Here is a 43,002-nt window from a genome sequence, read left to right as displayed (position 1 = left end):
GCGGCGGCCGGACCGGCGGGCGCTTCCGATTGCGGCGCCGGTGCGGGTGCCGGCGCCTGGGCCGGTGACTGCGGTGCGGCGGCTGCGCCGTTCGCGGGTGGCGTGCCTGCCTTGCGAACCCCGCCGCGGCCTTCCATGTTGCCGGTCGCATAGACGTCGGCTTCGTTCGGCTTCGAGAAGCTGTCGGTCGGCAGCGCGACGTCCGCGGTCTGCAGCGGCTTCACCAGGTGCGGCGTGATCAGGAAGATCAGCTCGGTGCGATCCTGCTGGAACGACGTGCTGCGGAACAGCGCGCCGAGCACCGGCACTTCGCCGACACCCGGGATCGCCTTCAGCGCACCGGTCGCGTTGTCCTTGATCAGCCCGCCGATCGCGAACGATTCGCCGTCGCTCATCTGCACCGTCGTCGACGCGCGCCGCGTCGTGATCAGCGGCAGGATCGACGTGCCGCCGATGTTGGTCGCGCTCAGCGTGACGCCCGTCTGCGACAGCTCCGACACTTCCGGCGCGACCTTCAGGCTGATCCGGCCGTTCGCGAGCACCGTCGGCGTGAACTTCAGCGCGACGCCGAACTCCTCTTCCTGCAGCGTGATTGACGACGTGCCGTTGCCGCTGCTTTGCGGGATCGGGATGAAGATCTTGCCGCCCGCGAGGAACGTCGCTTCCTGGCCGCTGATCGTCACGAGATTCGGCTCCGCGAGGATCTTGACGAGGTTGTCGGTGTTCTGCGCGTCGGCCGCGATGCTGAACGGCTTGTTGTTCGCCTTGTTGAAGACGGCCCCGCTGGCGACGCCCGCGAGCAGGTTGCTGACCAGCGCGCCGCTCCACGAACCGAACCCGCCCTGGATGTTGAACGCGCTGCCCATCTGGTTGATCAGCGTCTTCGACACCTCGGCTACCTTCACCTCGAGCATCACCTGCTGCGGGGACGTGACGTTCAGCATGTTCAGCACGCCGCCGCCGCCCTTGCCGCCCGCGGCGGGATCGCCGGCGCTGTCGCCGTAGGCGCGGGCAATCTGCACGGCCTGCTGCGCGGCCTGCGAGCTCGACACGGTGCCCGCCAGCACGATCGTGCCGGCCGCGGTCGAGACGTGGATGTCGCGCTCGCCCGGCATCAGTTGCAGCAGCGACGCCTGCAGGCCGCCCGCATCCGCGCCGACCGCGACGTCGATCACGCGGCACGCGCCGCTCTTGCCCTGCACGATCATGTTGGTCGTGCCGACCGCGAGCCCGAGGATGTACAGCGTCTGCGGCGACACCATGGTGGCCTGCGCAACGGCCGGATTGCCGATCGTCCGATTGCGGACCGGCTCCGGCATCGGCACCAGCAGCGACTTGCCGAGCGGCACGCTGACGCTGGTCGACTCGCGCACGGCGCCGACGCAGTTCGGCCCGCGCAGCGGCCCCGCCGACGCGGCGGGCGCGGCGGCCGGCACCGGCCCCATGCTGATCGTCATCTGCATCGGCCCCTTGCCGACCGCGGCCGGCGCGCTGGCGCCGCCCTTCGTCAGCGCGGCCGACTCGACGCCTTCCTGCGCGAGTGCGCCATAAACGGTCAGCCATCCCGAACAGAGGATCGCGGCCATCATCGTGCCCCGTGCGACGCGCGTCCGCAGTGGGCCGGTACCTGTGCATTGCGGTTTGATCTTCATTTCGTCTGATCCCCCGAGAGGCCGGCGCCGTGCCGGTTATCGACTTCCCAGGCCGCCGCGCATGGCCGGCGGCCAATCTGTTGGTCTGGCTGGTTTGATCTGCTTCAGAAACACTCGACGCTGCCCTTCACGCCCGTCAGCACGCCGACGCAGTCGCGCCGTGCTTCCGGCGCCGCGTGCGATGCGACGTGCACGCGCACCGGCCGCACGTGGGCGGGAGGCGGCGGCGCGTCGGGCACGGGTTCCTTGCCCAGCAGCGTCAGCTTGGTCGCGCCGCCGGTGTTCAGCGTCTTCTGGTCGACCTGGTTGCGCAGCACGAGCGACAGCGTGCCGACGCTGCGCGCGAGGTCGAGCCGTTCGGCCTGGTCGGGCGTGACTTCCAGCGTCACCGCGTTCACGACCTTCGGTGCGGTGTCGTCGCGGCTGACCTGCTGCGCGACGGCCAGCACGAGGATGTGTTCGAGCACGATCTTGGAGATGCTCTGCCCGTCGGTCTTGCCCTGTTGTTCCTGCGTGTTGACGATCACGTCGACGTAGTTGCCCGGCAGCGCGAAGCCCGCGACGCCGACCACGTCGTTCACGCGCACCGTGATCGCGCGGCTGCCGTCGGCGATCACCGCGGACAGGCCGCCCTTGGTGCCGACGGGCGCGAGCTTCGACTCGATCACCGGCTCGCCGCGCGCGAGGCTGGTGCGCACGACGCGCCCTTCGAGCGCCTTCGTGTCGGTGAACGCGCCGGTCGGCACGCTGCCCGCCGGCCAGCTGACCATGTGGATCTGGTTCGGCCCGAGCGGTTCGCCCAGGTTCAGGTCGGTGGTGGCCACCGCGACCGGCGTGACCGAACTCGTGGATGTCTGCACCAGCCAGTGGGACGCGAAGACGACCGCGGCAAGACCCGCGACCATCGCGACGACCAGCATCATGACCGCTCGACTGTTTTTCATGGCAATGCTCCTCGACGAATCGTGAAAGGATCGGCTCAGCCGGTAATGAACGTGCGGCCGCCGCGCTCGATGGGCGGCGGATGGCCGCCGTCACGTTCGGGGGCCGCGCCGAAATAGCTCGCCCAGGCGTCGTACAGCGCGTCGTGCGTCACTTCGGGCGGATCGCCGCGATACCGCGCGCCGGCGGCCACGAGTCGCAGCAGGTCCGCCGGGAAACAGGCGAGAAACGCCTTGCCGGTCGGCAGGTGCAGCCGATGCAGCAGGTAATCGAAGGCATCGCTCGCCGACACCAGCCCGAGCGACGCGCAGGCCGCTTCGTACACGGCACGGTAGTCGTCGATCGACATCGGGCCGACATGCAGCTTCGATCCGAGGCGGCGCAGGAACGCGTCGTCGCAGAACTGTTCCGGCGCCAGGTTGCTCGAGAACACCGGCCACACGTCGAACGGCATCACGAAGCGGTTGCCGGATTCGAGCGTCATGAAATCGACGCCGCGGTCGAGCGGGCGCAGCCAGCGATTGAGCAGGTCGCGCGGCTCGACGCGCTGGCGGCCGAGATCGTCGACAACGTACATGCCCATGTTGGCTTTCATGTGCGGGGGCGCCTGGTAGAAGCCGGCGGCCTCGTCGCGGCGCAGGTCGAGCTCGTCGAGCGTCAGCTCGCCGCCCGACATCACGACCGGCCGCGCGCACAGGCGCCAGCGACGATCGACCGACCGGCTGCCGGGCGACTGCCCCGCCTCGACATGCACGAGCGGGTCGTAGACCTGGATCACTTCGCCGGCCGCGCAGATCGCATGCGGCACCGGCACGCGGCCGTGCATCAGCGAGCCGAGCCGCTCGGCGAGGAAGGTCTTGCCGCTGCCGGCCGGGCCGTAGATCAGCAGCGGACGGCCGGCGTTCAGCGCCGCGGCCGCCGCATCGAGCACCGACGTGTCGATCACGATCCCTTCGAACGCGGCCCACACGTCGCTCTGGCCGATGTGCAGCTTGCGGACCGAATGCGCGCTCACGCATTTGAGATACGCGTCGAGCGTCACCGGCGCGGGGCCGCTGTAGCCGCTGCGTGCCCGTTCCTCGAGCGCGAGCACGCGGCCCGCGTCGGTCAGGCGGAACGTCACGTCGAGATCGGTCGCGCCGCGATGGGTCAGCTCGACGAGATGCTCGCGCACCAGGAACGCGAAGACCTCGTCGAGCACCGCGAGCGGCAGGCAGTGCCGCTCGACCAGGTCGCCGTACGACGGGCGGCCGAGTACCAGCGTCGACTTCAGCACGAGCCCGGCGACGAACGTCATGCTCAGCCCGGTTTCCTCGAGCGTGCGCGGCGCCGCCGGCAACTGCGTGCCCAGTTTCGTATGGGCCTCCCGCGACGGCAACGGATCGGGCAGGTGCGCCACCTGCGCGTCGCGTCTCGGTTCGGTATGGTTCGTGTTCATGATCGCTCCGTCCTCGTTGCCTGTGCGTCGCACTATGCGCACGACGCGAACAACATGCCCAGCGTGCCGGCCGCGATCGCGACGCCATACGGCAGCGTGCCGACCGAGGCGATTTCCGCGGAGCCGCCGGCGGCCTCCGCGTGCGCCCCCTGCGAACGGCGCGCGATCAGCACGCGGACGTTCGCCAACATCTGGCGCATCCGGCCGCGCAACAGCGCGAACGCAACGGCGCCGATCCCGCCGGCCAGGAACGTGGCCAGCACGATGTAGAACGTCATTTCCGCCCCGACCCACGCGCCGATCGCGAGCATCAGCTTCACGTCGCCGGCCGCCATTCCGCGCAACAGGTAGAACGGCAGCAGCAGGCCGAAACCGGTCGCGGCACCGGCGAGCCACGCGAGTGCGCCGGCCGGCAAGCCGTGCAGCATGCACTGCGCAACCAGCGCGCCGACGAGCCCGACCGCGACGAGACGGTTCGGAATGCGGCGAGACGCGATATCCGTGCTGGCCGCCGCCACCGCGAGCAGCGTCACGCACAACGGAATCGGGTAAGGCGGCGCAACAGGTAGCATGGCGAACCTCTCGGGTCGAATTCGTCGAATCAGGAAACCATAACCAGCGCGGTGGTGACCGCGGCCGTCACGGCCGCTGCAATCACCTCGTACGTATCGGCAAGCGAGCCTTTCAGCGTGACGACGCTGCCGAGCACCGCGGTGGCGAACATCGCCGCGAGCAACGCGTATTCGATCGACGTCACGCCCTGCTCGTCGACGATCCAGCGACGAACGGCACGCATCGTGGCTGCCATGATGGTCTCCGGTTCCAGGTTGACTGAATGGCCGGGGACGGCTCGAGCACTGCACCGGCCGAGCCGTCCGCGGCACGGTCCATCAGATACCGGCAACCGCGGAATCCAGGTCGGCCGCGATCGTGCTGAACACGGTCTTCAGGTCCTTCCCGATGGTCGACAGCGCCAGGATGATGCCGACCGCGATCAGTGCGGCGATCAGGCCGTATTCGATGGCGGTCACGCCATCTTCGTCGCGAACGAAACGGCCGGCTTGTTGAATGAACTTGGACATGGTGAATCTCCTTTCGTGGTGACTTTCAAAACCCTCGAGCACCGGCTGGTCGGATGACCGTGCATCGATACGTCGAGGCAGGTTGTTGATGCCGTGTGGTGCCGACGAACGAAGCGGACGAGCCGTTCGCCGTACCGTCCATCAGATGCCCGCTACTATCGAGTCCAGATCCGCCGCGACCGTGCTGAACACCGTCTTCAGATCCGTACCGATCGTCGTCAGCGCGACGACGATGCCGATCGCGATCAGCGCGGCGATCAGGCCGTATTCGATGGCCGTCACGCCTCGCTGATCCTGGATCAACCAAGCGATCTTTTCGATGACTCTTGACATGAGTACTCTCCTTTCGGACTGCTATTGAATTCCCTTCGTCGATCGCGACGTCGGGGACGGGCACCACCGGCACTACAAGAAAATCGAAACGCGACGCTCAGCGGCGGGAACGGGGATGCACACCGTCGTCCGTGCGAACGGGAATCAGTGAAGCGGAGCGCGAGAGAGGCGGATGCGGAGCGACCATCCGGATGAACCGGGCTGGCCGGGCGACCGGAACGGCACGACGGCCATTCGACGCATGGAATCCAGTTGACCGGGAAACGAATGCCCGGCAAATCCGCAATATGTTTTTAACGCGGATTGCGAGCCGCGATGTGCTGTGTTCTTTCATTTTTATTCCCCGTCTGCTGCCATGCCGATGTCTTATTGCCCTGAAGATTCCGGGTCTGATAAGTCGATCGACGATCGTTTGCGCGGTTCGTCGACCTGGCGCTGTGTATTCCCCTGCGCGCTCCGGTCATTTTTTCCGCATGTGGCGCCGAGGCCGGTTCCATGTGTCTGCCTTCAGAACCGCCGGTCGCCACATCGTCGACTGCCGTGCCAACGCTTACGCAAAGAGCAGGCCATGCTCACCGAAATCGAGGCGTGTCAAGGGTTCCAGCGATGTCGGCATTCCCCTGACCCAGGCCCGATGACCGATATGTTTCAAATTTGAACGATCCGGGGACGCCGGTGCGGCTGGTCCGAATGTCGGTCGTCGCGCTGCACAAAGGCCGGAAAAAATTTCGTTGGGACTTTCCCGGACGCGGTAAGCCGGTCGCGTGCCGCGCGTTCGGCGGGCTGCAACGCCGGTAAAAATCGCGGAATGTTTCACGCCGGAAACATGAAACCCGATCGCGTGGATTTCTCATACCTGAAAACGGGGTTTTCAAGCCCGTTATTCGACAGTCCCCATATCGTCTGCCAGTGCGTGGTTTGCATCGCGCGATTTTTTCTTCAACAATGAATTCACCGGACAACGCGGTTTCAACGCGATTCGATCCGCAGGCACGACAACATCAGACGGCCGCGACAGACCACGCAGCCACCACGACATACGGGGCATCATGTACACAGCCAATCGTGAAACGCGCGATCGCGCCGTCCGCTGCGCTCAATGGCTGACGGCGGACCGGATCATTCCGTACAGCTGCATCATGCTGATGCTCTTCGCCGCGCTGCTGGTGGTGTGGGGCGTCGTGACCGACGGCTTCACGTCGAGCGCAATCGCCCGTCCGGGCACCGACTTCTCGGTCTTCTGGACTGCTTCCCATCTCGTGTTGCAAGGCCATGCCGCATCGGCCTACGACCCGTCGTCATTCGTGCAGGCCGAGTTCGCGCACTTCGGTGCGTTTCTTCAACACCGGCCGCTTCCCTGGCTCTATCCGCCGACGATGCTGCTGTTCATCGCGCCGGTTGCCCTCGTGCCTTTCCTGCCCGCTTACTTCCTCTTTTTCGCGGGCAGTCTTTTATGCTATGCGTTCGCCGTCTCGAGGCTGTCGGGATTGCGCGCGCACCTTCCCGTGCCGCGCGCCGCGGCGCTCGTCGTGGTCGCGTACTCGGCCGTGTGCATGTCCGCGCTGTTCGGGCAGAACAGCATCCTGACCGCCGGCCTCGCCGCGCTGGCGCTGCACCTGCTCGGCAAGCGCCCCGTCGTGGCCGGCGTGCTGATCGGCCTGCTCGCGATCAAGCCGCAACTGGCCGTGGTGTTCCCGTTCGTGCTGATCGCGACACGCGCCTGGCGCACGTTCGCGGCGGCGGCGATCAGCGCGGCGCTGTTCGCGGCGGCCGGTGTCGCACTGGCCGGCCCGGCCGCCCTGCACGGGTTGTCGCATGCGATGTCGACGGTACGCGAGCAGCACTTCATGCTCGCGTCGTACTGGCTCGCGTCGCCGACGCCGTTCGCCGCGTTGCGGCTCGCGGGCGCACCGGTGGCCGCCGCGCTCGCGGCACAGGCGGCGGTAGCCTTGCTCGCGATCGCCGCGGCCATCGGCGTGTGGCGCCGTACGCGCGACATGCGCCTGCGCGGCGCGGTGCTGGCGGTCGCCACGCTGCTGACCACGCCGTATCTGTGGAACTACGAACTGACGTGGCTCGGCATCGCGGTCTTCTGCCTGATCGCGCATGGTCTCGACGAGGGCTGGCTGCCGGGCGACCAGGGCATCCTCGTGCTCGCGTGGCTGCTGCCGATCTTCGAGATGCTGAACCGGCTGATGAAGCTGCCGCAGATCGGGCCGATCGTGCTGCTCGCGGTGCTGTTCGTCGTCGTGCGCCGCACGGCGCTCGCATCCGGGAGCGCACGATGAAAACGCCTGCGTTCGCCCGTCACCTGCATGCATCCGTCGACGTGCATCCGGAGCTGCCGATCGCCGGCCCGCGCCGCTACCCGCACTGGCTCAATCGCGACCGCGTGCGCCTCTACGCGGCCGCCGCGCTGCTGACCGAACTGCTGTTCATCGTGATCTACGTGACGCGCGTGCTCCTGTCGCACAACGGCGCGCTGGAACCGCTGTCGCAGGACTTCTCGCCGATCTGGAGCGCCGCGTGGCTCGCCGCGCACGGCCACGGCGCCGACGCGTGGCATTTCCCCGCGCTGTTCGCGGTCCAGAAGCTGGCCGTCCCGACGATGACGCTCGCGGGCGGCGCGCTGCCGTGGCTTTATCCGCCGACGATGCTGCTGCTCGTGCTGCCGCTCGGCTGGCTGCCGTACACGCTTGCGCTCGTGCTGTGGCTCGCCGTCACGTATGCGCTGTTCGCCGCGACGATCCACGCGATCGTCCAGCGCGATGCCGCCTGGCTGTGCGCGCTCGCGTTCCCGGGTGCATTCCTCACCGTGATCGTCGGCCAGACCAGCCTCTTCACCGCGATGCTCGCCGGCGTCGGCCTGCTCGCGCTGAACCGCCGGCCTGCGGTGGCGGGCATCTGCTTCGGCTTGCTGACGATGAAGCCGCAGCTCGCGGTGCTGTTCCCGCTCGCGCTGCTGTGCGCGGGCCAGTGGCGCGCGCTGGCCGCGTGGGCCGCGACGATCGCCGGCAGCGTCGCGCTCGCGACACTCGCGTTCGGCATCGGCCCGTGGATCACGTTCGCGCACGTGATCGGCAACGTCTACGCGGTCGTCGGCACCGGTCACGCGAAGCTCGCGCGCATGCCGTCCGTGTTCGCGCTCGCGACGATGGCCGGCTGGCCCGTGCTCGTCGCGCGCGGCCTGCAACTGCTGTCGGCCGCGGCAGCCGCGATCGCCGTCGTCTACGCATGGCGCGGCGCGTGCTCCTATGCGCTGCGCGCCGCGACGCTCGTATGCGCGTGCCTGCTCGTCAGCCCGTATTTGTACGACTACGACCTGACCTGGTATGGCCTCGTGATCGCGTGGTACGCCCGCTATGCGTGGACCCACGGCTGGCGGCGCTTCGATCGCGAATGGCTGATGCTGCTGTGGCTGATGCCGTTCGCCGGTCTCGCGGTCATGCCGCATCTGCCGTTCCAGTTCATGCCGCTCGTCACGCTGGCGTCGCTCGCGCTGCTCGTCGGCCGGATCGCGCAGGAAAGACACGACGTGCCGTCGATGCCCGACGCGCACGACCACTCGACCGATACCGGATTCACGCATCCGGTCCGGCCGCACCACCGCCCGGCGTACGGAATGCGCCGCACCGGCCGCCCGACCATCGGCGCCGACCGGTGACGCGACATGACAAGGGGAGTCATCATGCGGGAACCACGCTACACACCGCTCGTTTCGCTGGTTGTGCCGTTCTATAACGAAGGCGAGGCCGTCGAGCGCTTCTTCGACGTCGTGATGCCGTTGCTGACGGCCATCGACGCGATCCGCTTCGAGATCGTCTGCGTCAACGACGGCAGCCGCGACGACACGCTCGAGCGCCTGGTCCGGATCGGCACCACCGAGCCGCGCGTGCGCGTGATCGACCTCACCCGCAACTTCGGCAAGGAAGCGGCGTTGACGGCCGGCCTCGACGAAGCCACCGGCGACGCGGTGATTCCGCTCGACGCCGACCTGCAGGATCCGCCGAGCCTGATCCCCGTGATGATCGAGCACTGGCGCGACGGCGCGGAAGTCGTCGCGGCGAAACGCAGCAACCGCGCGTGCGATTCGTTCGCGAAGCGCACCGCCGCCGCGATCTACTACCGTGTGCACAACATGCTGTCGGACGTGAAACTGCCGGAGAACGTCGGCGATTTCCGGCTGATGGATCGCCGGGTCGTGAATGCGCTGCGCAGCCTGCCCGAGCGGCACCGTTTCATGAAGGGGCTGTTCGCGTGGGTCGGCTACAAGACCGTGATCGTCGAGTACCAGCGCGACCCGCGCAGCGCCGGGCACTCGAAGTTCTCCGGCTGGAAGCTGTGGAATTTCGCGCTGGAAGGCATCACCAGCTTCAGCACGGTGCCGCTGCGCAGCTGGACCTACATCGGCGTCGGCATCGCCGCGCTCGCGTTCCTGTACGGCACGTTCATCATCTTCCGCACGCTGCTGTTCGGCAATCCGGTGCTCGGCTACGCGTCGCTGATCTCGGTCACGCTGTTCATTGGCGGCATCGAACTGATCGGGATCGGTGTCGTCGGCGAATACATCGGGCGAATCTACGACGAGTCGAAGCAACGGCCCGTCTACCTGATCCGCCGCCGCTACCAGGTGCACGCCAAGGTGATCGAGCTGCCGGTGGCGCGCGACGCGCGCCGCCAGGCCGCCCGCCGCCGCACGCAGCCGACCCGCGCGCGGATCGGCGCCCGCTGACACATGCGCGCCGCCATGATCGACCTGCTCCACGCCGAACGCACGCGGCTCGTGCGCTTCGGCGTGTCCGGGCTGTGCTCGACCGCGCTCCACACGCTGATCGCCGCGGCGATGTTCGCGCTGTTCGACGCGACGCTGGTGGCCGCGAACGCGGTCGCCTTCCTGTGCGCGACCGCGTTCTCGTATCTCGCGAATACGCTGTGGAGCTTCGCGTCGACGGTGCGCACGCGCAACCTGGTGCGCTTTCTCGCGGTCACGCTGGTCGGCTTCGTCGAGACGATGCTGCTGGCGCGCGGCGCCGAAGCACTCGACCTGTCGCGCGGGATGAGCATCGTCGCGATCGCGCTGCTGATCCCGCCGACGACGTTCGTGCTGCACCGGCTGTGGACCTACCGGTAAACGGCCCGCCGGCGTTTCCTCCTCCCCGCCGATAATCGGTCAAACGATTAACAGATTCAATGTCGCCATATTTATGTGGCGTATCGAATCGATTGATTCCGATTTTAAAATTACTAATCGATTTAATCATAACGACCTGTTTACTTTTACAGCTTCCATAATTAACCGAACGGGATAATCTGCATTCGCCGTCGCTTCAGCACCTGCCGCCTCCGGAGCAAATCCTTGCGGCACAAGGCGATGGCGGCCGCACGAAGCAATTCGCGCAACGATAAGTCCCATTACTTCAAACGGGAGCTTCCATGTCACGCGTTACCGATGTGCTCGTTTCGTTCGATACCGAAACCATTCTCAAAAAATATCCGAATCCCAGCAAAAACCCGGCCGCTCCGACGCTGATCGACTGGCGTTATGTTTATATGGTGACCAACCAGGACAACGTCATCTCCGGGCAGGCAGGCGGCGAGCTCGATCTGAAAGCGCAGGTCGGCGACCTGATCCGCTGGCGTGAAACGAGCCTGTCGCTGGGCTTCGAGAACCAGGTGGTGTTCTACAAGTTCATCGGCAACGTCGGCAACGACCTGATCTCGACGCCGACGCCGCGGGTGGCGGAAGCGTCGATCCCGGTGCCGAACACCAGCAAGCCGGAAGTGCCGACGTGCCAGAAAGTCGCGAACTACTACTGGTCGTCGGAATGCCTGAAGGTCGGCCGCGTGACCTACCACTTCCAGTTCCAGATCATCGATCGCAACTGCCAGAGCCAGGGCTGCTTCTCGTGGGATCCGTTCATCTCGATCCATAACTGATCGCGGCAGGCGGGCGGCCGCGCGACGGCTGCCCGTGCCGCCCCCTTGTTGCGCAGGAGGTGCTCATGTCTGGTCTTCGTTGCGATGTGCTCGCGGTCGTCGACGCCGTCACGCTGCTGTCGGCCCACCCCGATGCGAGCCGGAACGCCGATGCGCCGACCGTGATCGACGGCCGGCACATCTACGTGTTGAGCCCGGGCGACGCCGGGCAGGTCGGCCACAACGACAACCGGCTGTTTGCCGGCCTGTCGCCCGGCGACGAGCTTCATCTGCGCGAAACCGCGCTGGCGCTGCGCGCGGAGCTGAGCGTGCTGTTCGTCCGGTTCGCGTTGAAGGACGCCGGCATCGTCGCGCCGATCGAAGCGGAAGTGCGCGATGCCGCCAAGCCGGTGCCGGACGGCGACGACCTGCTTCATCCGTCGTGCCGGCCGATGAAAGACCACGTGTGGCGCAGCGAGGTGCTGGCGGCCGGCACCACCGCCTGCACGGCCGATTTCGCGGTGCTCGATCGCGACGGCGCGGTGTCCGGTTACTTCCGCTGGGAAACGACGATCGAGATCGCCGGCAGCCGGCCCGACACGAAGCAGCCCGGTTTCCAGCCGTCGTCCGACCGCAACGGCAGCTTCACGCTGCCGCCGAATACCGATTTCAAGGCGACCTTCTACGCGAATGCCGCCGACCGGCAGGACCTGAAGCTGTTCATCGACGACGCACCGGAACCGGCCGCGTCGTTCGCGGGCAACGGCAACGACGGCGTCAGGCAGTTCACGCTGAACTCGCGCGGCGGCAGGATCCGGATCGACGCGTCGGCCAACGGCCGGCCATCCGCGACCGATGCGCGGCTCGCGCCGCTGTCCGCCGGCCATACCGTCTGGCTCGGCTGGCTCGGCGCCGAAGACGGCGCCGACCGCGACTACAACGACGGGATCGTGATCCTGCAGTGGCCGATCGCGTGAGCGGCGCGGCACATCCAGTACACCTGATCGTCGCACTTTCCGCCCGCACGCGCCGCTCTTTCCACTCGAGCTCGGATCACCCGAGCGGAAAATACGTGACGTCGAGGGCGGGCGGCGCAACGGGCGTTTGCGACAGCAACGCATGAACCTGACCGCGATGGTGCGCGTGATGAAGGAAAAGATGAGAAAGGACCAGCCCGAGCGGTTTGCGCTGCGGCGTTCCGTCCATGCTCGTGTAGTTCACGTCGGCGTTCAGGTCGTTGCGCGCGACAGCGCCGACGATGCGCGCGAGCCGCTCGTCCTCGGCTCGCCGTTCGGTCCGCAGGCTGTCGAAATCGTCGCAGACGACAAAGTCCAGGGCCGGGATGGCGTGGCCCTCCCCGGAGAGCCGGCCGAGCCAGATGCGGTCCGTGGCAAGCAGATGATTGAGCGTATGGTGGATCGAGCCGAACGCGCATGCGCGTGGGAGAAAATACTCATCCGATGAAAGGCCGGCGCATGCCTGATACATGCGCTCATTCGCCCAGGCGGTCCAGCGCGCCAGCATCTCGAACTGATTCGTCATCGCCGTTCCCTTGTCTTTTGATTCCGTCCGGGTAATCTATGGGTCCGGATGGTCGCTGTCGATCGCGTTTTTCTTATCAGCTATAAGGTCTGATGATGCCCGTACGCCGTGATCCGCCCCAAACGCACTTGCTTCGGGCCTTCGAGGCGGTCGCCCGGCTGAAGAGCTTCAGGCAGGCGGCTGTCGAAATAGGCGTGTCGCAGAGTGCGATCAGCCAGCGCGTGGCCGCGCTCGAAACGCGCCTCGGGACGTGCCTGATCCATCGAGAGCAGGGCCGCTTCGCACTCACCCGTGATGGCCTGGCCTATCTGGCCACGGCGGAAGGCGTGCTGCGAACGCTCGCGAGAGCCGACAGCCGGCTCGCCGATCGCCGGGAAACGGTTCGCCTGTCCGTCGTTTCGTCGTTCGCGCACTGCTGGCTCGCTCCCCGGCTCGAAGCGCTGTCCCTGTCATTCGAAGACATCAGTCTCGAGGTGCACGTGTCGGACGAGATCGTCGCGATCGACGACGGCGAATTCGATCTCGCGATCCGCCTGCATCCGAAGGCGGGCATGCCGGGAGAACGGATGACGACAGCCGATGACGTGCTCGTACCGGTCCACGCGCCGGGCAGCCGGCCAAGCCCTGCGTGTCGCGCGGAGCCGTTCGCGGGGATGAGGTTGCTCGAGGACGACTGCAGCCGTCTCGGCGGATCGCGCCACCAGTCGTGGGACGCGTGGCATGAACTCAACGGATGCGAGATCCGGCAACCGCGCAGGCGGATCGTGTTCAACGACGCAGGGTTGATGATCGAGGCTGCTCGCCGCGGCGCCGGCGTCGCGCTCGCGCGCCAGTCGCTGGTTGCGGACCATCTGGCTGCCGGCGAGCTGGTGAAATTCGACGCGATGCCGCTCGCATGTCTCGCGCAAACATCGTTGATCCAACGACGCGCGAGCAGCCGCAGCCACGCGAGCCGGCGCGTCGCAAGCTGGCTGCTCGATGCCGTATCCGGCACGATCGCCTAGCATCGCTCGTCGAGGCTCGCGCGAGCGGCGCCCACCGTCGCACCGCGCTTCTCCGCCCGATCCGTCCAGCTCGAGCGGAGTGGCCGGCGCTCACCGCCCGGTCGGGCAATCGCGGCAATACAGCCGGCGCGTGACCGATCGGCGCACTGCCCCCAAAACGGCCTGCGCCGGCGGCGCATTCAATGCAACGGCGACCACGCCTCCGGCAACGCGATCGTCGACGTCGCCCTTTCGATCTGTTCCGGGCCGCCGGCCGGTGGCCAGAGACCCGCCGCGTAGTGCCGTTTTCTCAACGCCATCCGCTCTTCCAGACTCGAGAATCCCCAGATGTGCACGATACGCGGCGGTCCATCGAGCGCGTACATGTTGCAAACGAGATGCGACGTATAGTCTTTGGCCGGGCCCACCGCCCGTTCCCACGCGGAAATGGTCGGCGCGATACCGCCGGCTTTCAGCCAGTAGCGGCGAATCTCGTAGAAATCGCCGAATACCCGCGGTTCGATCTCGGGTAGAAAAGGAAACAGCGCATAGCTTTCCATCGTCAATCGAACGGACGCGCTTTCAATCCCGAAAGGTTGCCCGGCGCTCAAGGCCCGGTTGCGTTCGTGTTGCAATTCATCCGTCGTGTCGAAGCCCCTCAGCACGACGATCCGCGACAACTCGCCAATCTCCGTGCGCCATGCGCCCAGTAGCCTCCCTGGCGCGCCGGCATCGGATACCCAGCGATGCGCGCGGCGCGACACCCTATCCTGGTCTGTAAGCGGACACGACAACGTCGTGAGTTCATACAGCATGGCTGCCCTCCTTTCGCGTGGATGTCGCAATGTATGACCGAAGCGGCGGCCGATCAACGCGCGTCGCCTTGAAACAGAATCCAGTACCATTGCGCAATGGATCTCCTCAAGGCGATGGCCGTATTCGTCCGTATCGTGGAAACGGGTAGCCTGACCGCGGCCGCGCAAGCGTCCGATCTGTCGCCGACCATGGTCGGCAACTACCTGCAGGCGCTGGAAAGCCGCCTGGGCACGGTCCTCGTCCACCGCACGACGCGCAAGCAGAAAGTCAGCGCGTTCGGCCACGCCTACTACGCGCGATGCGTCGAAGTCCTCGGTCTGGTCGACGATACGGAGCGGCTGGCGCTCGATCATCTGCAGCAGCCGCGCGGGCGCTTGCGCGTGACGGCGCCCGTGGTGTTTACGAACGAGTGCCTGATTCCCGCGCTCCCGGACTATTACCGGCGCTACCCCGAGATCAAGCTCGATATCGTCGCCACCGATTCGCTCGCCGATTTGTTCGATGAAGGTTTCGAGGCAGCCATTCGCATCGGCGCGTTCGCCGGCGCGGACGTGGTCGCGCGTCCGCTCGCGCCGTACCGGCTGGTGCTCTGTGCATCGCCCGCGTACGTTGCCGAACATGGCGCACCGACCGCCCCGCACACGCTTGGCGAGCATCAATGCCTGACGTATGCCTATCCGCCTCGATCGGCGTGGCACGCGGCGCAATCGCGATGGATGCTCGAAGGTCCGGACGGGCCGATGAGCGTCGCCGTGGACGGCAGACTGAAGACCGACAGTGCGGATGCGTTGCGCCGGGCGGCATTGAGCGGGCTCGGTATCGCGATGCTTCCTTCGATGTTGATACGCGACGACATTCGCGAGCAGCGCCTCATCGAGATCCTGCCGGACTTCGCCGCTCCCGAACGATCGATGACGCTGCTTTATCTGCAAGAGACGCGGAAATCACCGAAGCTTCGCAGCTTCACCGAATTCGTGGTGGACCGCTTCGGCGTCGAAACGACGAATCGGGCCTGATACGGCTACCGCCCGGAAACCGCCGCGCGACGTCCTGTGTCGATCCCGAACGCCGAAGCCGCCGGTCAGGGCGCCGCACCGAACGGTCGAATCACGACGCCGCGCAGCCACCGGTCGCCGGCCTCGTGGTGATCGCGCGCCTGCCAATGCTGCCGTACCGCGAAGCCTTCGACCGGGACCGGGCAGGCATGAACCGCCAGGCCGCTCGCCTGAGCCAGGGTCTGGCCGACATGACGCGGCAACGCCGTGATCAGGTCGGTCGTCCGGACGATCGCCCCCAACCCGGGAAACCCGGCAACGCCAGCACGACCTCTCGCTCGGCAAGCCTATACAATCGGCACGATGCATCGAAGCCATGAAGCGCTGACCGACCACGCCCGTCCGCCACCATGAATGCACCCGCCGCCCCCTCCTCCGCGCCGCCGGTACTCGGCGTCTACCGGCACCCGGCCGACCCGTCCGCCGGACAATGGCTCGTCAGCCGCTCCGAGCGCGCGCACCTGTTCCGCATCCAGCATCACCGGCCCGACGGCAGCACGTCGGTCGATACCGTCGTCGATGCCGACAATCTCGACGCGAAGCTGCACAAGTGGCTTCGGGAAGGCTTCGTGCGGCGCGCGTCCGACGACCGCGCACCGCCCGCGCATCGCGACGGATTCATGCAGGACTTGCGTCGTGCGCATGCGTCGCGACCGGCCGCGGCCCCCGATGCGGCCCACCTCGTGCGCGTCGGCGGCGTGCCGATGCCGCGCGGCCCCGGCGGCCCGCTCGTACCGCCGCCGAATCCGGCCTACCTGTTTACCGCGCGGGCGACGAGCGCGCTCGAGGATGTCGTCGAGAACCGCCGCATCCTGCTGATCGGCCACACGGGCACCGGCAAGACGAGCCTGATCGAACAGACCGCCGCGCGGACCGGCCACGGCGTGCTGCGCTCGAACATGAACGGCCAGACGACAGTGGGCGACTTCGTCGGCTTCTGGACCGTCAAGGGCGGCGAGACGGTCTGGATCGACGGTGTGCTGCCGACCGCGATGCGCGAAGGACTGTGGCTCATCGTCGACGAGATCGACTTCGCGGAACCGGCGATCCTCGCGGTGCTGACCGCCGTGCTCGAGCCGGGCGGCAGCCTGCTGCTGAAGGAGAAAGGCAACGAGATCGTCGCCCCGCATCCGTCGTTCCGGCTGTTCGCGACCGCCAACGCGGTGGGCGCGATGGGACGGTTCCGCCACCTGTACCAGGGCGCCAACGTGATGAACGAGGCGTTCCTCGACCGCTGGCGCGTGTACCACCTCGACTATCTGCCGCCGGCCGACGAGGCGCACGTGCTGCAGCGGACCTTCGGCGCGGCGATGTCGCCCGCGATGGCCGACACGCTCGCCGCGATCGCGGCCGACTGCCGCGCCGCGTTCGTTCGCGAGGATCTGGCGAGCGCGTTCTCGACACGGCGCCTGCTCGACTGGGCCGAACTGATGCTGCGTACCGGCGACCCCGAAGCCGCCGCCGGCCCGACGATCTACGCGAAAGTCGACACGGAAGACGCCGACCTGATTCGCACCATCATCCGTCACTACATCGACGTGGACGGGTGAAGCCGATGAACCGGGACGACGACGCACGCGCGCAGCGTCTGGGCCGCCTCGCGCGCACGCTCGCGCAACGGCACGGCATCGACGTGCGGTTCGCGAGCCACGGCCCGGCCATCAAGCACGACGTGCTGGTGCTGCCCGACAGATGGCTCGCCGGCGAGATCGACGACGCTGCCCTCACCGGCTTCGTCGACCTGCATGCGGCGCGCCTGCGCTTCGGCGCCAGCGACACCGTGGCCGCGCTCGCATCGCCCGCCGTGCGCGCGCTCGCGCAGGCGATCGACGACCGCCGCGCAGCCGCGTGCCTCGTCGCGCGTTATCCCGGCGCGCAGGCGTTCCTGCGCCGGATGCGGACAGTGACCGGCGCCGATACGCTGCGCCGGTGGCCGCGCGTCGCATGGCGCGACAAGCTGCTGTGGCGCATCGAGCGCGCGTTGTGGGACGAGCGGCCCGCAGCCGTCGAGCGCCTGCCGTCGCTCGACGCGACGCTGGCCGCCTGCGACGATGTCGTCGACGAAGCGCGCGCCGCGACGTCGACGGCCGACAGCATCCGCGCGGCGCGGCGCATCGTCGAACGCGTGCGCGCGCTGGCGTCGGCCGGCGCCAACAACATGATGTTCACGGCCGATCCGGGCAGCACGATCGACAGCGACGCGATCGCCGCCGAGTTCGACCCGGACGGCCAGGGCGCGGCGGACGATGCGCGCGCGCCTGCCGCCGCCGAATCCGGCGCCGCGACGATCGCCGACACGGCAACGTCGACGCAACCGCCGACGCCGGGCGATGCGTCCGCCGGCGCGATCCGCCTGTCGACGGAGAACCGGCCGCTGCTGTCGGTCCCGCTGACCACCGCATTCGACACGGTGGCGGACTTCACCGGCCGCGGCGAACCGGCGCGCTGGCATCGTCTGCTCGGCGCGGCCCGCGCCCAGACCGGGGCGCTCAAGCGGCAGCTCGAACGGGCGCTGAAGGTGGACGAGCACACCCGCTGGAAGCGCGAACAGGAACGCGGCGATCTCGACCGTGCGGCGCTCGCCCGCGTCGCGACGTCCCCCGGCTACCGCACGCCGTTTCGCGTCAGGCGTGCGACGCCCGGGCGCGACGCGGCGGTCAGCCTGCTGATCGACTGCAGCGGCTCGATGGCGGGCAGCAAGATCGAACTCGCGACGCTCTGCGCGGCCGCGCTGTGCGACGCGCTGATTCAGCTCGGCTTCGCGTGCGAAGTGCTCGGCTACAGTTCCGCCGAGGATGCGGCGATGCGCGCGCACTACCAGCGCTGGATCGACGACGGTCACAGCACGTTCGGCTACAACCGGTTCGTCGAACGGCTCGACCTGCGGGTCTACAAGCGGTTCGATTCCGACAACCCGAGCGGCATCGCGTGCCTCGAATGCGGGCACGAGAATCCCGACGGCGAGGCATTGAGCTGGGCCGCGGAACGGCTGTTGTCGACGCGCGCACGCCGGCGCATCCTGATGGTGCTGTCCGACGGTTCCCCGGCCACCGGCGACGGCCACCCGGCGATCCTACGCACCGACCTGCACGCACGCGTCGACGCGTTGCGCGCACGGCGCGTCGAACTGATCGGCGTCGGCATTCTCGACGATGCGGTCGAGTCGTTCTATCCGGTCAGCCGCGTGGTCGAACATCTGAATGCGTTGCCGGGCGCGGCGTTCGCGGTTCTGAGCGACACGCTGCTGGATCGCCGGTAGCGCTGCGCGCGGCAGGGTGGAAGCGGACTTCGGCATTGCGGTTCGCACACAAGTCACATCGGACGGTTACCATTCCGCTTGGCCGGGTCGAATCGCCGCCGCGACGCAGGATCGCGTTTTTCCGTTGCATGCGCTCGGCCGCCCGGTTCCGCTGCGGTCGCGGGCGGCAGCACGAACCTTGCTCCGCAGCCGGTCGACTTTCATCCCGACGGCGAATCCGGCCGCCTCGCACTGCCGCGGCCGGCAGCCGGCAGCCGGCACGAAACTGCATATGCCCAGGAAACGATCCAGCCTCTGGCTGCGGCCTCTCGAACTCCTCTCAATCGCGACCGGTGCGCGGCCGAAGAAGGTGGCCGGCAGGGCGCGGCCGGCCGCCAAAAAGGCCGCACCGAAAGTCGCTTCCGCCAAGACGCCGCAAAAAGCCGCCGGGAAAATCCCTCGACGGGCCTCCACGCCGGCGGCCAGCGTCCGTTCCGCCAAGCGCACGCACACCGCGCATGCCGCACGCGCGGCGTCCGACACGCCGCCCGGCACGTGGCTGCGCTCGTTTCACTCCGCTGGCCCGAGCGCCGGCCGCCTCGTCAATCATCTTGCGTACGCGCTCTATCTTCCCGCCGCGCCGGCCGCGACAGCCGCGCTGCCGGTCGTCGTCATGCTGCACGGCTGCAAGCAGACCGCCGAATCGTTTGCAGCGGGCACGCGCATGTGCCGCCTCGCCGAGCGTGCGGGGTTCGCCGTGCTGTTTCCCGAGCAGGCCAAGACCGCGCATGCGCACCGCTGCTGGCACTGGCATGGTGATGCGACGCAGTCCGAAGCCGCGGCCGTCGTGTCGCTGGTCGATGCGATCGTGCGGCACCATGGCTTCGATCGCGACCGGATCTACGTGGCGGGCCTGTCGGCCGGCGCGGGGCTCGCGGCGGCACTGGCGATTCGGTATCCCGACCGTTTCGCGGCGGTGGGCCTGCACTCGGGGCCGGCCATTGCCCCGCCGTCGTCGGCGATGGCCGCGATGAGCCTGATGCGACGCGGCATCCGCGACGACCCGCTCGATGCGCTCGACGCCTGCGCCGACGTCGCGTCCTATCCGGGCATGCCGGCGCTCGTCGTGCACGGTGCGCTCGATACGGTCGTCACCGACCGGAACGCGACGCAGCTCGGCATCGCATTCGCGCGGCTCAACCGGCTCGTCGACGAACACGGCGCGATCCGCGTCGGCGAACAACACAGCTACGCGCGGGACGATGCCGCTTACGTCGATTATCTGAAGGCCGGGCGGCTCGTCGTCAGGGTGTGCATCGTCCACCGGCTGCCGCATGCATGGAGCGGCGGCGACCCGCGCGAGCCGTTCCATTCCGCGACGGGGCCGGACGCGAGCGCGATGTTCTGGCATTTCTTTCGTCGTCAGCGCCGCAAGCGACCGGCGTGACGCGCGACGTGCGCGGCGGGTTCCCGCGAGCGGCGGGCGGCGATCGCGTCACGCGCGTTGCTCCAGCGCCGCCGCACTCGCACGGTCGACGGCACGCCGGACCGGCAAGCGGATCCGGAAGGTGGTCCCGCGCCCCGGCGCGCTCGTCACGTCGATCGTGCCGCGATGGCGCTCGACGATCCCGTGCGACACCGACAGCCCGAGCCCCGTGCCCTGCCCGACCGGCTTCGTGGTGAAGAACGGATCGAAGATCCGCCGCATGACGTCGGGCGTCATGCCCGCGCCGGTATCGCTGATTTCGATCGACACCTGATCGCCGTCGCTCGACGTGCGGATCGTGATCACGCCATGCTCGGGAATCGCCTGCGCCGCGTTGACCAGCAGGTTCATGAATACCTGGTTCAATTGCGACGGCAGGCATTCGACGGGCGGGATATCGCCGTAGTCGCGCACGACGTCGGCCTTGTACTTGAGTTCGTTGTGGACGACGTTGAGCGTGCTCTCGAGCCCCGCGTGCAGATCGACGACGCGCCATTCGTCGCTGGCCGGGCGCGAGAAATCGCGCAGGTCCTGCACGATGCGCCGCACCCGCAGCGCGCCGTCGATCGATTCGTCGATCAGCGTCACGATCTCGTCGCGGACGTAGTCGAGATCCGCGGCCCGGCGCACGGCTGTCAGCGTGTCGCGGGTGGTCGGATCGAGCTGCGGCAGCGCGGCTTCGTGCGCGGCGATCACGTCGAGCAAGTTGCGCACCCATGCCTTCAACGTATTGAGGTTCGCGCTGACGAAGCCGATCGGATTGTTGATCTCGTGCGCGACACCGGCCGCGAGCTGGCCGATCGACGCGAGCTTTTCCGACTGCAGCAACTGGTCGTGCGTTTCCGCGAGCGCATGCAGCAAGCGCCGCTGTTCGTCCTTCTCCTGTTCGAGCTGCGCGTGCGCGGCCTTGCGTTCGTCGATCTCGGCCGCCATGTTCTCGCGCGTGCGCTGCAGCATCTGCGTCGTTTGCTCGTAGCGGCGCAGCGCGCGTTCGAGTTCGTCGGTTCGCAACCGCACAAGCCGCTCGAGCGTGTCGGTCATGCCGCGCAGGAAGGTGGTGCGCGCATCGAAACGGCACAGCATCAGCGTGACGACCAGCGTCGCCATCGTAAACAGCGCGACCGTCGTCGCGAGCCACGGCGCGTCGACCCCTTGCGCGGCGCCGCACCGTGCATCCGGCGCGAAATGCGCGGCGGCCATCGCCGTGTAGTGCATGCCGGTGATGGCCGCGCCCATGACGACGGCCGCGCCGATGCGCTGCACGGTCGCGTGGCGCGCCTGCCGCGCGCGCAATGCCTGCGCGATCCATAACGCGGCCGTCGATGCGATCACCGCGATGCCGATCGATGCGGCGAACAGCGCGGCATCGTAACGAATGGCCGGCTGCATGTGCATCGCGGCCATGCCCGTGTAATGCATGCCGGCAATCCCGCCGCCCATCAGCACGCCGCCCGCGCACAGCCGCCGCCAGCCGAGCCGCGCGCGCGTGACGACGTTCAGCGCGAAGTACGACACGAGCACGGCGATCGCCAGCGAGATGCCCGTGCCCTGCCATGCATAGCCGAGCGGGATCGGCAGCGAGAACGCGAGCATGCCGACGAAATGCATCGACCAGATGCCGGTGCCCATCGCCGCCGCGCCGCCCGCCAGCCAGGCCCGCTTCAGCTTCGGGTTGTCGAGCAGCGAAATGAACGCCGCGAGGTCGAGCGTCGTGTAGGAGGCCAGCGTCGCGATCGCGAGCGACAGCAGGACAAGCGGGACGTTGTAGGTGCCGTGCATGGTCGGGCGCCCGAGGCTGGGTGAAGGCATCGTCGCGGTGCGCGGTCGAACGCGCACCGCGACCGTCACGCCGGCGGCGCGCCTGCGTCGGGCGCCTGCGCCGACGCCGCCGGGCCGGCCAGCACGAGGATGTCGAACGGCGTCCCTTCGCGCGTCTCGAAGCGCCGCACGAGTTCGATCTGATGCGCGGACATCACGCTGCCCTTCGTCATCAGCAGCACGCCGCGATGCGTGCGCAGATCGTCGGCGAGCCGCATGCCTTCGCGCAGTTGCGCCGACCGGATCTCGGCGACGGATGCCGCGATGCCGAGACTCGCGGGGTCGCGCATCAGCTCGGTGAAGCGCTCGACCAGTAGCGGGTCGTAACGCACGCCGGCCTGCGAACGCAACACGTCGATCGCCTGCTCGATCGAATGCGGCGCGCCGATTTCGCCGTGGCGCAGCCCTTCGAAATCGCGGGCGATCGCCACGATCCGCGAGCCGGGCGGGATCGCTTCCCCGAGCAGCCCGTCCGGCGTGCCGCGCCCGTTGAAGCGCTCGTACTGGTGCAACACGATCGACGCGACCTTGTGCAATTGCGCGACGGGTGTCAGCACCATCTGCGCCCGCAACGGATGCTCGTGGAACAGCCGCTGCTCGTCCGTCGTCATCCGCGTGAGCGGCTTGTGCAGCAATTCGTCCGGTAGCGACAGCTTGCCGATGCCGTGCAGCAGCCCCGCGAAATAGACGTCCTGCGCGTGCAGCTCGCTCATCTGCGCCGCCAGCGCGAGCCGGCGCGCGATCTCGCCGACCCGCATCGCGTGGCCGCTGGCAGCGCCGCAACGCAGTTCGATCATGCTCGCGCAGACCTGCACCATCGCCGTGAAGCTGCTTTTCAGGTCGCGTTGCGCGGCCTCGAGAAACATCACGGTCTGGCCGAGCTCCTCGGTGCGCGCACGCACCTGCGTTTCGAGTTCCGTGTTGAACCGGCGCAGCGCGTCGTTCTGCGCTTCCGTCAGCGCGGCCAGCCGGGCCGCTTCGCGGCGCAAACTACGCTGCTCCAACGCCTGCTCGATGGTCAGCAGCAGGTCGTGATCGTCCCACGGCTTGTTCAGGTAGCGGTACACGCCGCCTTCGTTGACGGCCTGCACGACCGACGCGATCTCCGCATAACCGGTCAGCAGGATGCGCATCGTGTCCGGGTACAACGCCCGTGCGCGCGCCAGAAATTCCGCGCCGCTCATGTGCGGCATCCGCATGTCGGACACGATCAGGTCGATCTCCGTCGACGCCAGGATCGCGAGTGCGGCCTCGCCGCTGTCGGCGGTCAGGACGTCGTAGCCGGTGGGACGAAGCACGCGCCTGAGCGCCGACAGCACGTTCGGCTCGTCGTCGACCAGCAGGATCGACGGGGCGCGTTCGGCGTCGCCGGAAGCCGCTGTTGCGTCGGGGGTTTCGGATGGCACGCCATTCACGCCGTTCGTTGCAGATGTCGTCACAATGGGCCTCGGATCGATTGTTCACGTCCTCTCTGCAACATCGGCCGGCCTCGCGTTTTCCATATTGGTGGAAACGCTGATACGTGCGTGCCGGTTCCACCGACATGCATCCGGCGCTGCGCTACCTCCGTTGTCGAACCCGCTTCGCGCGCGGCGTAGACATCCCCTTCCGCTTCGTCGATACGTCAAAACCCGAGCGGGCGCCATCGGCTTCGATGAAGCGGCATGGCGCCGGGGCGCGGGTCGGGCTCGTTGGCCGGGACTCGCGCCGCGCACCCGTCAAGGCACCTGGATCCCGTCCGCCCGCGTGGCCAGGAAGCGCAGGTACTTGTCGTCCTCGTCCTCGAAAAGCTCCGGCCCGCCGCCCATGTAGGCGCGCATCAGCTCGTCCGCCGCGCGGTCGAGATCACCGAGTTCGAACTGGCACTGACCGAGCCGCAGGTGCAGGAACGGGTTGCCGATCGCGTTGGGAAACCGCATCGCGTAGCCGAGATTGTCGCGTCCGGCCGCGTAGTCTTCCTGAAAAAAGTTCGCGTCGCCGATGGCGGCCATGAGCCAGGTGCCGGCTTCCCACTGGGTCTTGGGTTCGGGCAGCAGGTCGAACGCCTCCCGGTATTTCGCGAGCGCGCCTTCGAAATCCTCGTCCTCCGCCAGCGCGTCGCCGGCCTCGCTCAGCGCGCCGATCTGCTCGTAAAGTGCGTGGTCCAGTTCTGCCATGAGGGGTCCTTTTTTTCCGGAAATCGAAGGGGCGTCGCGCGGCGAACGGGGCGCTGCCAGCGCGGTATCGGCCGCGCCATGCATCGTCGTGCCCGATTCGTTCGCCAGGCGCGTCAACAGTGACGCAGCATACCCGAGCGCGATGACGCGTGCGCTGCGGTTTCCGGTGTACCGGCCCGGCGCGTGCCGCAGGTGCCGGCATGCGGGCCCGTCACTTCAATGACCGACCCGATAGATGCGACCGCTATGCACCCCCTCGACACTGCGGCGGTAGGCCAATGCCACGCGTGCCGCCGGCACGCCTTCGTAGCCGGGAAAGAATGGCCCGAACCGGTCCATGGATTCCGTCAGCACGGTCGGACTCACGGCATTGATGCGGAGCCCGCGCGGAAGATCGCATGCGGCGGCACGCACGAACCCTTCGATCGCGGCATTCGACGCTGCGGCATGGGCGCCCTGCGCGATCGGATCATCGACCGCGATGCCCGAGGTCAGCGTGATCGAGCCGCCGTCGCTCAGGAAATGCTGACCCTTCAGCGCGACACGCACCTGACCGAGCAGTTTGTCCTGCAGGCCCTGATGGAATTCCTCCGCCGTCATCTCGTCGATGGGCGCCAGAATGACATTGCCCGCGGCGACCACGATGGCGTCGATGCGCCCGATCTGCTCGAACAGCGAACCCACGCTGTCGTCACGGGTGATGTCGACCTGGCGGTCGCCACGGGTGCGGCCGACACGAATGATTTCGTGCTTGCCGTCACGCGCCAGCTCATCTGCCACGGAACGGCCGACGTCCCCGCCGGCACCGATTACGACGATCTTCATCGAACACTCCTTTTCGCGTTCAGGTGGAAACGTCGCCATTCTTCCCCGAACCGATGAGCCCATAAATATGCTCTAATTTCCGACACTACTAACCTACAGTTCGCAATATGGACAGACTGCGTGCGATGGAAACCTTCGTTGCCGTCGTGGAGGGCGGCAACTTCACCGAGGCAGCACGGCGGCTGGCAATCTCGGCGGTCATGGTCGGCAAATATGTGCGCGAACTGGAGGAACGCCTCGGCGCACGCCTGCTGGAGCGTACGACCCGACGCCAGAACCTGACCGATGCCGGTCGCGCGTTTTACGAAGACGCCAAGCGCGCGCTCGAACACATGCGGATCGCCGAAACGTCGGTCGAACGGCTGCGCGCGTCACCGTCCGGCACGTTGCGCATCAGCGCGCCGATCACCTTCGGCGCCTGTGTGATCGCGCCGCTGGCCGCGACGTTCCGGCAGCGGTATCCGCTCGTGCGTGTCGAACTGGAATTGAGCAATCGCAACGTCGACCTGATCGACGAGGGTTTTGATCTGGCGATCCGCATTGGCGACCTGGGCGATGCCGACCTGGTTGCCAAGCCGTTGACGCTGTATCGCATGGTGATCTGTGCGTCGCCGGACTATCTCGCCCGGTACGGGCGGCCGGAGACGCCGCAGGACCTGGCCGCGCATCACTGCCTGTCTCACACGGTATGGAACAGCCGTCACGGCTGGAAGCTCGGGGACCAGGACAGCCCGCACTTGTCCACGGAACCGGTATTCACGTGCAATGACGGCAACGGCCTGCGGATGGCCGCGATCGCAGGCGCGGGATTGTTGCTGCAACCGGAAGTCCTCGTGCGCCACGATCTGGCCAGCGGCGCGTTGGTACAGGTGCTGCAGGACCATTCACCGAGGCCGCATCCCGTTCACGTCGTGTATCGACACGACCGGCGGCCGCTGCCGAAGCTCACCCGCTTCGTTGCCCATTTGCTCGAGCAGGTGACGGAGCGCGAAGCGTCGTAGCATGCGTTTCCCGCCAGAAGGCATGCACGACAGCGGGTGCGTCACTCCGCCATCTTCGGCGGCCACGCATGGCTTTCGGTCTGACAATGTCTGCACCACGCATACAGTGCGTCGTACATGACCAGACCATGCTCAAGCATGTCGTGATCGTCGGAAAACAGCGCCGACAGCCCGAGTGAAATCGCGTAGAGCCCGCTGGACTGCGGCGTCAGGTCGAGCCGCGACGTATCCGCGCCCCGCACGATGCGGGCCATCTGCTGCAGCGCCCGGTCGCCGGTCAGGCCGTACTTGTCGAGAAACGCGTCAAAGCTGCAGTACTCGCCGACATGCGTCAATTCCACGCCTGGAATGTCGTACGGGATCGCACCGGTCTCGCCGGCGATCCGCAACACGTCGCCCGGCGGTACGTAGAGGAACACCGGGCGCTCGTCGATGAAACGAACGATGAGCCAGGGACAGGCGACCCTGTCGATCTTGGGACGTTCTCGCGTAATCCACTGCATGACAGTCTCCCCGATCAGTGATGCAACAGCGGATACACCATCAAGCCAATCACGGCGGCCCCCGCCACGACCGCCGGCTCCGGCAGCTTCTTGAATCGGACCAGCAGCACGATCGTCGCCAGCGCCATCAATGCGGTGGGCACGTCGACGATCGAACGTCTGGCCAGCACGATCACCGAACCTGTGATCGCGCCCACGGCGGCTGCCGTCACACCGTCGACGAAGGCCAGAATGGCCGGCAGCTTGCCGTACTTCTTGAAGTACGGGGCCGGCAACACCGTGAACAGATAACACGGCAGGAACGTGCCGGCTGCCGCCACGCATGCGCCTGGCAGGCCCGCCACCAGATAACCGATGAAGCCCACCGTGATGACGACCGGCCCCGGCGTGATCATCGCGACCGCAACCGCGTCGACGAACTGTTTCTCGTCGAGCCAATGGTGCTCCGTGACCACACCGCCATAGAGGAATGGCACGATGGCGAGGCCCGAGCCGAACACGAAGGCGCCGGCCTTGGCGAAGAAGGCGGCAAGTTGCGCAAGCTGCGGCCAGTCGGCGATACCCAGCCAGGCGCCGGTAGCCGATACCGGCAGCGCGACCATCGCATCGACGCGCCGCTGGCGCAACCAGCCGGGCGGCGAGCGCGTGAACCAGACGAGCAGGCCCGCCGCGAGAAACAGCCACGCCACTTCCGATTCGGTGATCACCGTCACGGCGACCAGCGTCAGATAGATCGCCCAAAGCAGCTTGTCGCGACCGATGCTCTTCGCGGTCAGCTTGCGTGCGCTGATCGCGATGATGCCGATCACCGCCGCGCCCACCCCGTAAAACACCGACTGCATCCACGTCAGGCCGCCGAATCGGGTATACGCATAACCGAGCAGCACAACCATCAGAAACGACGGCAGCACGAACGCGATCCCGACCATCGTCGCGCCGACGATGCGGTAGTGCACATAACCGAGATATATCGCCAGCTGCGCTGCGAGCGGACCAGGCGCGAGCTGCGCGAGCGCGAGGCCTTCCTTGTAGTCCGCGTCGGCGATCCATTTGCGGGTGTCCACGAGGTCCCGATGCATGTAGCCGGCGAGCGCAACCGGGCCGCCGAAGCCCGTCGCGCCAAGCCACGCGAAATAGATGATCAGCTGCCACAGCGTATAGGCGGGGCGATCGCGATGAATGTTCATGGGGCGAGCATCAGGGTCAAGGTTTCCGGGGGCCGCGGAAATGGGCGTACAGCGAATCGAGCACGGCACCCATCTCCGCCAGCAACGCGTCGTCGCCGACAAGGCGCTTGCGGGCGCCGGCCAGAATGGCCTCGAAGCCGCCGGCTTCCGGCACGCTCGCCCCGCCCACGTCCAGTGCATGCACCATCGCCCCCAGCCGGACGAGCCCTTCGTTGTCGTCCAGTCCGAAACTGGCGACCAGGACCTCGAATGAAACGCGATCGCCCACATGCGTGAACGGAGCGCCGTCGAAATCGAAGCCAAGGACATCGGGCGGGCATTCGGCGATGTTTTCCAGCCACACGAAGCGCGCATGCGGATCGATGAAGCGCTGAATCAGCCATGCGCTGGCGACGCGGTCCACCCACAGGTGACGCCGCGTCGCCCACACTTTCCCTTGATACCGGCCACGATCGCGCCGCGGAATGCCACCCTGGGCAGCACGCGGCTCGTCGGGGGATTTCACCGCTTCGATCGCAGCGGTGAAATCCCGCCATTGCGCACTGGCGCGCAGCGAGGTTTCGCCGGGAAAGAAATCGATGCTGCGAATGGCCTCATACGTGCGCACGTGGCGACGGTGCAGACGATTGAGATCGGCTGCGGCGAGCTCGGGCAATGTCTTGCGGTCCTCCGACAGCTCGGCGAGCCAGTCCGCGTAGTCGCCGCTGCGATCGAACAGCGCCTGGTACGCGTCCTCGTCGGACGCATCTTCCGGGCGGACCTGCAACAGCCAGGCTTGCCCCTCGCCCTTGCGCGCTTCGTCGGCCAGCTCGCGCAACTGCGCGGCCTGTTCGGCATGCGCCGGCAACAGGTAGGCACCGTCGCGCAGCGCGCCGCAGCCGAGCGTCTTGACGGTCCGCCAGATGCGCATCCGCGCAGTCGCGCCGGAGGTCGGCAGACTGACGATCAACAGGAGCCAGGGGGCAGGAATCGCATTCATGAGGGCAGCATAGTTTCCCGTCACGAAGACTGCAATCTTGTAGAGATCGCTACAACACTTCGGGCGTGCACCAGCCTCGTCTCCCTCGAATCGGTAGCTGCCGCCACCAAACGGCCCCCGGGATGCCGATCGGTGCCCGCGCCTCGTCTCGACCCTCATCGGCATCATTCGGGCAGACAGCGGGGGCGTGACGACCATCGCTCTGCTGACGGCACGGGCAGGCAATGCGTCGCGGCCGGACTGGCGGCGGATGCCGTTGCGGAGAAGTTCGACGTGACCGAAACTGCACCCGAGCCGTTGCTCATTGCCATCGAAATCAGACAGGAGACGTTGCATGAACATCCGGATGTGGGCCCCCTGCGCCCTGGCCTTCGTTGCCATCACCGCTCACGCCGCCGACATCACGGGAGCCGGCAGCACATTTGCAGTCCCGGTTTACACGAAGTGGGCGGATGCCTATCGGAAGGCGGGCGGCGGCAAGGTCAACTACCAGGGCATCGGCTCGTCGGGCGGCCTGAAGCAGATCATCGCGAAGACGATCGATTTTGCCGGTTCGGACGCTCCGCTGAAGGATGAAGCGCTCGCGAAGGAAGGCCTGTTCCAGTTCCCGACGGTGGTCGGCGGCGTGGTGCCGGTCGTCAACGTACCGGGCGTGAAGGCCGGCGAACTGACGCTGTCGGGCCCGGTGCTCGGCGACATCTACCTCGGCAAGATCAGGAAGTGGAACGACCCGGCGATCGCCGCACTGAACCCGAAGGTCAAGCTGCCGGATACCGACATCGCGGTGGTTCGCCGCGCTGACGGTTCGGGCACCAGCTTCATCTGGACGAACTACCTGTCGAAGGTCAACGACGAGTGGAAGTCGAAGATCGGCGAAGGCACGGCGGTCAACTGGCCGACGGGCACGGGCGGCAAGGGCAACGACGGCGTCGCGGCCTTCGTGCAGCGCCTGCCGGGCGCGATCGGCTACGTCGAATGGGCGTACGCGAAGAAGAACAACATGGTCTACACGGCCCTGAAGAACTCGACGGGCACGGTGGTCGAGCCGAAGACGGAAACGTTCAAGGCGGCCGCGGCCGGCGCGAACTGGTCGAAGTCGTTCTACCAGATCCTGACGAACCAGCCGGGCAAGGACGCATGGCCGGTCGTCGGCGCCACGTTCGTGCTGCTTTACGCGAAGCAGGAGAAGCCGGCACAGGGCGCGGAAACGCTGAAGTTCTTCGATTGGGCATTCCGCTCGGGCAGCCAGACCGCCACGGACCTCGACTACATCACGCTGCCTGATTCGGTCGTATCTGAAATCCGCATGCAGTGGAAGACAAAAATCAAGGATGCCTCCGGTAAGGCGCTCACGTATTGAGCGCACCCCGGACGGTGATGTCCGCGTCGACACTGCCGGACTGCGGACGCCTGCCCTGTACCGTACCCAACCATTCAGGATAACGACATGACCGAATGTGCGCTGACCTTTGCCAGTCAGGCCGAGTGGGAAAGCTGGCTGGAGCAGAACGGCGGCACCGCGACCGGCGCATGGCTGCGTCTGGCGAAACAAGGCGCGGGGCAGCGAACCGTCACCTACGGACAGGCGCTGGAAAGTGCGCTCTGCCATGGCTGGATCGACGGTCAAAAGCGGGGCGAGAGCGAGACATACTGGTTGCAACGCTTCACCCCGCGCACCGCCAAAAGCATCTGGTCCAAACTCAACAAAGACAGGGCGGAAGCGTTGATCGCCGCGGGCAGAATGCGCGCGCGCGGCATGGTCGAAATCGAGAAGGCCCGGCAGGACGGCCGATGGAAGGCCGCGTATACGTCGGCCGGCAACTCGATCGTGCCGGACGACCTGCAGGCGGCCCTGGACGCCAATCCGCGAGCCGGAAAGTTCTTTGCAACGCTGAGCAGCCGCAACCGCTATGCCATTCTGTTCCGGATACAGAATGCCAAAAAGCCGGAAACAAGGGCGCGCAAGATCGGCGAATTCATCGACATGCTGAACCGGGGCGAAACCATTCATCCATAGATCTTGCGCTTCCGACGGAGGCTTTCCTGATGCGGGCATTTCATTCAATCTGCCCGGATGGTCTTGGCGGCCACGATGGAGTGCGGTGACGATCAGCGCCGCGCCCGCGATCCGGGCCGCTGTATCGAGCGATCGTTCCTGGCCGCGGATTCAATCGGTCGATCAACAGCAACTAGCTGCGGTATGGCAGATGTACAACGAACACCGTCTCGCTCGCGTCCGACCTTGCTTCAATGGTCCCGTCATGCGCAGACGCAATCTCACGCGCGATGAACAGGCCCAGGCCCATGCCGTCATCGCCCGGCGCGTTGTGCGATTTGCCGGGACCGCGTTGGAGCGGATTGAAGATTTTCGCCAGCGTCGACGGGTCGAGGGCAGGCCCATGGTTGCTCACTTCGATGCATACGCCCCCGTTCGCCCGCGCAACCGAAACGCCGACCGGTGCATCCTGGGCGCCGTACTTCAGTGCATTGAGTACGAGATTCCCGACCAGCTGCTGGATTCGCTGGCCATCCCAGTACCCCGACAAATTCGATTCGACGCTCAAGTCGATCTGCCGCCTGGGGTATGCGGCGCGAAGCTCTTCGATCATATCCGTGACGATATCGCTCAGATCGGAATCATGTGGATCGATTTTGATCCCCAATCCCAACTGCGTCCGATTGAAGTCACACAAGTCGTCCAATAAGGACCTCATTCTGGCGCCACTCTTTGCGAGTCGCGCAGCAGCGTCCGTCACTGTCTCGCCGGCATTCAGCGACGCGAGATACGACGCCGTCAGCAGGATCGTCTGCAAAGGCGTGCGCATGTCATGCCCGAGCATGCCGAGCAGCAGGTTACGCGCCCATTCCACTTGCGCATTGAAATGGGTGACCGATTCCGTCACGGCCTGATCGATCGCTTCGTTGAAGCGCACCATGTCGCCTATGTGAGGGGCATCCGGGAGACCGTCGTCTATCCACATCCGCAACACGCTGGCGCGGAGCGCCCGGTACTCGGCGATCAATTGGTTGATGTCGAAGCCGCGCCCGGCGCGCGACTGAGCATGCGTTTGCGCGGGCGTATCGGCAGCATTGCCCTGCTCCTCAGCATGCCCTAACGACTTTTCCCGTTGTTGATCCCGCGTTTCCGGCGTCGAGATGTCTCTGACCAACGCCTCGAGAATTTTCCGGGCATCGTCGCGCAAGGCCATCGGCGACATGCCGTCGGCTGCGGGCATCAGGGTTCTGGCAAATGCCTCCCACTGAACCAGGATAGCTTCGATGTTATGTGTGATGAATTCAGACAAGCGCATGTCGTGTCCTCCGCGAAACGGGCGAACACCCGCGTTGCAGTCGACTGCGCAAGAGTTGAGCCTGAAGCATCGAGGGGATTCTTCTGGAGGATCGTACGTGCTGCTGGAAACTCGGAAGGTCGACGGACAATTCGACGACGCGCGTGGCGGCAACCGCCATGTGCTTCAATGTCGAGCCGTCGCTCCATCCGACTGGCGTGCACGAGCGTCGACGAGCCTGACGAGGCACGCTAGGCTGTTCGTATACGGCACTTCTACACCGACCTTGCGAGCAGCCTCGACTACGGCGCCATTGATTGCTTCAATCTCGGTACGCCGCCCGGCCAGCACGTCCTGCAGCATCGATGGCCGATGCGTACGATGATGGGCGAGCGCATCGCGCACGTTCGACACCACGTGCTCTTCGGTTGCCGAAATACCGAGCGCACGGGCGACGGCCATCACCTCCGCAACGATCTTCAGCGCCAATTCTTCGCCGTCAGGGGTATTCGTCAACTCGCCGACCATGCATTGCGTCACGGCACACAGGCTGTTGAGGGCGGCGTTAAATGCAACCTTCTCCCAAATCGCGGCCCAGACGTCGGGATCGACATGGCACGAGAGGCCGGCGTCGTTCAAGGCCTGCACGGTCTGCTCGAGCGCGCTCGTATGCGCGCCGTTCGCGTTCATCAGTCGAATCGTGCCCTGGCCGTGCGAGCGGACGGCCCCAGGATCCGACTTGTCGGCTGGCCACGTGGTCACGCCGACCATGACCCGGTCGGCCGATACGGATCGGGCGAGCCGTTCGGCGTTCCCCAGGCCGTTCTGCAAAGACAGGATGACGGTGTCAGAGCCGAGTACTGCGCTTGCGGCAGCGAGTGCGGCGGTCGTATGCATCGTCTTCGTGAAAACGATGACGAGGTCGACGGGCTTGCTGGCCTCCTCCGGCCTCAGCGCGACGAGATTGCGCACAACTTGCTCGCCCGAATCGGTCGACAGCCGCAGGCCGTGGGCGCGAATCGAGGCAAGATGAGCCTCGTCGATATCGAGCAGGCTGACCGAATGACCTGCCAGCGCGAGGCGGCCGCCAAAGAACGAACCCATCGCACCGGCGCCCAGAATGGCGATCTGCATGGCATGCTCCTCAGAACGGATAGTGGCGGGGGGGCTGCAGGGCGATCCACCGCAAGTCGATAAATTCCGCGCGGCCGCCGAATCGCCCGAAGCCGCTGTCCTTGGCGCCGCCGAACGGCATTTGAGCTCCGTCGTATACCACCGGCCCATCGATACGGCAGATTCCGGATTCGATGCGCCGGGCAACGTTCATCGCGCGTGCGCTGTCCCGACCAAACACGGCCGCCGCGAGACCGTAGCGGTTGTCGTTTGCGCAAGCGATCACCGCATCGCGTACTGTCATGCCCTGCGCATTGCCGGCTTGATGACCTTGTGGCGGAACGCTGTGCTCCATTTAGGTCTCCTGTTGTTTAGCACGGTTCTGGTGAACGCATTATCTAAACATCCTGCAGAATCCGGAATTGCCGATTTCGCAAAAAGGCATTACCTTCAGGCATGACTTTCAATCGCCAGCAGCTTCACGCCTCCGTCACGATCGCCTCAGTCTGCAGCCTCCGACGCGCGGCCGAAACCTTGCAGACGGACCTTGATGCGTGGGTCGACCCGTACAACGCTGAACGAGCGCCTCAGGGGTGCCGGTGCTACGGCAAGACACCGATGCGCACTTTCCTCGATTCACTCGCGCTTGCCAAGGAGAAACTCATTCCCCATTGATGCGTCGTTCTTTGTCGGTCCGACTACCTGTCAGATCGAGTCTCGGCTAATACAACTGACGATTGGTTGATGGCTGCCCCATGGTTGCTCACCTCGATGCATACGCCCCCTTTCGCCCGTGCAACCGAAACGCCGACCGGTGCATCCTGGGTCCCGTACTTCAGTGCGTCGAGCACGAGATTCCCGACCGGTTGCCGGATTCGCTGACCATCCCAGCGTCCTGACAAATTCGATTCGACGTTCGAGTCGATCTGACGCCTGGGGTACGCGGCACGAAGCTCTTCGACCAAATCGGTGACGATGTCGCTCGGATCGGAATCGTGCGGATCGATTTTGATCCCCAATCCCAATTGCGTCCGATTGAAGTCACACAAGTCGTCCAGCAGCGATCGCATCCTGGTGCCACTCCGTGCGAGTCGCGCTGCGGGCATTCGCCACCGTCTCGCCGGCATTCAGCGACGCGAGATACGACGCCGTCAGCAGGATCGTCTGCAAAGGCGTCGCACGTCATGCCCGAGCATGCCGAGCAGCAGGTTACGCGCCCATTCCACTTGCGCGTTGAGATGGGTGACCGATTCCGTCACGGCCTGATCGATCGCTTCGGATACTGAATGTCGCATTCGTGCACCCAACGGCCGTGCGCAGAGATGGCGGAGACAGATAGACCCTTTGTCCTCTCAGCAGTGACGCTGGCGGCGTGCTGCGCCCTGGAGGCACGGCGGAATGACTTCCTCGCGGCTACCGAACCGTCTTCTTCCGCACCAGATCGACAAAGTTCTGGGCCGCGAGCGAAATCCCGTTCACTCGATGTACCAAGCCCAGACTTGCCGTCAGTTGCCCGCCTTGCAGCGCGAGATAACGGACGTCGTCCGCCCGGCTTTTGCGCATGCAGGAGGGCACGATTGAAATGCCCAGACCGCCAGCGACCAGATTGATCGTCGACGAAATCTGGGGGGCAAACTGCACGACCTTGGGACTGAAGCCGGCTGCCTCGCACGCCGACAGTACCTTCTCCGGGAGACCGGAGCGCGTGGTCCGCGCGTAAAGCACGAACAGTTCGTCGCGTAATTCGGCGAGCCGCACAGACTTGCGCTTGCCGAGCCGATGCCCCCTGGGAACCGCGACCACCATCGGTTCCGTCGACATCAGCAAAAACGCAATTGCGTCATCCTCGTCGACCGGCGGACGAACGAAGGCCAGATCGAGGCGTTCTTGCCTCAAGGCGTCCATCAACGGCCCCGTTCGATGTTCTTCCAGTGAAATTTCGACGTGCGGATAGAGGCTCCGGTATTCGTGTAGCGCCCAGGTCACCTCTTCGCGATACGACGCCGACTCGGTAAAGCCGATAGCCAGACGCCCGACTTTCCCCTGTGCGCTCAGCTGGCATCGCAGCCCCGCTTTCTTGACCTGCTCGAGGATTGCGCGCGCCTCCTCCAGATAAACCTTCCCGGGGACCGTCAGACTCACACGCCCCGGTTGGCGGTCGAACAATTGCACCCCTAGATCACGCTCGAGTGCTTTGATCTGCGACGTCAATGGCGGCTGTGCAATACCGATACGCTGCGCCGCGCGTGTGAAGTGCAGTTCCTCTGCGACCACGACGAAGTACCGCAAATGCCTGAGATCCATACATTAAACGTATCGGGACTGCGACTTCAATATATTAGACGCGCTATCCGCGATTGCATAGACTTTGTTCATTCCTTGGCCCCTGCATCGCGTGCCCCTTCAATCGCAAATCGTACTGTCATGCCAACGCGACGATCTCGTCATGGCTGGTCAATGGTCAGGTTTGCTTGACGATTCTCATCCAGACATGAACTTTCAATCCAACGACGCCCTCAAACCGCTTCTCGCAGACGGTCTGCCTGCGAGCCAGTTCTATTCTCTGGCCGTGCTCGAAGAGCGAGGTTTCGGCAAGATCTCGCGATTGCCACATTCGATCCGCATCATCCTGGAAGCGCTTCTGCGCAATCTCGACGGCATCAGCGTGCAGGAGCACCATCTCCGCGAGCTGGCCGCGTGGCGACCGAACGCAACCCGGGAGACGGAGATACCGTTTGTCGTGGCGCGCATCGTGGCGCCTGATTCGTCCGGTGTGCCGTTGCTCGCTGATCTCGCCGCGATGCGCGAAGCGGCAGCACAATTCGACGTCGATCCTGCCGATATCGAGCCGCAAATACCCGTCGATCTCGTTGTCGATCATTCAATTTCCGTCGAGCATGCGGGAAGCGCCGACGCGCTGCGCAAAAACATGAGGGTCGAGTATCAACGTAACACCGAACGCTACACGTTTCTCAAATGGGCTGCCAACGCATTCAAGTCGTTCCGGATTTTTCCGCCCGGCACCGGCATCATCCATCAGGTCAATCTGGAATGGCTCGCACGCGGCGTCCATCAAAAGGACGGGGTCACGTACTTCGATTCGCTCGTGGGTACCGACAGCCACACCCCGATGGTGAACGGAATCGGTGTGATCGGTTGGGGCGTTGGCGGCATCGAAGCTGAAGCGGCCATGCTTGGCCAGCCGGTCACGTTGGTGGTTCCCGATGTGATCGGTGTGGAACTCATCGGTACGCCGGGTCCCGGCATCATGGCGACCGATATCGTCCTGACCGTCGTCGAAGCGCTGCGCGCCAGAAAGGTTGTCGGAAAATTCGTCGAGTTCTTTGGAGAAGGTGCAACGGGTCTCTCGGCGCCCGATCGATCGACGATCGCGAACATGGCGCCGGAATATGGCGCGACCGTCGCTTTTTTCACCGTCGACGAAAAAACCCTCGACTTTCTCAAGTCCGTCGGCCGAAGCGACACCGAGCTTGCCGCATTGAAGCGTTATTTCGAAGCCCAACAGATGTTTGGTATTCCAAAGCGCGGTGATATCGACTACACCGATACGGTGACGATCGACTTGTCCGCGGTTGTGCCGAGCGTCGCGGGACCTTCGCGTCCGCAAGACCGCATTCCGTTATCGACACTGAAAAGCAAGGTCCGCGAAATGCTGCCATCAACCGCCCGCGAAACCGGCAAGCTGAGTCACGGTGACATCGTGCTGGCGGCGATCACATCGTGCACCAACACGTCGAACTCGAATCTGATGCTTGCGGCTGGCGTTCTCGCGAAAAAGGCCGTTGCACATGGTCTGAAGACCGCGTCTCATGTGAAGACGTCTTTTACGCCCGGCTCGCGAGTGGTAAGCGCATATCTGAGGGCAGCCGGTCTGGAACAGTATCTCGACGCTCTCGGCTTTCAGGCCGTGGGCTATGGTTGCGCGACATGCATGGGGAATTCGGGTCCGCTGGCACCGGAAATACTCGAACAGATCGACGCTGACAATCTGAACGTTGCGGCCGTGCTGTCCGGCAACCGCAACTTTGAAGCGCGCATTCATCATGCGATCAAGGCCAACTTTCTCATGAGCCCGCCGCTGGTCGTCGCCTTCGCCATTGCCGGCCGCAGTGATTTTGATCCTGAAAGCGAGCCACTGGGCCGAGGCGCGAATGGTGAATACGTGTATCTGCGTGATGTGTGGCCCACATCTGCCGAGCTCGCTGCCGTTTCGCCGTATGCCCAGAACCCTCGCAACGTGCCGGATATCTATCGGACTACTGCGGAAACGGAATTGTGGGACGCGCTGCCCGCGCCGGAAGGCGACGTGTTCACATGGACTGCCGGTTCGACGTATCTCAAACGCCCGCCGTTTTTCGACGGTGTGACGCCCGATCTGCCCCACTTGCCGGACATTCGGGGCGCGCGGGCGCTGGCGATCCTCGGCGATTCAGTGACGACCGATCACATCAACCCGGGGGGCGCTATTCCACCGGAATCCGAGTCGGGAAAATTCCTCCAGTTCCTCGGCGTCACGCCGCGTGACTTTAACAGCTACATTTCGCGCCGTGCCCACGATCAGGTGATGGTACGCAGCAGCTTCGCCAATGTCCGTCTGCGCAATATGATGGCTGACGGCGAGGAAGGAAGCGTAACGCGACATCAGCCGGATGGCCGGCGCATGAGCATTTTCGAGGCGGCGACGCGCTACAACTCGGACGGCGTGCCCATGATCGTGTTCGCTGGAGAAGAATATGGCAACGGATCCAGTCGTGACTGGGCAGCAAAAGGGCCGCGCCTGCTCGGCGTTCGCGCAGTGATCGCGCGCAGTTTCGAACGCATCCATCGCAACAATCTGGTCGGCATGGGCATTCTTCCGCTTGAGTTTCCGGACGGCGTGAGCGCGCAAACACTGCATCTGTCCGGCGACGAGTGGTTCGACGTGTGTGCGGATATGAATGCTTTACGCATGCGGCAAACCGTCGAAATGGTGATTCACCGAAGCAATGGAGAAACCGAAACCGTGTCGCTGCTGGCGCGCCTTGACTCGGCGATCGAAGAGACTTACTTCCGTCACGGCGGAATTCTCCCCTTCGTCCTGCGTGAACGACTGACGGGATTCAGTGCCGGGCAGGCTACCTGACCCTGCGACATCCGCATGCCACTGGCCGACACACATCGGCTGTCGCAGATCGTCCTTTAGACCCAAAAACAGGCATGGATACATGCAGGAGACGCTATGACAATCGCAACAGACACCCGTACCGCATGCGACGTTGCGGAGGATATGCCTCGCATCGAATCATCCGGACGTCCGCGCATCCGCTCGATCGCCGGAGGCCTGGGCGGCAATCTGATCGAATGGTACGACTTCCTCACGTACAGTATTTTCTCGATCTACTTCGCGAAGTCGTTCTTTCCGAGCGATCAACCGACCGTCCAGCTCATGAACACAGCGGCAATTGCAGCCGTCGGTTATATCGCGCGCCCGCTCGGCAGCTGGTTGATTGGTCTATGGGCCGACAAGCGCGGGCGCAAATCCGCGCTCACCTGGTCGGTCGCAACGATGTGCATCGGGTCATTGATGATCGCCGTCACACCTGGCTACAAGTCAATCGGTGTGTGCGCGCCGATCGTGCTGATCGCAGCGAGACTGCTGCAAGGCTTGAGCATGGGTGGAGAATATGGCACCAGCGCGACCTATCTGAGCGAAATCGCGCCGCCACACCGTCGCGGTTTCTTCGTCGGCTTTTTGCAGGTGAGTGTCATTTCCGGCCAACTGGTGGCGCTCGGGTTGATGCTCCTGTTGCAGAAGACGCTGAGCGCGCATCAGATCGAGGCATGGGGCTGGCGGATTCCGTTTGCAATTGGCGGCGTGCTTGCCATGTTCGCGCTCTACATGCGTCGTAATGTGGTTGAGACGGCGGCATTTGAAGCAGCGCAGCGCGAGGAAGGACCGTCCATAACCGTTCAATTGCTGCAGCACTGGAGACAGATACTGCTCGCAATCGGCATGACCGTTGGCGGCACAGTAGGCTTTTATACCTACACGGTGTACATGCAGAAGTACCTCGTCAATACCGTCGGCCTCACGAAGGAAGTGTCGACGCTCGCCTTTACCTGCGCATTGGTGTTTTACATGTTCCTGCAACCGCTATTTGGTTATGCATCGGATGTGTTTGGCAGACGTCCCGTACTGATCACGTTCGGACTGTCGACCACGCTGTTCTCCGTCCCGCTCTTCAAGGCGCTAAGTATGACGCACGATCCATGGGTTGCGTTCGGTCTGTCGTTCGCGGGCCTTTTCATGCTGGCTGGTTTCACGTCGGTGCATATGCTGGCGAAGGCCGAACTGTTTCCGGCGCGCATACGGGCCCTTGCGGTAGGATTGCCCTACGCTTTGACCACGGCGATCCTCGGCGGCACTACGGAGCTTGTCGCACTGAAATTCAAGGCGAGCGGGCACGAAGCGTATTTTTACTGGTACGTATCTTTGTGAGCCGCCGTCTCGTTGGCCGTCTATCTACGGATGCCCGAATCCAACAATCCTCACGCGCCAGATGACAGACAGTCCGCCGTCTGAGACGATAAATGCCCTTGGCGCCTGAAGGTCCGCACAATTCCCGCCTTTACAGGTACGGATACCAATACCTAGCCGGAAGGCGAACTTCGAGAGATCGCGTGCGTGCCCCACCTGCGCCTGACGTGACAACGGCCGGCAGTGCAATCTTCGCCAAGACCTACGCTCGTCGTTTTCGCCTACGCTCATCGCGCGACCGTCCGCGAATCCTGCTGGATCCCCGTTTTGACGACTCGAGTGAAATCGGAAACGCTCAGTGGAACTGTATCCGCCTTTGCGTTCGAGCGCGTCTTCCGCGCGACAACCAGGATCGCGCCCAAGTGTTCATAAAAACACGCGAGCTGTCGCGCATCGGACAACAATCTCTCCAGATCGAACGCCCTCTCAAGCACCGTCCGCGGGAGATGAAAGCGCTGAAATCCGCGCCGCACGCGAACCTGAAAAACCACCCCATCGCTGTTATGCGGTACTCCTGCCCATACAAGCGGGCCGCAATCCATGACGCCTCCGGAAAATCCCTATCGTCAGATCAATATGCCAGCTATTCTCAATCCGCACATTAATATTTCAAAATTGTGGCGACTGACGCACTGACGCATTCGCAACACTCCCGATATTGCGTTGCAGCATGAACTTCCGTCGACTGAATTTTCGCCTTAGAAGCAGTAGCCCCTCAGTCGCCCCATGACGGGTGAGCACGCCATGACGACTTCTTCACCAGCACTGAGCCAGTCCCTGCCCGCCCTCCATGTGTTCGAACAAGATGGAGGTTGGCATTGGGGCATCACGGTTCCTCGTTCGGTGGGATGCGGATTCAAACTGATCGCATCCAGCAATCACATCCTTCCCAACCAAGACACTGCCCGATGTGATGGTGGTCAAGCGCTGGCCGCGATTGTCACAAGTCCGGGCACCTGAACTTGTCGTCTCCGGCACGGAAAGCCCGCTTGAGTTTTCACGTCTGGATGCAATACTCCAATCAACCTTCAAAGCGAAGCATGCATTGCCGGACGACGGCCAGCACATCCAACTAGACAAGTCCGACTTCCAGATCCGAACCAGCGAGTGAGTGGTGCTCGGATCAATGTGTTAGCTGCGGCTAGCAGACGCGCTGACGACGAGCCGCCTCGCCAAGAAACAGCTGGCTTGTCTACCTGCAAGCAGCCACTGGCGACTGGCGGCTTCTGGCCGCACAGAGCCGGACGTGGGCGCCGCCATCCTGCTACCGCCCTTCGAATCCGCATGGATTGACTTCCGGCGTTGATAAACTTGTGACCGACGCTTCCGTCCCTGAACACCTCGTATCAGTGACCCAAAGTCCAGCCGGGCTGACGTGCGTGATCCGAGGAATCAGTGGCAAAGCGTCGTGGCGGCTGCCAAAATGGCGCCCCCGCAGCCGCGCGGGAAGTCTCGACCAACGACACCCCAAGCCCTGCGTCGATCATCAGCGGCGTATCTCACAGGTAATCGCTTTGAAATTGTCGTTTGAAGTTATCGAAGTGCTCGATGCCATAGACCGGGCGGGAACGTTCGCGGAAGCGGCCGTGCTGCTTCATCGCGTACCGTCGGCATTGACTTATCTGGTGAAAAAGGCGGAGGCTGATCTTGGCGTCGCCCTGTTTGATCGCAACGGCCGGCGCGCGCAGATGACGGAGGCGGGAAGACTGCTCGTGGAGGACGGTCGTCATGTGCTGCGAGCCGGGCAGGATCTGGAGAGCAAGGTTCGAAGTGTCCATGCGGGTTGGGAGGCCGAGCTCAGGCTGTGCGTCGACGATATTCTCCCGTTGCCTTCGTTGTGGCCGCACGTGCGTGCGTTCTACGAACTGAAGATGACGACACGGCTGCGTTTATCGACCGAAGTGCTCGGCGGCGTGTGGGACGCGCTTGTGACGGGGCGTGCGGATATCGCGATCGGCGCCGCGGGAGAGCCGCCACACGCGCCCAACATTGCAGCAAGGCCGATCGGCCTGCTACGTCACGTTTTTGTCGTGGCGCCTTATCATCCGCTTGCCGCGAACGAAAAGCCACTCGACAGCAGCGCAATTTCAAGTCACCGCGGCGTCGTCATCAGCGATACATCGCGTGAACTCGAGCCGAGATCGGTGGCCATTCATGACGGACAACCGGTCATCGTCGTACCGAACCTGGCCGCCAAAATCGACCTCCTTTGCGAAGGCATTGCCGTCGGCATGCTGCCCGCGCCTGTCGCCGACGAGTTGATACGGCAGGGCAAGCTCGTCGAGCGCCAGGTAACAGGCGTGCGAGCGCACACAAACTGCTACCTCGGCTGGCGGGAGGATAAGACGGGGCGTGCGTCGAGATGGTGGATTGAACGACTGGATCAGATCGATCTGATAACCGGGCTTTTCAGTGCGCGCGGCATCGCTACCTGAAGCAAATGCCCGTCTCACACCTCGGTGTCGACTCGCTGGATGGGGAAGACAGGATGCTCGGAAAATACGTCGAGGCGCGCGTGATACGTGGTCGTAGCAACGTGAGCGCCTCGAACGATAAACGCATCGCGTCGTGCCCCCGATATCGGCGCGACGGGTATAACGCGCCATCAGGTCGCCGTTCGGGACCGACCAGCTGCATCGCTGCGTGAAGCTGCACGCCGATAGGTGTCAACTCGCCCGGGACGCACTTGCACGGCGGACAGTCGCGGTCACGCGTTCGGCGGAGCCTGAGTTTGGCTGCGCAGGCATGCTGTCGTGATACGCAGGCATCTCGTTATCATGCCGTTCGGCGATGTCTGCAAGTAACCCCGCACAACATCGAGTGTCCGCGCGGAGCCGGGGTGAAAGGCTCCTTGCGGCCCAGATCAGCCTTTCAGCTTTGTATGCCCAAAGTCAGCAAGCTGCTCCATAGCGACAGTGTCGCTTGCCCTCGCGCGTACCGCTCAACGACGGCAGGCATATCGCTTGGATGGCGAGCGGGCTTTATTCAAAGTTATCCTTTTGCGGCAGGTAACGGCTCATCAACATCAGCGGATTCCGTTTTTGCTTTCGACTTTCCCGCGATGTCGATCACTTTCGCCCGGAGCTCGGGCACCAGCTCGACCGCTTTT

38 protein-coding genes and 3 pseudogenes (1 of these 41 cut by a window edge) are annotated in these 43,002 nt (G+C 65.0%); 18 read left to right on the top strand and 23 right to left on the bottom strand.

Going from position 1 to position 43,002, the window contains the following annotated elements:
* The 7 genes from G3N62_RS04295 to G3N62_RS04265 form a co-directional block, all read right to left on the bottom strand.
* Window positions 1–1,652 (bottom strand): type II and III secretion system protein family protein (locus tag G3N62_RS04295; protein ID WP_206141145.1); only part of this gene is annotated, 1,652 nt, incomplete at its 3' end.
* Between the two features lie 104 nt (window positions 1,653–1,756).
* A complete protein-coding gene (cpaB, locus tag G3N62_RS04290; protein WP_034191764.1) occupies window positions 1,757–2,596 on the bottom strand; it encodes a Flp pilus assembly protein CpaB in 840 nt (279 codons plus the stop codon).
* 35 nt (window positions 2,597–2,631) lie between these two features.
* Entirely contained in the window at window positions 2,632–4,032 is a 1,401-nt protein-coding gene (locus tag G3N62_RS04285; RefSeq protein WP_034191765.1) for an ATP-binding protein, read from the bottom strand.
* A 32-nt stretch (window positions 4,033–4,064) separates the two neighbouring features.
* Window positions 4,065–4,604, bottom strand: a complete 540-nt coding sequence (locus tag G3N62_RS04280) for a prepilin peptidase (RefSeq protein ID WP_124669436.1) — start codon at window positions 4,602–4,604, stop codon at window positions 4,065–4,067.
* A 29-nt stretch (window positions 4,605–4,633) separates the two neighbouring features.
* Window positions 4,634–4,840, bottom strand: coding sequence for a Flp family type IVb pilin (locus tag G3N62_RS04275; RefSeq protein WP_059560787.1), 207 nt, complete (start codon window positions 4,838–4,840; stop codon window positions 4,634–4,636).
* A gap of 82 nt (window positions 4,841–4,922) precedes the next feature.
* Window positions 4,923–5,114 (bottom strand): Flp family type IVb pilin, encoded by a 192-nt coding sequence (locus G3N62_RS04270; protein WP_034191768.1) that lies wholly within the window; start codon window positions 5,112–5,114, stop codon window positions 4,923–4,925.
* Window positions 5,115–5,255: 141 nt separating this feature from the next.
* Complete coding sequence (locus G3N62_RS04265; RefSeq protein ID WP_124669435.1) at window positions 5,256–5,447, bottom strand: Flp family type IVb pilin; 192 nt, start codon at window positions 5,445–5,447, stop codon at window positions 5,256–5,258.
* A 1,049-nt stretch (window positions 5,448–6,496) separates the two neighbouring features.
* On the opposite strand from G3N62_RS04265, the gene G3N62_RS04260 reads away from it, so the two are divergent.
* From G3N62_RS04260 to G3N62_RS35835, 6 genes are all read left to right on the top strand, one after another.
* Window positions 6,497–7,735 (top strand): glycosyltransferase family 87 protein, encoded by a 1,239-nt coding sequence (locus tag G3N62_RS04260; RefSeq protein ID WP_124669434.1) that lies wholly within the window; start codon window positions 6,497–6,499, stop codon window positions 7,733–7,735.
* The gene (locus tag G3N62_RS04255; protein WP_124669433.1) at window positions 7,732–9,111 is read left to right on the top strand and encodes a glycosyltransferase family 87 protein; all 1,380 of its coding nucleotides are present in this window, start codon (window positions 7,732–7,734) and stop codon (window positions 9,109–9,111) included. Before G3N62_RS04260 ends, G3N62_RS04255 begins: the two co-directional genes overlap by 4 nt.
* Window positions 9,112–9,135: 24 nt before the next feature.
* Window positions 9,136–10,179, top strand: coding sequence for a glycosyltransferase family 2 protein (locus G3N62_RS04250; RefSeq protein WP_059560781.1), 1,044 nt, complete (start codon window positions 9,136–9,138; stop codon window positions 10,177–10,179).
* A 15-nt stretch (window positions 10,180–10,194) separates the two neighbouring features.
* On the top strand, window positions 10,195–10,578 hold the full coding sequence (locus G3N62_RS04245) for a GtrA family protein (RefSeq protein ID WP_124669432.1): 384 nt from the start codon (window positions 10,195–10,197) through the stop codon (window positions 10,576–10,578).
* Between the two features lie 302 nt (window positions 10,579–10,880).
* Window positions 10,881–11,384: an inclusion body family protein gene (locus tag G3N62_RS04240; protein WP_006483191.1), complete on the top strand. Its 504-nt coding sequence runs from the start codon at window positions 10,881–10,883 to the stop codon at window positions 11,382–11,384.
* 65 nt (window positions 11,385–11,449) lie between these two features.
* Window positions 11,450–12,340 (top strand): AidA/PixA family protein, encoded by an 891-nt coding sequence (locus G3N62_RS35835; protein ID WP_124669431.1) that lies wholly within the window; start codon window positions 11,450–11,452, stop codon window positions 12,338–12,340.
* A gap of 76 nt (window positions 12,341–12,416) precedes the next feature.
* Here G3N62_RS35835 and G3N62_RS04230 read toward each other — a convergent pair whose 3' ends face one another.
* Window positions 12,417–12,905 carry a DinB family protein gene (locus G3N62_RS04230; RefSeq protein WP_124608322.1) on the bottom strand — a complete coding sequence of 163 codons (489 nt, stop codon included), beginning with the start codon at window positions 12,903–12,905 and terminating at the stop codon, window positions 12,417–12,419.
* A gap of 92 nt (window positions 12,906–12,997) precedes the next feature.
* Here G3N62_RS04230 and G3N62_RS04225 point away from each other — a divergent pair, with 92 nt between their 5' ends.
* Complete coding sequence (locus G3N62_RS04225) at window positions 12,998–13,909, top strand: LysR substrate-binding domain-containing protein (RefSeq protein ID WP_124608323.1); 912 nt, start codon at window positions 12,998–13,000, stop codon at window positions 13,907–13,909.
* A 179-nt stretch (window positions 13,910–14,088) separates the two neighbouring features.
* Here G3N62_RS04225 and G3N62_RS04220 read toward each other — a convergent pair whose 3' ends face one another.
* Complete coding sequence (locus tag G3N62_RS04220; protein ID WP_049030703.1) at window positions 14,089–14,703, bottom strand: NIPSNAP family protein; 615 nt, start codon at window positions 14,701–14,703, stop codon at window positions 14,089–14,091.
* Window positions 14,704–14,799: 96 nt separating this feature from the next.
* Here G3N62_RS04220 and G3N62_RS04215 point away from each other — a divergent pair, with 96 nt between their 5' ends.
* Entirely contained in the window at window positions 14,800–15,720 is a 921-nt protein-coding gene (locus tag G3N62_RS04215) for a LysR family transcriptional regulator (RefSeq protein ID WP_124669430.1), read from the top strand.
* A 65-nt stretch (window positions 15,721–15,785) separates the two neighbouring features.
* Here G3N62_RS04215 and G3N62_RS04210 read toward each other — a convergent pair.
* Window positions 15,786–16,048 (bottom strand): annotated as a pseudogene (locus tag G3N62_RS04210) (LysR family transcriptional regulator); the annotation flags it as partial.
* 61 nt (window positions 16,049–16,109) lie between these two features.
* On the opposite strand from G3N62_RS04210, the gene G3N62_RS04205 reads away from it, so the two are divergent.
* The 3 genes from G3N62_RS04205 to G3N62_RS04195 all read left to right on the top strand — a co-directional run bounded on the left by G3N62_RS04205 (window position 16,110) and on the right by G3N62_RS04195 (window position 20,444).
* Window positions 16,110–17,309: an AAA family ATPase gene (locus G3N62_RS04205; protein WP_124669429.1), complete on the top strand. Its 1,200-nt coding sequence runs from the start codon at window positions 16,110–16,112 to the stop codon at window positions 17,307–17,309.
* A 5-nt stretch (window positions 17,310–17,314) separates the two neighbouring features.
* Window positions 17,315–19,018: a cobalamin biosynthesis protein CobT gene (locus tag G3N62_RS04200; RefSeq protein WP_124669428.1), complete on the top strand. Its 1,704-nt coding sequence runs from the start codon at window positions 17,315–17,317 to the stop codon at window positions 19,016–19,018.
* A gap of 271 nt (window positions 19,019–19,289) precedes the next feature.
* Window positions 19,290–20,444 (top strand): PHB depolymerase family esterase, encoded by a 1,155-nt coding sequence (locus G3N62_RS04195; protein ID WP_124669427.1) that lies wholly within the window; start codon window positions 19,290–19,292, stop codon window positions 20,442–20,444.
* Between the two features lie 48 nt (window positions 20,445–20,492).
* On the opposite strand, the gene G3N62_RS04190 is transcribed toward G3N62_RS04195, so the two are convergent.
* From G3N62_RS04190 to G3N62_RS04175, 4 genes are all read right to left on the bottom strand, one after another.
* The gene (locus G3N62_RS04190; protein ID WP_124669566.1) at window positions 20,493–22,262 is read right to left on the bottom strand and encodes a histidine kinase; all 1,770 of its coding nucleotides are present in this window, start codon (window positions 22,260–22,262) and stop codon (window positions 20,493–20,495) included.
* Window positions 22,263–22,327: 65 nt separating this feature from the next.
* Window positions 22,328–23,740, bottom strand: coding sequence for an HD domain-containing phosphohydrolase (locus tag G3N62_RS04185; RefSeq protein ID WP_124610206.1), 1,413 nt, complete (start codon window positions 23,738–23,740; stop codon window positions 22,328–22,330).
* 279 nt (window positions 23,741–24,019) lie between these two features.
* Window positions 24,020–24,457, bottom strand: coding sequence for a hypothetical protein (locus tag G3N62_RS04180; protein WP_034191780.1), 438 nt, complete (start codon window positions 24,455–24,457; stop codon window positions 24,020–24,022).
* A gap of 216 nt (window positions 24,458–24,673) precedes the next feature.
* Window positions 24,674–25,282 (bottom strand): short chain dehydrogenase, encoded by a 609-nt coding sequence (locus G3N62_RS04175; RefSeq protein WP_124669986.1) that lies wholly within the window; start codon window positions 25,280–25,282, stop codon window positions 24,674–24,676.
* Between the two features lie 107 nt (window positions 25,283–25,389).
* Here G3N62_RS04175 and G3N62_RS04170 point away from each other — a divergent pair, with 107 nt between their 5' ends.
* The gene (locus G3N62_RS04170; RefSeq protein ID WP_069704822.1) at window positions 25,390–26,283 is read left to right on the top strand and encodes a LysR family transcriptional regulator; all 894 of its coding nucleotides are present in this window, start codon (window positions 25,390–25,392) and stop codon (window positions 26,281–26,283) included.
* A gap of 41 nt (window positions 26,284–26,324) precedes the next feature.
* On the opposite strand, the gene G3N62_RS04165 is transcribed toward G3N62_RS04170, so the two are convergent.
* From G3N62_RS04165 to G3N62_RS04155, 3 genes are read right to left on the bottom strand one after another with little or no spacing between them, the layout of a single operon-like run.
* Complete coding sequence (locus G3N62_RS04165; protein ID WP_059560765.1) at window positions 26,325–26,786, bottom strand: chromate resistance protein ChrB domain-containing protein; 462 nt, start codon at window positions 26,784–26,786, stop codon at window positions 26,325–26,327.
* Window positions 26,787–26,800: 14 nt separating this feature from the next.
* Complete coding sequence (locus tag G3N62_RS04160; protein WP_034191784.1) at window positions 26,801–27,973, bottom strand: chromate transporter; 1,173 nt, start codon at window positions 27,971–27,973, stop codon at window positions 26,801–26,803.
* Window positions 27,974–27,989: 16 nt separating this feature from the next.
* On the bottom strand, window positions 27,990–28,952 hold the full coding sequence (locus G3N62_RS04155) for a chromate resistance protein ChrB domain-containing protein (protein ID WP_124670075.1): 963 nt from the start codon (window positions 28,950–28,952) through the stop codon (window positions 27,990–27,992).
* 334 nt (window positions 28,953–29,286) lie between these two features.
* Here G3N62_RS04155 and pstS point away from each other — a divergent pair, with 334 nt between their 5' ends.
* Both pstS and G3N62_RS04145 read left to right on the top strand, forming a co-directional pair.
* Window positions 29,287–30,312, top strand: a complete 1,026-nt coding sequence (gene pstS, locus G3N62_RS04150; protein ID WP_124669987.1) for a phosphate ABC transporter substrate-binding protein PstS — start codon at window positions 29,287–29,289, stop codon at window positions 30,310–30,312.
* A gap of 87 nt (window positions 30,313–30,399) precedes the next feature.
* A complete protein-coding gene (locus G3N62_RS04145) occupies window positions 30,400–30,969 on the top strand; it encodes a YdeI/OmpD-associated family protein (RefSeq protein WP_124669988.1) in 570 nt (189 codons plus the stop codon).
* Between the two features lie 172 nt (window positions 30,970–31,141).
* Here the strand turns inward: G3N62_RS04145 and G3N62_RS04140 are convergent, their stop codons facing one another.
* The 3 genes and pseudogenes from G3N62_RS04140 to G3N62_RS04130 form a co-directional block, all read right to left on the bottom strand.
* Complete coding sequence (locus G3N62_RS04140) at window positions 31,142–32,263, bottom strand: sensor histidine kinase (protein WP_124669989.1); 1,122 nt, start codon at window positions 32,261–32,263, stop codon at window positions 31,142–31,144.
* A gap of 165 nt (window positions 32,264–32,428) precedes the next feature.
* Window positions 32,429–33,376 carry a 2-dehydropantoate 2-reductase gene (locus G3N62_RS04135; RefSeq protein WP_124669990.1) on the bottom strand — a complete coding sequence of 316 codons (948 nt, stop codon included), beginning with the start codon at window positions 33,374–33,376 and terminating at the stop codon, window positions 32,429–32,431.
* Window positions 33,377–33,386: 10 nt separating this feature from the next.
* Window positions 33,387–33,647: pseudogene (locus tag G3N62_RS04130) on the bottom strand (aldehyde dehydrogenase family protein); the annotation flags it as partial.
* Window positions 33,648–33,883: 236 nt separating this feature from the next.
* Here G3N62_RS04130 and G3N62_RS35830 point away from each other — a divergent pair.
* A pseudogene (locus tag G3N62_RS35830) lies at window positions 33,884–34,030 on the top strand (IS481 family transposase); the annotation flags it as partial.
* A gap of 23 nt (window positions 34,031–34,053) precedes the next feature.
* Here the strand turns inward: G3N62_RS35830 and G3N62_RS04125 are convergent.
* Both G3N62_RS04125 and G3N62_RS04120 read right to left on the bottom strand, forming a co-directional pair.
* The gene (locus G3N62_RS04125; RefSeq protein WP_124669992.1) at window positions 34,054–34,425 is read right to left on the bottom strand and encodes a HAMP domain-containing histidine kinase; all 372 of its coding nucleotides are present in this window, start codon (window positions 34,423–34,425) and stop codon (window positions 34,054–34,056) included.
* A 343-nt stretch (window positions 34,426–34,768) separates the two neighbouring features.
* Window positions 34,769–35,659, bottom strand: coding sequence for a LysR family transcriptional regulator (locus G3N62_RS04120; protein ID WP_124669993.1), 891 nt, complete (start codon window positions 35,657–35,659; stop codon window positions 34,769–34,771).
* A 142-nt stretch (window positions 35,660–35,801) separates the two neighbouring features.
* Between G3N62_RS04120 and acnA the strand changes: the two genes are divergently transcribed.
* The 3 genes from acnA (at window position 35,802) to G3N62_RS04105 (ending at window position 42,328) form a co-directional block, all read left to right on the top strand.
* Window positions 35,802–38,498 carry an aconitate hydratase AcnA gene (acnA, locus tag G3N62_RS04115; RefSeq protein WP_241012839.1) on the top strand — a complete coding sequence of 899 codons (2,697 nt, stop codon included), beginning with the start codon at window positions 35,802–35,804 and terminating at the stop codon, window positions 38,496–38,498.
* A 96-nt stretch (window positions 38,499–38,594) separates the two neighbouring features.
* Window positions 38,595–39,854, top strand: a complete 1,260-nt coding sequence (locus G3N62_RS04110) for an MFS transporter (protein ID WP_241012838.1) — start codon at window positions 38,595–38,597, stop codon at window positions 39,852–39,854.
* A gap of 1,553 nt (window positions 39,855–41,407) precedes the next feature.
* Window positions 41,408–42,328 carry a LysR family transcriptional regulator gene (locus G3N62_RS04105; protein ID WP_124669994.1) on the top strand — a complete coding sequence of 307 codons (921 nt, stop codon included), beginning with the start codon at window positions 41,408–41,410 and terminating at the stop codon, window positions 42,326–42,328.
* A 556-nt stretch (window positions 42,329–42,884) separates the two neighbouring features.
* On the opposite strand, the gene G3N62_RS04100 is transcribed toward G3N62_RS04105, so the two are convergent.
* A protein-coding gene (locus G3N62_RS04100) for a hypothetical protein (protein ID WP_124669995.1) crosses the window boundary here: on the bottom strand, window positions 42,885–43,002 show its end. The gene runs 1,187 nt beyond the window's last position; 118 of the gene's 1,305 nt are visible here — the last part of the coding sequence; its start codon lies off the right edge, out of view; the stop codon is at window positions 42,885–42,887.

Origin of the sequence: Burkholderia sp. Tr-20355, assembly GCF_017104685.1 — a bacterium.
Classification (GTDB): Bacteria; Pseudomonadota; Gammaproteobacteria; order Burkholderiales; family Burkholderiaceae; genus Burkholderia; species Burkholderia seminalis.
Note: the sequence above shows the minus strand (reverse complement) of the source record. Positions and strands in the feature narration are given on the sequence as shown.

Excerpts from the sequence above, each read along its gene's own strand:
- G3N62_RS04220 (WP_049030703.1), bottom strand. The coding sequence starts at position 14,703 with ATGCTGTATGAACTCACGACGTTGTCGTGTCCGCTTACAGACCAGGAT.
- G3N62_RS04160 (WP_034191784.1), bottom strand. The coding sequence starts at position 27,973 with ATGAACATTCATCGCGATCGCCCCGCCTATACGCTGTGGCAGCTGATC.
- G3N62_RS04250 (WP_059560781.1), top strand. The coding sequence starts at position 9,136 with ATGCGGGAACCACGCTACACACCGCTCGTTTCGCTGGTTGTGCCGTTC.
- G3N62_RS04135 (WP_124669990.1), bottom strand. The coding sequence starts at position 33,376 with ATGCAGATCGCCATTCTGGGCGCCGGTGCGATGGGTTCGTTCTTTGGC.
- G3N62_RS04165 (WP_059560765.1), bottom strand. The coding sequence starts at position 26,786 with ATGCAGTGGATTACGCGAGAACGTCCCAAGATCGACAGGGTCGCCTGT.
- G3N62_RS04230 (WP_124608322.1), bottom strand. The coding sequence starts at position 12,905 with ATGACGAATCAGTTCGAGATGCTGGCGCGCTGGACCGCCTGGGCGAAT.
- G3N62_RS04215 (WP_124669430.1), top strand. The coding sequence starts at position 14,800 with ATGGATCTCCTCAAGGCGATGGCCGTATTCGTCCGTATCGTGGAAACG.
- G3N62_RS04270 (WP_034191768.1), bottom strand. The coding sequence starts at position 5,114 with ATGTCCAAGTTCATTCAACAAGCCGGCCGTTTCGTTCGCGACGAAGAT.
- G3N62_RS04240 (WP_006483191.1), top strand. The coding sequence starts at position 10,881 with ATGTCACGCGTTACCGATGTGCTCGTTTCGTTCGATACCGAAACCATT.
- G3N62_RS04145 (WP_124669988.1), top strand. The coding sequence starts at position 30,400 with ATGACCGAATGTGCGCTGACCTTTGCCAGTCAGGCCGAGTGGGAAAGC.
- G3N62_RS04195 (WP_124669427.1), top strand. The coding sequence starts at position 19,290 with ATGCCCAGGAAACGATCCAGCCTCTGGCTGCGGCCTCTCGAACTCCTC.
- G3N62_RS04170 (WP_069704822.1), top strand. The coding sequence starts at position 25,390 with ATGGACAGACTGCGTGCGATGGAAACCTTCGTTGCCGTCGTGGAGGGC.
- G3N62_RS04175 (WP_124669986.1), bottom strand. The coding sequence starts at position 25,282 with ATGAAGATCGTCGTAATCGGTGCCGGCGGGGACGTCGGCCGTTCCGTG.
- G3N62_RS04245 (WP_124669432.1), top strand. The coding sequence starts at position 10,195 with ATGATCGACCTGCTCCACGCCGAACGCACGCGGCTCGTGCGCTTCGGC.
- G3N62_RS04205 (WP_124669429.1), top strand. The coding sequence starts at position 16,110 with ATGAATGCACCCGCCGCCCCCTCCTCCGCGCCGCCGGTACTCGGCGTC.
- G3N62_RS35835 (WP_124669431.1), top strand. The coding sequence starts at position 11,450 with ATGTCTGGTCTTCGTTGCGATGTGCTCGCGGTCGTCGACGCCGTCACG.
- G3N62_RS04155 (WP_124670075.1), bottom strand. The coding sequence starts at position 28,952 with ATGAATGCGATTCCTGCCCCCTGGCTCCTGTTGATCGTCAGTCTGCCG.
- G3N62_RS04200 (WP_124669428.1), top strand. The coding sequence starts at position 17,315 with ATGAACCGGGACGACGACGCACGCGCGCAGCGTCTGGGCCGCCTCGCG.
- G3N62_RS04180 (WP_034191780.1), bottom strand. The coding sequence starts at position 24,457 with ATGGCAGAACTGGACCACGCACTTTACGAGCAGATCGGCGCGCTGAGC.
- acnA (WP_241012839.1), top strand. The coding sequence starts at position 35,802 with ATGGCTGGTCAATGGTCAGGTTTGCTTGACGATTCTCATCCAGACATG.
- G3N62_RS04255 (WP_124669433.1), top strand. The coding sequence starts at position 7,732 with ATGAAAACGCCTGCGTTCGCCCGTCACCTGCATGCATCCGTCGACGTG.
- G3N62_RS04280 (WP_124669436.1), bottom strand. The coding sequence starts at position 4,604 with ATGCTACCTGTTGCGCCGCCTTACCCGATTCCGTTGTGCGTGACGCTG.
- cpaB (WP_034191764.1), bottom strand. The coding sequence starts at position 2,596 with ATGAAAAACAGTCGAGCGGTCATGATGCTGGTCGTCGCGATGGTCGCG.
- G3N62_RS04120 (WP_124669993.1), bottom strand. The coding sequence starts at position 35,659 with ATGGATCTCAGGCATTTGCGGTACTTCGTCGTGGTCGCAGAGGAACTG.
- pstS (WP_124669987.1), top strand. The coding sequence starts at position 29,287 with ATGAACATCCGGATGTGGGCCCCCTGCGCCCTGGCCTTCGTTGCCATC.
- G3N62_RS04225 (WP_124608323.1), top strand. The coding sequence starts at position 12,998 with ATGATGCCCGTACGCCGTGATCCGCCCCAAACGCACTTGCTTCGGGCC.
- G3N62_RS04275 (WP_059560787.1), bottom strand. The coding sequence starts at position 4,840 with ATGGCAGCCACGATGCGTGCCGTTCGTCGCTGGATCGTCGACGAGCAG.
- G3N62_RS04260 (WP_124669434.1), top strand. The coding sequence starts at position 6,497 with ATGTACACAGCCAATCGTGAAACGCGCGATCGCGCCGTCCGCTGCGCT.
- G3N62_RS04110 (WP_241012838.1), top strand. The coding sequence starts at position 38,595 with ATGACAATCGCAACAGACACCCGTACCGCATGCGACGTTGCGGAGGAT.
- G3N62_RS04285 (WP_034191765.1), bottom strand. The coding sequence starts at position 4,032 with ATGAACACGAACCATACCGAACCGAGACGCGACGCGCAGGTGGCGCAC.
- G3N62_RS04125 (WP_124669992.1), bottom strand. The coding sequence starts at position 34,425 with ATGCGATCGCTGCTGGACGACTTGTGTGACTTCAATCGGACGCAATTG.
- G3N62_RS04190 (WP_124669566.1), bottom strand. The coding sequence starts at position 22,262 with ATGCACGGCACCTACAACGTCCCGCTTGTCCTGCTGTCGCTCGCGATC.
- G3N62_RS04140 (WP_124669989.1), bottom strand. The coding sequence starts at position 32,263 with ATGCGCTTGTCTGAATTCATCACACATAACATCGAAGCTATCCTGGTT.
- G3N62_RS04265 (WP_124669435.1), bottom strand. The coding sequence starts at position 5,447 with ATGTCAAGAGTCATCGAAAAGATCGCTTGGTTGATCCAGGATCAGCGA.